The following is a 57,671-nucleotide window of genomic DNA, read 5'->3' on the forward strand; positions in this document are numbered from 1 at the left end:
GCCTGCTCGGAGACGCCGGCGACCTGGCTCGACAGGCTCTGGGTGGTCTCGGCGGTGCGGGTCAGGGTGGAGGCCGCCGATTCCAGCTGCACGGCCGAGGCCGAGACGTTGGAGACGATGGCGCCGACCGCGCTCTCGAAATCGTCGGCGAAGCGGATCAGCTCGGCGCGGCGGCTTGCGGCCTGCTCCCGGTTCTGGACCTCGCTGGCGGCGGCGTCGCGCTCGGCCTTGGCAATGGCTTGAACCTTGAACTCCTCGACCGCACCGGCCATCTCGCCGATCTCGTCCTTGCGGCCGAGGCCCGGCAGCACGACGTCGAAATTGCCCGAGGCGAGCTCCCGCATCGCCTTGCACATCGCGATCATCGGACGCGAGATGCCGTTGCCGAGCATCAGGGCGAGCACGGCTCCGACGGCGAGACCGCCGAGCGCCAACATCATCATCAGCCACTCGGTATCCACGATCGTCGCATTGGCGCTCGCTTCGATGCGCTGCTGATCCGCAGTCAGCTCCGACCGCAGCTCGTCCGAGAGCTTGAGGATGGTCGCCGCCGTCTTGGTCATCTCGCCGTTCAGCTTGACGATGACCTTCACGTTCTCGGTCAGCTTTCCGAACGAGGCGCGGTACTGCTTCAGGAGATCGCCGATCTCCTTGACGCGATCGGTGATCTTCTGGTCGTTCGCGTAGATGGAGACCAGCAGCGTCTCGAGAAACTTTATGCGGGCGATCACGCCGTCGGCCGTCTTCGGCTCCGGCTTGGCCACGAAGGCACTGACCGAAGTGGAGACCGCCAGATATTGCGAGGTGATGTCCTTGGCCGTGCTCTGGACCGAGTTCAGGCCGGCCAGTGCCGCGGTATCAGCGAGATCGTCGAACTTGAACCGGATCTTGTTGCCGACACTGTTGAGCTCGTCGGCCGCGATCTTGTTGTTCTCGCGCGTCAGCGTAATGATCTCGCCGAAGACTTTCGTGAAGCTCTGGAACTCGGCCTCGAGCTTGCCGACCTGCTCGCGGCGCGCGGCGCCGGTTGTGGCGGCGGCCGACTTTGCGATGGCGCCCTTCAGTTTTTCTTCGGCGGCCTTGGCTGCGGTCTCGTCGTCCGCCGCCCCCGTCAGGGTGTAGGCCCGTGCCAATCCTTGATAGGCGATCAGTTCGCGATCGACCGTCCGCGCGAGGTCGGCTTCCGAGACGCTGGTGCGATAGGAGGCCACGGCATCGGCAATCCGCTCGAAGCCGAAATAGGCGAAGGCCATGCTGGCGGCGAGGATGGCCAGCACCGCCACGAAGCCGAGGATGATTTTTGCGCGAAACCGCAGAGTTGGCAGCTTCGATTGGTTCGACTTGGACTTGACCGACATTTCCCCCACCCCATTCCATTCGCGGAAAACCAGGCGCAGCCTGAGAGCAGCCCGCTCTCCGACTCGCCCGCACGGTAATTGGCAAAGGATAAGCTGTGGTAAACTTGTGGCACCGCAACTGGCGGTTAGATGCCGTAAGGCAATTGTTAAGGCGTGCTTTCCGGCGCCATGACAATTGAGGACCGCGCCGATATCCCGCTGTCGTCCCGGACGTCGCTCAGTGAGATCAGGAGGGTGGGTTAGGCGAAGCCGTAACCCACCACTCAACTCTCGACGCGCGATTCGAGGCGGTGGATTGTGCTTCGCTAATCCACCCTACGCGTTCCTTTCGCAGCCTCTACGCCGCCCTGATATTCCCCATGAAGCGATCGAGCTCGGCGCGCAGGCGCGTGCTTTCGGACGACAGCGTCTTGGCCGAGTGCAGCACCTCCTCCGAGGCCGAGCCGGTCTCGGCCGCGCCGCGGTTGACCTGGCCGATATCGGTGGCCGCGGTCTGGGTGCCCTGCGCCACGGTCTGGACGCTGCGCGCGATCTCCTGCGTCGCCGCGCCCTGCTGCTCGACCGCGCTGGCGATCGACGTCGAGATTGACGATATCTGGCCGATGGTTGCTCCGATCTCTTTGATCGCGGCAACCGATTCGGCGGTGGCGCCCTGCATGCCCGCGATGTGCGAGGAGATCTCGTCCGTCGCCTTCGCGGTCTGGCTCGCCAGCGATTTCACCTCGCTGGCGACCACGGCAAAGCCGCGCCCGGCTTCGCCGGCGCGCGCCGCCTCGATGGTGGCATTGAGCGCAAGAAGGTTGGTCTGCTCGGCGATCGCCGTGATCAGCTTGACCACTTCGCCGATCTGCTGGGCCGCATGCGAGAGCTTTCCGATGCGCCCGTCGGTTTCCTTGGCCTGGACCACGGCGGCCTCGGCGATGCGGCTGGAATCGCGGACCTGGCGGCCGATCTCCTCGACCGAGGCGGACAGCTCCTCGGTCGCGGTGGCGACCGACTGCATGTTGGAGGAGGCCTGCTCGGAGACGCCGGCGACCTGGCTCGACAGGCTCTGGGTGGTCTCGGCGGTGCGGGTCAGGGTGGAGGCCGCCGATTCCAGCTGCACGGCGGAGGCCGAGACGTTGGAAACGATGGCGCCGACCGCGCTCTCGAAATCGTCGGCGAAGCGGATCAGCTCGGCGCGGCGGCTCGCGGCCTGCTCCCGGTTCTGGATCTCGCTGGCAGCGGCGTCGCGCTCGGCCTTGGCAATGGCTTGAACCTTGAACTCCTCGACCGCGCCGGCCATCTCGCCGATCTCGTCCTTGCGGCCGAGGCCCGGCAGCACGACGTCGAAATTGCCCGAGGCGAGTTCCCGCATCGCCTTGCACATCGCGATCATCGGACGCGAGATGCCGGTACCGAGCACGAAGGCGAGAAGCGCGCCGAGCAGTGTGCCGCCAACGGCAAGGACCAGAACCAGCCGCTCGGTCCGCCCGATGGTCGCTTCCGACTCCGTGTCGAGCCGTTGCTGTTCGGCGACGAGGTCTGCCTTCATGGCGGTGGCGCCTTGCAGGATCGCACCGGCCGAGCCGCTCATCTCGGTGACGAGCTCGTCGACCAGCTTGGCTTTCGCGATCAGCTTTTCCAGCGCGTCGCGATAGGCGGCGAGAAGCGCCTTGGCTTCCTTCAGGCCGGCGACGACCTTTTCGTCCATGGAATAGACCGCGCCGAGCGAGTTCTCGACGAATTTCAGCCGCGCCATCGCACTCGCCCCGACGGCCTGATCCGAATTGAGGATGAAGTTGCTCGCAGCTGCACTCGCGGTCTGGAATTGGGCGTTGACCTGCTTGGTGCCGAATTCGATCGCCTGCGCCTCGGAGTCGGAGGCGTTGTTGCCGATGTCGTCGAGCTTGTATTTCAGCAGGTTGGCGTTGCGCTGAAGCTGATTCTGGACCAGGAGCGCGCTGTCGCGCTTGGCCTGCAGGATCTTGGCGAAGGTCGCCGAGAAGTTGGAGAATTCCTTCGCGAGCTTGTTGAGGCTCTCCAGCCGCGCGGGGTTCTTGGCATTCTTGATGGCCTGATCGATCGCATTCTTCAGGCTGGCCTCGGCCTCCAACGCCGCCTTGGCGTCGTCCTCCTTGCCGGTCACCACGAAATAACGCGCGGCCGAACGATAGCCGAGCAGCTCGCGATCGATATTGCGGGCGAGATCGGCCTCCGAGACGCTGCTGCGGTAGGATCCTACGCCTTCAGAAACCCGTTCGAAGCCGAAATAAGCGAAGCCGAGGCTGACCGCGGAGATGGCGAGCACGACCGCAAAGCCCAGGATGATCTTGGCGCGGAACCTGAGCGTGGGAAATAGCGTGCGCTTTGACGGCGAATTGATACGCCCGGACATTCCCACCCCCAGATCGGTTCTTGCAAAGTGCAGCACGGCCGGGAGCAGCCCCGCCCGACCTGGGATGAAAATTAGGGCAGATTCGTCAAGGGGCGGTAAATTCCCGCCTGAATGCCACAGGGAATACACGTTCCGCGGATTCGGCCGCAATGTTGCGACCAGACGAAAAAGGCCATACTCTTTGGGCACTTGTCAGGCACTCGGCATCAGACCGGGCAGGTCCTTGAGGGAGAAACGGAGTGGGGCAAACCGACTTTCGGTTTGGCGGTGCGTCCGGCGTTGCCGTCGCGAAGTCGAAGGCCGCGGGCGTCGCGCAAGCCGTTGCCGACCTCGCCGCTCAGCTCCCATCCGAGGAGCTGGCGCTCATCCTGCTCTTCGTCTCTCCGTGCTACGATCCGCACCAATTCATCGCGGAGATCAGCCGGCAATTCGACGGGACCCAGGTCTGCGGTTGCACCACTGCCGGCGAGCTGGCGCCCGACGGCTGGGACGAGAACAGCGTCGTTGCTCTCGCCTTCAGCCGCGCCGACTTCTCCGCCGTGGTGCGGCCGATTCTCAATCTCGACGGTTTCCGCGTCGAGGACGGCCGCAGGATCGGCACCGAGCTCCGGCAGGAATTGCTGCGGGAATCGTCCCAGGGCGAACGCGGAAATCCGTTCGGCCTGGTTCTGATCGACGGCCTGTGCCGCCGCGAAGAAGCCGTGATGTCCGCGATCTATGCCTCGCTCGACGACATTCCCATCGTCGGGGGATCTGCGGGCGACGGCATGCGGTTCGAACGCACCTGGGTGTTTTTCGACGGCAAGGCCTACACCAATGCCGCCCTGCTGATCCTGTTGAGCACGTCGCTGCCGTTCCGGGTCTTCAAGTGTGACAATTTCGAACCGCGGCCCCAGAAGATGGTGGTCACCGAGGCCGACACCGAGAAGCGAACCGTCAGGGAGCTGAACGCCGAGCCCGCGGCCGAGGAATATTCCCGCGTCGTCGGGATCATGGACGAAAAGCTCGACCCGTTCTCGTTCGCCTCGCACCCCGTTCTGGTCCGGGTCGGCGGCTCCTATTACGCCCGCTCGATCCAGCGCGTCGAACCGGATGGCTCGCTGCACTTCTTCTGCGCCATCGACGAAGGCATGGTGCTGACGGCCGCGACGTCGCGCAGTCTGGTCGGCACGACGCGCGAGGCCTTCGCGGAGACGCGCGACCAGATCGGCGAGGTCTCGCTCTACATCGGTTTCGAATGCCTGCTGCGCCGGCTCGACGCCGAGCAGCACCAGCTCGCCCGCGACATGTCCGAGCTCTACCGCCAGAATCGCGTCGTCGGCTTTCATACCTACGGCGAGCAGTTCGGCTCGATGCACGTGAACCAGACCTTCACCGGCGTCGCCATCGGCAGGCGTCCCGCGTGACCGGGCCGTGGCAGGACCCCGATGCGGTCGAGCAGCTGCAGCGGGAAACCGCGAAGCTGAAGAAGATCAATGCCGCGCTGATGTCCCGCGTCGAGCGCTCGATGGACCAGCAGCTCAACGCCTTCTCGCTGTTCGAGACCGCCATCGCGCTCGACCGCCAGGTCCGGGACCGGACCTACCAATTGCGCGAGGCGCTGCATTCGATCGAACGAGCCAATGAGGGTCTGTATCGCGCCAAGCAGCAGGCCGAGGCCGCCAGCTCACTCAAATCGTCCGTCCTGATCTCGGTCACCCACGATCTGCTGCAGCCGCTGAACGCCGCGCGCCTGACGCTGTCGGCGCTGGCCGAGATGATGGAGGCGCAGGAGGCGGGCCTGCTGATCGACCAGGTCGACCGCTCGCTGGTGACGCTGGAGGATTTGTTGCGCTCGTTGCTGGAGATCGCCAAGCTCGACGCCGGCGCGCTCAGACCCGACGTGCGTCCGCTGGCGCTGGCGCCGCTTTTCGAGCAGCTTCGCAACGAATTCGCGCCGCTCGCTGCGCGGCAAGGCCTGTCCTTGCGCATCCGCAGCGCGCCGGTCGCGGTGTCGTCGGACGCGATGATGCTCCGGCGCGTCCTGCAAAATCTGCTCGCCAATGCCATCCGCTACACCCGCAGCGGCGGCGTCGTAATGGGGTGCAGGCGCCGGGGCGACCGCATCTGCGTCCAGGTCTCCGACACCGGGCCGGGAATCGCGCAGACACAACAGGAGGCCATCTTTCGCGAATTCCAGCGCGGCGAAGCCAGCGCGACCGACCAGGCCGGGTTCGGGCTCGGTCTCTCCATCGTTCGCCGCTTCGCAACCGTGCTCGGACACGAGGTGCGGCTGTCGTCGCAGGTCGGCAAGGGATCGACGTTCGTCCTCGAGCTCGAGCCGGCCGATCTCGCCGAGGTCAGCGACGAGGTGCACGAGCCCAAGCTTAGCGAACGTCAGTATGGCGGGCTCGAAGGTGCCAAGATTTTGCTGGTCGAGAACGACCCATCCGGCTCCGAGGCCATGGCCGCCCTGCTGGAAGGGTGGGGCTGCGACGTCGCGACCACGCCGTCGGCTGCGGACGCGCTGCTGCGCCTCAGCGAGCTGGGCGGAGCGCCCGACGCGGTCATCGCCGATCTTCATCTCGATCACGGCGAGAGCGGATTGTCGGCGATCGCCGACATCCGAGAACACCTCAAGCTCGACGTGCCCGCGATGATCATCACCGCCGATTATTCCGAGAAGGCCGCGAAGCAAGCGAGCCTCTCCGGGCTCGAAGTCTTGAAGAAGCCGGTCAAGCCTGCCGAGATGCGCGCGCTGTTATCGTTCCTGCTGAGCTAGCGCGGCACGGACGCGCTCACTCAAATATCGCAAAACAACCCCATGCACAGTAGCGGTAATAGATTACATGTCGCCAATGGCATGACTTGCTTGTCGATTCACCGAGGCAGCGGCACCGATCTGCGACACAGGACCGGTGAACTCCGCCTCACTGCTGATCCGACTGTGCGCGATCGTGCTTGGCCCGGGCCCCGTCGCTCGCCAGGGTCGCGAAATCGATTCGGGACATCTCGACGATCGCCTTGGTGCGACTCACGACGTTCAGCTTGCGCAGGATGTCCGAGACATGGACCTTCACGGTGGTCTCGGAAATCTTCAGCTCATAGGCGATCTGCTTGTTCTGAAGGCCGCGCTTGAGCATTTCCAGGACCCGCAATTGCTGCGGCGTCAGATCGTGCAGCCGCTTCAGCAGATCATGGGCGGGACTTGGCGCCCGCTGCGGTCGCATTGCACGATAGGCATCCGGAAGACAGACGAGACCCTGCAAAGCCTCGCCGATCGACTGGGCCAGTTCCTGCTTGGAACAGGATTTGAAGATGTAACCGGCGACGCCCAGCGACAGCGCGCCGGAGATGATTCTGGGATCCTGATGTCCCGACACGATGACGACGGGGACCTTCGGGAAGGCCTTGCGGATGCGAACGATGCCTGAGAGGCCGGTCGTGCCCGGCATCGAAAGATCGAGCAGCAGGAGATCGAGCTCGGCGCCCGCGGACAGCTGCTCGAGCGCACCGTCGACCGACATCGCCTGCAGGATCTCGGCCCCGGGCGCCACCATTTGCAGCGCGCCTTCGAGCGCCTCGCGGAACAACGGATGGTCTTCGACAATGAGAAATCGGGTCACGCGTCAGCCATCCCCAAAACGTTGCCGGATGTCGGGCTTGACCCGAGGATGTCCCGGCCGGCGCGCGCCGGCTTGATCGAGGTCAACAACGGCAAGGCCGATCCAAGGCCGATCATTGCGGCCTGCCGCGGTCGGCCCGCGCATAGGGCCGGTTCCTGGGGTCGGGCAGGTCCATCTTGCCGATCTCGATGATCGCCTTGTTGCGGCTGAACAGGCCGAGCTTGCGCAGGATCTCGGTGATGTGCGCCTTGACCGTGGATTCGGCGAGCTGCAGCTCCTGGGCGATCTGCCGGTTCGGGTAGCCGCGGCGCAGCAGGTCCAGAACCCGGATCTGCTGCGGCGTGAGCTCGCGGAGCTTGACCTCGAGGGCCCTGCTGGTCTCGGCCTTGCGCCGCTGCGGCGTCGCCACGAAATCCCGTGGCACCGACACCGACCCTGAGAGCACGCCCTCGATCGAGGCGGCCAGCTCGCGCTTCGACGTCGACTTCGGCAGGTAGCCGGCCGCGCCAAGCGCCAGCGCCTCGCGGACCACGTGCTGGTCCTCCTCGCTCGATACGATGGCGACCGGCAGGCGCGGATAGGTCTCGCGCAAGCGGAGGAAACCGGAGAAGCCGGTCGCATCCGGCAGCGACAGATCGAGCAGCGCAAGGTCGATCCCCTGCTCGGCCGACAGGATGTCCAGCGCATCCCCGATCGACATCGCCTCCAGGATGCGGGCCTCCGGCAAGGCCAGCCGCACGGCGTTGCCCAGAGCTTCGCGAAACAGCGGATGATCGTCGATGATCAGGAAGCTGGCCATGGCGCCTTCCAAAGGATCCGCCGCACCCGGCGGCAGCAGCGCACCCACCCGTGCCGGTCCGGCGCCGGACAGATGCAGCATGGATGCTACCACATCTTGCCGGCCCCGTCCGTTCAGTCGTTCGATTCGACCTGGACCGTCAGCAGGAAGGAATAGATGCTGTCGAACTGGTTGTCGGTGAAGACCTCCTTCCACGCCGGCATGCCCTTGGCCGGTCGTCCGTCATGCACGGTCTTCAGGAAGGTGTCGCGCATGTCGTCGCCGTAGCGGTGACGCAACAGCCGCAGGTCGATCTTCCGCTCGCTCTGGATGGCGTCGGGGCCGTGGCAATGCGCGCAGGTTCCATTGAAGATCTCCTTGCCTGCACGCGCAGTCTCCGCGTTCGGCGCCGCTGCATCGCCCTTGGTCTCGGTCGCCACCACATTTGCGACCTGCCCTACGGCCGCGCCGGGCCCCGCTCCGGTCGTGGTTCCCGCCGGCACGGCCCCGGCCGTACCGAAGCGGACGACGGGCTGTCCGGCCGGCAGACCGTATTTCACCGCGAGAGCTGCGATCGTCGTCTGAAGTGTCGGCAGGATCGCGTCGACGCGATCGCGGAGCTCGGTCGATCCCTTCGCGAAGCCGATGGCGGCATCCCATGACAGGCCTTCGCCTTCGGTGAGCCGGATCTGATAGCGATCGTTGTAGGCGGTCATGTTCAACCAGCCGGCGACGGGCCCCCAGATGAAGGCGACGTCCGCCCTGCCCTGGTCGAGCGCCTGCATGGCTTCCTCGGGTGACAGCACGGTCACCTTCCGGATGTCGTCACGCGTCGCGAGCAGATTTTGCGGCGTGCTGGCGTACTGGACGGCGACGCGCTTGCCTCTGAGGTCGTCCACGCCGCCGATCGCCTGACCTTTCGCGGCGACCAGCGCATAGCCTTCCTTGGCGATCGTGCCTGAGAAGATCACGGCCGGACCCATGAAATCCTCGGAGCGCGGCAGGCCGATCATGGCGTCGCATTGCCTGCCCAGCAGCGTGACCCGCACGGTCCGCTTGCCGAAATAGGATTTGTACCAATCGTACGTGATCGGTTGACCGAGCGCCTGCGCCAGCGCCTGGCCGATCTCGACATAGAAGCCCGGCTGCGATGGATTATCGCTCGAGAACGGCAGATTGGTCGGATCGGCGCACAGGCGGAATGGCTTCGTCTCGTCGGCATGAACGGCCGGGACCGATGCAATCGTCGCGGAGATTGCGACCCATGCGAGCCGTCCCGCAATGCTGTGATGTCGGCGCTTGCCGTTTCCTGGATTGATCGGACGCATCCTCGTCTCCGGCGGTTGGAAATGGGTGGATCAGGCGTTGCGGCATGGGGTCTGAGCCAAGGTCAGGCCTGTGCCGTCTCGCCGCGCGATGTCGAGAAAGCGCGCGCGTATCCCGTCTCCTTCAGGATACGCGCGCGAGTCGTCACTGGACGGAGAACACGAAGAGCGAACCGCCCTCGGGAGCTGCGGCCGTCATCTTCTTTCCAATATCGCCCAGGAACGCAGGTATCGAGGCCGTACGACCGACGACGATGGCGACATATTGCTTGCCGCCGACCTCATAGGTCACCGGCCCCGCGCCAATGCCGGAGCCGAGATTTCTGCTCCAGAGCACCTTGCCGCTCTTCGCATCGATGGCGCGGAAGTCGCCGTGAAGGTTGCCGGCGAACACGAGGCCGCCGCCCGTGGTCAGCGTGCCGCCGTTGAACGGCAGGTCTTCCTTGATCGACCAGACCTTCTTCTGCGCCACCGGATCCCAGGCCACGAGCTCGCCGAGGAAGCCGCCGGGACCTTCCTTGGTGGGGAATTCGGCGCCGAGATAGAACACGCCGCGCTTGTAGGAGACGTCGGAGACCGACCAGTCCATGCAGACATTGTTCGAGGGAATGTAAACGAGCCCGGTCTGCGGATTGAAGGACATCGGCTGCCAGTTCTTGCCGCCGATCAGGTTCGGGCAGATGTCCTTGGCGGGATGGCCCGGCCCCGGACGCTTGTCCGGGTCTTCCACCGCGCGCATGGTGTTGACGTCCCACTTCGTCGCCCAGTTGGAGAAGACGTATTTCTCCGCCGAGAGCACCTTGCCGGTCTCGCGGTTGGCGACGAAGAAGTAGCCGTTGCGATCCGCCTTCATCAGCGCCGGAACGGTGTTGCCGCCGATCTTCAGGTCCGCGAGCACGGCCTCGTTGACGCCGTCATAGTCCCAGGCGTCGGCCGGCGTGGTCTGGATGTGCCACTTGATCTTGCCGGTGTTGGGATCGAGCGCGAGCGTCGAAGCGGTGTAGAGGTTGGTCAGCTTGCCGAAATTGCCGTCGCCGGTCGAACGGACGCCGGTGTTCCACGGACCGGGATTGCTGGTGCCCCAATAGACTGTGTCGGTCGTGGGATCGTAGGAGCCGACCAGCCAGGCCGCACCGCCGCCATGCTGGGCGGAATCGCCCTTCCAGGTGTCGCCGCCGGGCTCGTCCGGACTCGGGACCGTGAAGGTCTGCCACAATTGCTTGCCGGTGTTGATGTCGAAGGCCTGGAGCGAGCCGCGCACGCCGTATTCGCCGCCGCCGAAGCCGGTGATGACCTTGTCGCGCACGACCAGCGGAGGCGAGGTGATGACCGAGCCCTGCTTGTAGTCGACGACCTTGGTGGTCCACAGCGACTTGCCGGTGGCGGCATCGAGCGCCGTCAGCTTGCCGTCGAGACGGCCGACGAAGATCTTGCCGTCCGCATAGGAGACGCCGCGATTGTTCACGTCGCAGCAGGCATATTGCAGCACGTCCTCGGGAATCTCGGGCTCCCAGGTCCATTTGCGCTGCCCCGTCGCGGCATCGAGCGCATAGACGTATTTCGGGCCCCAGGAGCTCGAGACGTACAGCGTGTTGCCGATGACGATCGGCGAGGATTCGTTCGAGCGCAGCGACGCCAGCGAGAACGAATAAGCGAGCGTCAGCTTGCCGGCGTTCTCGGCGTTGATCTGCTTGAGCGGGCTGTAGCGCGTATTGGCGTAGTCGTGGCCGGCAACGGCCCACTGGCTTGACTCGGATTGCGCCTTGATCACCGAGTCGTTGGCGCGAACGCCTGAGTTCACGGCGGCCAGCACCGCAATCATCGAGATGCCAGCCAAGAATCCCTTCGCTAATCCCTTCGTTCCAAAGGTCATGTATTCCCTCCACGATGTTGTTGTGCACGCCACGTTGGACGCCGGAGCGCATTGCGCTCGCGATGCGCAGTTAGTCTGCGAACCATCGTTGGAAATTACAGCATCGGCTTCTCGCGCTTAGTATAGGCGGAAGGTAGTAGTGAAAATCATTGGCGGCTTTCGCCGCTCATCTCGTTGTCCCGCCTCGCGTCTTGCCCTTGTTTTGCAGCTCGAAACGCGCAATCGAATTCAGGCGGCATCGCGCCGCGATCGCGCATCGGTCACGATGACGGCGCTACCAATGCGGCGAAGTTGTCGAAGAAGCTCGCGGCAAGTTTTCGCGACGTCGATTCGATCAACCGCGCGCCGAGCTGCGCGAGCTTGCCGCCGATCTGCGCCTCGGCTTCGTAATGCAGGATGGTGACGTCCGGCGTCTCTTCGGCGAGCCTGACCTTCGCGCCGCCCTTGGCGAAGCCGGCGACGCCGCCGGCGCCCTCGCCGACGATGCGGTAGCCGTGGGGCGCATCGATATCGGTCAGCGTGACCTTGCCGCTGAACGTCGCCTTCACCGGGCCGACCTTCAGCACCACGATGGCCGTCATCTCCGTGGGCGACGTCATCTCGAGCGATTGGCAGCCGGGAATGCAGCGTCTCAGAATCTCGGGATCGTTGAGCGCGGCCCAGACCTTCGCTTTCGACGCCGGGATGCGCTGGCTGTCGTTCATCTGCATCGTTCCACCCTCCATTGTGCTTGGCCAGCGCGGATAGGGCGGCAGAAGCCGTCGAACAATCGCCAGGAAGGAGGAGGCGAGCGGACGCCGTGCGAGCGGCGGGGCCGCAATGTCCGTCGCCTCAAAATATCAACAGCAAAATCAATTACTTAGAATTCCGACGCCTACTACCAAGATCGCGATTACAAAGCTGCACGCACGTGCTCCTATTCACGCCAAGGAACAAGACATCGAGGGAGAACGACGTGCGACAGGGCTGAACTCGCGCGCGAGCGGCGGCGATACGCGGCATCGACGCTGCGATATTGCCGAGGAGGCGATGCCAAACTTTCCAGACCTGCCTTGCGGCCGCGCCACGTGTTGGCGACGGCTTGAAGCGTCATGACCGAATCGCGCGGCGCAAGGATGACCACTCCGTGACGCCGGATCATCAAAATGCCAGTTGCAAAGTTCCGTTGCGCTGTTTCTAATTAGAACCAATCAAAATCACTTTGGGAGGACTTCAAGTGTCTACAGTCAAACTGACGGTGAACGGCAAGGCCGTTGCCGTCGATGTCGAGGACCGCACGCTGCTGGTCCAGCTTCTGCGCGATCACCTCAACCTCACCGGGACCCATGTCGGCTGCGACACCAGCCAGTGCGGAGCCTGCGTGGTCCATATGGATGGCAAGGCGGTGAAATCCTGCACCATGCTGGCGGGCCAGGCCGACGGCGCCACCATCACCACCATCGAGGGCATCGCCAAGGGCGACGAGCTGCACCCGATGCAGGCCGCCTTCCGCGACAATCACGGCCTGCAATGCGGCTATTGCACGCCGGGCATGATCATGTCGGCGATCGACATCGTGCATCGCCATGGGGGTCAGCTCGACGAGGCCACCGTCCGCAGCGAGCTGGAAGGCAATATCTGCCGCTGTACCGGCTACCACAACATCGTCAAGGCCGTGCTGGATGCAGCCGGGCGCATGAAGGTCTCGCAGGCGGCCGAGTAAAGCGGCGCGCCTCGAAAGAAGAATCACCGCCTGCTGCTTTCGAAACAAAGCGCAGCCATAAAAATTCCGGTCGGGAGGACCAGACATGGGTGTTGAAGGTATCGGCGCGCGCGTCGTGCGCAAGGAAGACAAGCGTTTCATCACCGGCAAGGGCCGCTACGTCGACGACATCAAGCTGACGGGCATGACCCATGCCCATTTCATCCGCAGCCCGCACGCCCACGCCAAGGTGAAGAAGATCGATTCGTCCGCCGCGCTGAAGATGCCGGGCGTGGTCGCGGTGCTCACGGGCCGAGAGATCGTCGACGACAAGGTCGGCAATTTGATCTGCGGCTGGGCCATCACCTCCAAGGACGGCAGCCCGATGAAGATGGGCGCATGGCCGGCGATGGCGCCGGAGACGGTGCGCTTCGTCGGACAGGCCGTCGCGGTCGTGATCGCCGAAAGCAAGAATCTGGCGCGCGATGCTGCGGAAGCGGTCGTCGTCGATTATGAAGAGCTTCCCGCGGTCGCCGACGTCCAGGCCGCGATCAAATCAGGCGCGCCGCAGCTTCATCCCGAAGCGCCCGGCAACCAGGTCTATGACTGGGTGATCGGCGACGAGGGCGCCACCGATGCGGCCTTCGCCAAGGCCGCCAATGTGGTCAAGCTCGACGTCACCAACAACCGCCTCGCCCCCAATGCCATGGAGCCGCGGGCGGCGATCGCCGATTACGACGCGGCGGAAGAGCATTTCACGCTCTACACGACCTCGCAGAACCCGCACGTCGCCCGCCTCGTGCTGTCGGCGTTCTACAACATCGCGCCCGAGCACAAGCTGCGCGTGATCGCCCCCGATGTCGGCGGCGGCTTCGGTTCCAAGATCTTCATCTATCCCGAAGAGATGGTAGCGCTGTGGGCCTCGAAGAAAGTCGGCCGTCCCGTGAAATGGACCGGCGACCGCACCGAGGCCTTCCTCACCGACGCGCATGGCCGCGACCATGTGACCCATGCCGAGATGGCGTTCGACGCCCAGAATAAGATTCTGGGCTTCAAGGTGAAGACCTACGCCAATTTCGGCGCCTACATGTCGCTGTTCTCGTCCTCGGTGCCGACCTATCTCTACGCGACGCTGCTGTCGGGCCAGTACAACATCCCGGCGATCCATGCCGAGGTGATCGGGGTCTACACCAATACCACGCCGGTCGACGCCTATCGTGGCGCAGGCCGTCCCGAAGCGAGCTATCTGGTCGAACGTCTGATGGAAACGGCGGCCCGGCAGCTCAAGGTCGATCCGGCCGAGCTGCGGCGGACCAACTTCATCACCCAATTCCCGCACCAGACGCCCGTGATCATGGCGTACGACACCGGCGACTTCAACGCGTCGCTCGATGCTGCGATGAAGGCGATCGATTATGCCGGCTTCCCCGCCCGCAAGGCCAAGGCGAAAGCCGACGGCAAGCTGCGCGGCATCGGCGTGTCCTGCTATATCGAGGCCTGCGGCATCGCGCCGTCGAAGGCGGTCGGCAGCCTGGGCGCCGGCGTCGGCCTGTGGGAATCGGCCGAGGTGCGGGTCAATCCGGTCGGCACCATCGAGATCCTGACGGGGTCGCACAGCCACGGCCAGGGTCACGAGACCACGTTCTGCCAGCTCGTCGCGGAGCGCCTCGGCGTTCCCATCAGCCAGGTCTCGATCGTCCATGGCGACACCGACAAGGTGCAGTTCGGCATGGGCACCTACGGCTCGCGCTCGGCCGCCGTCGGCCTTACCGCGATCCTGAAGGCGATGGAGAAGATGGAATCGAAGGCCAAGAAGATTGCGGCCCATGCGCTGGAAGCTTCCGAGGCCGACATCGTCATCGAGAACGGCGAGTTCAAGGTAACAGGCACCGACAAGGCGATCGCCCTGCCGATGGTCGCGCTCGCGGCCTACACCGCGCACAATCTTCCCGAGGGGATGGAGCCGGGCCTGAAGGAGAGCGCCTTCTACGACCCGACCAACTTCACCTTCCCGGCCGGCACCTATATCTGCGAGCTCGAGGTCGATCCCGGCACCGGCAAGACCTCCTTCGTCAACTTCGTCGCGGCCGACGATTTCGGCCGGCTGATCAACCCGATGATCGTGGAGGGCCAGGTCCATGGCGGCCTTGTTCAAGGCATCGGGCAGGCCCTGCTCGAGCATGCGATCTACGATGCCAACGGCCAGCCGGTCACGGCCTCGTTCATGGACTACGCCATGCCGCGCGCCGACGACGTGCCGTCGTTCAACCTCTCCCACACCACGACGCTGTGCCCGGGCAATCCCTTGGGCATCAAGGGTTGCGGTGAGGCCGGCGCGATCGGGGCGTCAGCGGCCGTGATCAACGCGATCACGGATGCGATCGGCAAGAACAATCTGGAAATGCCCGCGACCCCTGACCGGGTCTGGCGCACCATCCACGCGGCTTGAGGGAGGACCGAAAATGTACCAGACCACTTATCATCGCGCCTCCTCGGTCGACGAGGCCGTCAGCCTGTTCGGCAAGAGCAGCGAAGCGAAGTTCCTGGCCGGCGGCCAGACGCTGCTGCCCGTGATGAAGCAGCGCCTCGCAAGCCCCTCCGACGTCATAGACCTCGGCAAGATCAAGGAGCTGCAGGGCGTCGAATTGTCGGGCGACACGCTGACCATCAAGGCCGCCACGACCTATTACGACATCATGACGAATGCCGACGTGAAGAAGGCTATCCCTGCGATCGCCCATCTCACCTCGGTGCTGGGCGACCCTGCCGTACGCTATCGCGGCACGATCGGCGGCTCGATTGCCAACAACGATCCCGCCGCGGACTTCCCGGCCGCGCTGCTCGCGCTCGGTGCCACCGTCAAGACCAACAAGCGGTCGATCGCGGCGGACGACTTCTTCAAGGGCCTGTTCACCACGGCCCTGGAGGACGGCGAGCTCATCACCGCCGTGTCGTTCCCGGTGCCGGCGAAGGCAGGCTACGAGAAGATGCGCCATCCGGCCTCGCGCTTCGCGCTGACCGGGGTGTTCGTCGCCCAGACCAAGGCGGGCGAGGTTCGCGTCGCCGCGACCGGCGCCTCGCAGAGCGGCGTGATGCGGGTCCCCGCCATCGAAGCCGCCCTGAAGGCGAACTGGTCGCCATCGGCGATCGACGGCGTCAGCATCTCGGCGAACGGATTGCTGGCCGATATCCACGGCTCGGCGGATTATCGCGCCAATCTCATCAAGGTGATGGCGCAACGCGCGGTGGCCGCGGCGCGCTGACAGCGTCTCGACGCAAATTTTCCGCGGCGCGCACTTCGGTGCGCGCCGCTTTATTTTGGCCATGCGGCATGAAAACCGCTTGCCTCGCTGGCGCGAAGGCGAGAAAAGTTAATCGGCCGATTAACTCGCTCAACAGAAGAAACGTCAGAGGCGATTGCCGCATCAGGCGCATGCGCCCGCGACCCGAGGAAACAACAACGTGCTCGACAAACCAGCCCCCACCTCGTCCGTCCGCAACTCCGGCCCGCTCTCGGGCTTCCGCATCGTCGAATTCGCCGGCATCGGGCCCGGCCCGTTCGCCTGCATGATGCTGGCGGACATGGGCGCCGATGTCGTCACGCTCGACCGCGTCGGTGCGAAGAAAAACATGAAGTCGGTCGCGGGTCGCGGTCGCAAGGTGATCGAGCTCGACCTCAAGGACAAGGCGGCGATCGCGCAAGTGCTGGATCTGCTCGCGAGCGCCGATGCGCTGGTCGAGGGTTTTCGGCCCGGCGTGATGGAGCGGCTCGGCCTCGGCCCGGACGTCGTGCTCGCGCGCAACCCCAAGCTGGTCTATGGCCGCATGACCGGCTGGGGCCAGGACGGCCCGCTCGCCAACGCCGCCGGCCACGACATCAATTACATCTCGATCACCGGCGCGCTCGCCGCCATCGGCACGAAGGAAGCGCCGGTGCCGCCGCTCAACCTGGTCGGCGATTTCGGCGGCGGCGCGCTCTATCTCGTCGTCGGCGTGCTCGCAGCGCTGCTGGACGCGCAGAGATCAGGCAAGGGCCAGGTCGTCGACGCCGCGATGTGCGACGGCGCGGCCTCGCTGATGTCGTTCTTCTTCGACATGGCCAATATGGGGCGCTGGACCGAGGGGCGCGACCAGAACTTCCTCGACGGCGGCGCGCATTTCTACGGCGTCTACGAATGCGCCTGCGGTCATTTCATCTCGATCGGCTCGATCGAGCCGCAATTCTACGCGCTGCTGCGCCAGCACGCCGGCCTGACCGATGCCGATTTCGACGCGCAGATGAACCCCAAGGCGTGGCCGGCGCTGAAGGAGAAGCTCAAGACGGTGTTCAAGAGCAAGACGCGCGAGGATTGGTGCAAGATCATGGAAGGCACCGACATCTGCTTCGCGCCGGTGCTGACCATGTCGGAGTCGACAAGGCATCCGCACATGGTCGCCCGCAACGTGTTCATCGAGCGCCACGGCGTGAAGCAGCCCGGTCCCGCGCCGCGCTTCTCGCGCACGCCCTCGGCGGTGCGTGAGCCGGAGTCGGCGGAGATCGCCGCGGTGACGACGGCCTGGAAGACGGGACGCTCCTGAGGGCCCGGCGGAAATCGAGGGAACTACGTCATTCGCGATCCGCGCGCGATCTGCGATGATCGTGGTCGATCCCGGAGATTTGTCATGGCCCTCCAGCTTCGGCCGAACTGCGAATATTGCGACCGCGACCTGCCGCCAAACGCAACGGACGCGCGGATCTGCTCCTACGAATGCACGTTCTGCGCGGACTGCGTCGAGACGAAACTCTTCAACGTCTGCCCGAACTGCGGCGGCGGCTTTGCGCCGCGCCCGATCCGGCCCGCGCAGGAATGGCGGCCGGGGGTCTGCATCGCGAAGCAGGCGCCATCCGACAAGCGGGTGCACCTGAAATACAGCGTCGAGGACGTCGCCGCGCATTGCGCACGGATCCGCGACGTGCCGCCGGAGAGGCGGTAGGCTCTCTCCACGTCATTGCGAGGAGCCCTTGCGACGAAGCAATCCAGGATCCCTCCGCGGAAACATTCTGGATTGCTTCGCTTCGCTCGCAATGACAGCGTTTGCAGTAGCGACTCCGGCTACTCCGCCGGCAGAATCGTCCCCTCGACCTCGCCGAAGCCGACGCGGTAGCCGTTGCCCTGGCACCAGCCGCGCATGATGAGGCTGTCGCCGTCTTCCAGGAACGAGCGCCTGGCGCCGCCGGGCAGCTCGACCGGCTCGGTGCCGTTCCAGCTGATCTCGAGCAGGCTGCCGCGCTGGTTCTTCTCGGGACCGGAGATGGTGCCGCTGCCTAAGAGATCGCCGACATTCATAGCGCAGCCCGAGGAGGCATGGTGCATCAGCTGCTGCACCGAGGACCAGTACATGTACTTGAAATTGGTGCGGCTGATGCTCGCGGGCGCGTTGGCGCCGGCGGCGCGCAAGGCGACGTCGAGCTCGACATCGTAATTCTGCGGCTTGCTCTGCTTGAGATAATCGAGCGGCACCGGCTCCTGCTCCGGTCCCTTCAGCCGGAACGGCTCCAGCGCCTCGCGCGTCACCACCCAGGGGCTGATCGAGGTCGCGAACGCCTTGGCTAAGAACGGCCCGAGCGGCACATATTCCCATTGCTGGATGTCGCGCGCGCTCCAGTCGTTGAGCAGCACGAAGCCGAAGATCATCTCCTCCGCCTGTTGCTCGTTGAGCATGCCGCCCATCGGCGAGGGCTGGCCGATCACGACCCCCATCTCCAGCTCGAAGTCGAGCCGCTTGCAGGGCGCAAAGCTCGGCACCTCGACATTCGGCGGCTTCAGTTGCCCGCGAGGCCGCTTCACCTTGGTGCCGGAGACCACGACAGTGGAGGCGCGGCCGTTATAGGCGATCGGCATATGCAGCCAGTTCGGCTGCAGCGCATTGTCCTTGCCGCGGAACATCACGCCGACATTGGTGGCGTGTTCCTTCGAGGAATAGAAATCGGTGTAACCGGAGACCGCGAAGGGCATGTGCAGCCTGGCATCGCGCATCGGCACCAGCGCCTGCCGGCGCAGCTCCTCGTTGTCGCGCAGCTCCGGATGATCGTGGCGCAACAGCTCGCTGATCCGTGCCCGTGTCTTGGCCCAGACCTTCGGCCCCAGCGCCATGAAGGGGTTGAGCGACGCCCCGGAGAACACGCCGAGCGGACCGACATCGAGGCGGGAATCCTGCTCGAGCACCCAGAGATCGAGCACGTAATCGCCGATCGCGACGCCGACGCGCGCGGTCGGATTGGCCGCGGTCGAGAACACGCCGTAGGGCAGGTTCTGGATCGGGAAGTCGGAAGAAGGATCGACGTCGATGAAGGAGCGCAGGCTGGGGTCGTTGGGGTGGGGCACGCGAATTCTCCAATCGGAAAATCGTCATGCCCGGGCTTGACCCGGGCATCCATCATTTCAAAGAGGGATGGATCGCCGGGTCAAGCCCGGCGATGACGGACAGCAAAACTTACGGCTTGCTCGGATCGAACTTCTTCTCCAGGCCCTTCCAGCAATCCGCATAATCGTCCTGCAGCGTGGCGGCGTTGGCCGCGTGCGCGGTGACGCGCTGCGGGTAGCGGGTCTCGAACATGAAGGCCATGGTGCCGGTCAGCTTCACCGGCTTCAATTCGCCGTTGCTGGCGTGCTCGAAGGCGTCGCGGTCGGGGCCGTGCGGCAGCATGCAATTGTGCAGGCTCATGCCGCCGGGGACGAAGCCTTGCGGCTTGGCGTCGTAGACGCCGTAGATCAAGCCCATGAACTCGCTCATGATGTTCATGTGGTACCAGGGCGGACGGAAGGTGTTGTCGGCCACCATCCAGCGCTCGGGGAAGATGACGAAGTCGATATTCGCCGTGCCCGCCGTCTCCGACGGCGAGGTCAGCACCGTGAAGATCGAGGGATCGGGATGATCGAACCCGATCGCGCCGACCGGCGAGAAGGTACGCAGGTCATATTTGTAGGGCGCGTAATTGCCGTGCCAGGCGACGACGTCGATCGGCGAGTGCGGCAATTTCGTCCTGAACAGCGAACCGCCCCATTTCACGTAGAGCTCGGTCGGCGTATCCTTGTCCTCGTAATGCGCGACCGGCGTGAGGAAGTCGCGCGCATTGGCCAGGCAATTGGCGCCGATCGGCCCGCGCTCCGGCAGCGTGAACGCTCCGCCGTAATTCTCGCAGAGATAGCCGCGCGCCGGACCGTTCGGAATCTCGACACGGAACTTGACGCCGCGCGGGATCACCACGATCTCGCCGGGCTCGGCCTCGATGCGGCCGAACTCGGTGACGAGCCGAAGATTGCCCTGCTGCAGCACGAACATCAGCTCGCCATCGGCATTGTAGAAATGCTGATCCACCATCGACTTGGTGATGAGGTAGACATGCGCGGCCATGCCGGCCTGGGTGTTGACGTCACCCGCCGTCGTCATGGTCTGCACGCCCTGCAGGAAGGTGACGTCCTCCTTCGGCAGCGGCGTCGGATCCCAGCGCAGCTGCGCGATCGGCAGATCGTATTCGTGGCACGGCGCCGAGCGCCACAGCCCGGCATCGACCTTCTCGAAGCGGCCGGAATGCTTCACCGAGGGGCGGATGCGGTAGAGCCAGGAGCGCTCGTTGCTGCCGCGCGGCGCGGTGAAGGGCGAGCCCGACAATTGCTCGGCATAGAGCCCGTAGGCGCAGCGCTGCGGCGAGTTGCGTCCGATCGGCAGCGCGCCCGGCAGCGCCTCGGTCTCAAAACTGTTGCCGAATCCGGACATGTAGCCCGGCGTCACCTGCGCCGAGCTGCGGATGATCTGATCGGGCGAGGTGTTGATGTTCATGACTATCCTCCTCCTTGCAGGGCGGCCCACATCTCCTGGTCGCGCTTGTCGGTCCAGATCACGGGATCGTCGATCCCCGACGCCTCGTCATAGGCGCGCGAGACGTTGAACGGCAGGCAGTGCTCGTAGATGGCGAAGCTGGAGAACTTCGGATCCATCACCTCGCGGGTCGCGGCCATCGATTCCTTCAAGCTGCGGCCCCTGGCGACGGAGATCTCGGCGGCGCCATAGAGCGAGGTGACGAAATCGCGCGTCATCGCGATGGCCTCGCGCACCGTGGCGGTGCCCTTCAGCGCGTCGCCGCGGCCCGGCGCGATGGCCTTGGGATTGAAGTTGCGGATCTCGTTCAGCGTCATCGGCCATTCGCGCAAATGCGCATCGCCGCAATAGCAGGCCGAGTGATATTCGATCAGGTCGCCGGAGAACATGACCTCGGCATCCGGCACCCAGGCGACGATGTCGCCGGAGGTGTGGCCGGCGCCGAGCTGCATCAGCCGCACCTCGCGCTTGCCGAGATAGATCGTCAGCTCGCCTTCGAAGGTGAGCGTCGGCCAGGTCAGGCCGGGAATGCTCTGCGCGTCCTGGAACAGGCGCGGGAAGCGGCCGTATTCGGAATCCCAGTCCTGCTTGCCGCGCTCGGCGATCAGCCGATACGTCTCCTGCGAGGCGACGATGCCCTGCGCCTTGTAGGCGGAGGCCCCCAGCACCCGCACGGCGTGATAATGCGACAGCACGACATATTTGATCGGCTTGTCGGTCACGGCGCGGACGCGCTCGATCACCTTGTTGGCCATCGCAGGTGTTGCCTGCGCGTCGAACACCAGGCAGCCGTCGTCGCCGACGATCACGGCGGTGTTCGGGTCGCCCTCGGCGGTGAAGGCATAGAGATCGGTGCCGATCTCGGAGAAGGTGATCTTCTTCTCGGCGAGATCGCCGGTGGATGCGAAGTTCTTCGCCATCAATTCGTCCTTTGAGCTTTGCTTTGAGTTATCGGGGTCATTGCTGCTGTTGTTGCTGCTGCTGGCCGTCGATCATGCGGCGCTTGGCGAGCCCGATCGCCTCGCGCAGCACGTCGATGTCGCCGATATGATTGGCGAGGATCAGCACCAGCGCCGCGTCGAGATCGGCGCTCTGCTCCTCGGTGAGCCCGCGATGCGCTTCGACGACGGCGCGAAAGGCATCGTCAGGCCGCGCGAAATTGGAGTCGGTGGAGAGCGGCATGCAAACCTCGATTCAAGCCGTCAATTCAAACCTTGGGCGCGCGACAGCGCCGCAGCCACGGCCTCGCGTGTCGGATGACGGAAGCGCGCCGTGACGTAGCCGTCCGGCCTGAGCAGATAGGCCGTGCCGGGCCCGGCATCATAGCGCTTGGCGACGAGGCCGGCGGGATCGGCAAGCCCGCTCTCGCCGCCGATCCGGATCGCCTTGACGCCGGCGGGCGGATCGATCGCGGCACCATTGCTGAACGACAGCAGGGTGAAGTCCGTTCCGCCTTTGCGGAATGCATCCGTCAGGTACGCCTGTTCGGCGATCGGCGCATCGAGCATGGAGCAGCCGGGAGGCGGCCCGCCGTGCCAGGCATCGGCATCCGGCGACGACAACGGGGAATCGTAGCTGCACGGCACCGACAGCCGGCCGCCATTGACCATGCGCTTGCCGAACTCGGTCTCCTTGGCGAGCGACAGCACCGCTTTGCGCAGCCGCGCTTCCTGATGCGAGTTCGGCGCCATGAAATCGGTCGAGCGGGTGGATTGGCGGATGTTCTCGTCGGCCGCCAGGCTGCGCTCGGCATGATAGCTTTCGAGCAGGCTCGCCGGCGACGTGCCGCGCAGCACACGGTCGAGCTTCCACGACAGATTTTCCGCGTCCTCGAGCCCGGAATTGGCGCCGCGCGCACCGAACGGCGAGACCTGGTGCGCGGAATCGCCCGCGAAGATCACCCGGCCGTGGATGAAGCGGTCCATCCGCCGGCATTGGAATTTGTAGAGCGAGATCCACTCGAACTCGAACTTGTCGTGGCCCAGCATGCGCGCGATCCGCGGCCGCACGTTCTCGGGCTTCTTCTCGACCACGGGGTCGGCATAGCGATTGAGCTGAAGATCGATGCGCCAGACGTCGTCGGGCTGCTTGTGCAGCAGCGCGGAGCGGCCGGCATGGAACGGCGGATCGAACCAGAACCAGCGCTCGGTCGGGAATTCCGCGGTCATCTTGACGTCGGCGATCAGGAACTGGTCCTCGAACACCTGCCCCGCGAACTCGGCGCCGACCATCTGCCGCAGCGAGGACCGCGCGCCGTCGCAGGCGATCACATACAACGCATGCAGGCGATAGGCGCCCTCCGGCGTCTCGATCGTCAGCGCCACGCCATCATTACGCTGCTCCAGCGCCGTCACCTTGTTGCGCCAGCGCAGGTCGATCTCCGGAAGCTCGCTGACGCGATCGACCAGATAGGCCTCGGCGTAATATTGCTGCAGGTTGATGAAGGCCGGCCGCTTGTGGCCGTCTTCAGGCAGGAGATTGAACTGGTAGAGCTGGGACTCTCCGTGAAAGATCCGGCCGACGCTCCACACCACGCCCTTGGCAACCATGCGGTCGCCGACGCCGAGCCGGTCCCAATATTCCAGCGACCGCTTCGAGAAGCAGATCGCGCGCGAGCCTTCGCCGATGCGGTCGGCGTCATCCAGCAGGACGACGCGCTGGCCGCGCTGGGCCAGATCGATCGCAAGCGACAGCCCGACCGGGCCAGCGCCGACAACCACGACCGGATGCTCGGCCGGGCTTTGGCTGGCGCGGTCCTGATCGGGATGGCGGCGATAGCCGAACTGGGCTTTCGCCTGCTGCGCCTTGACCTCAAGTGTCCTGGCCTGCGCCATACACGAACCTCGGCTCTGGTCAGAAGGGGACCAATCTGCTAGATAGTCTCACGTGCAACTATTTTGGACCGGAGCCGGCCGGCCGTCAACTGGAATTCGGAGCACTCTCTTGGCGAGGACATCCAGCGACACCGCACTGAAGGCGCGCGAGCCCGATCAGGCCTCAGTGCAGCGCGAGGCGCGGCTCGACCTGTTCAAGTTCGTGCCGTTCCGGCTCAACCGGCTCGCGGCCGAGGTCAGTGCCGCGCTCTCGGTCGAGTATCAGGAACGCCACGGTCTCGACATCCCGGCCTGGCGCGTGATCGCCACGCTCGGGTTCCGCGTTGATGCCTGCAGCGCGCAGTTCATTGCGCAATGCACCCGCACGCACAAATCCACCATCAGCCGCGCGGTGACCACGCTGCTCCACCAGGAGCTGATCGAGCGGGTCGAGAACCAAGCCGACCGCCGCGAATTCCGTCTGCGACTGACGGCGAAGGGCCGCTCCCTCTACGAGCAGCTGTTCCCGCAATTGCTGCGGCGTGAAGACGAGATCCTCGCCTGCCTCTCCGCGCAGGAGCGCAAGCAGCTGTCCGTGCTGCTCGGCAAGATCGAGCAGAGCCTCGATCTGATCCAGACCAGCGAAGAGGCGGATGCGAAGCAGGCGTATTAGCCCTCGCTGTCATTTCGCGAACGATCTTGTCGGCGGCAGGTGCAGCGCGAAGGCGTCGACCTTGTCGCTGGCGCGCGGATAGATTTCCGTCACGATCGGATCGTGGCCTGGAATGAACCGATCAGGATGGCCGGCAAGGCGCTCGATCGTCTCCCAGCCCACCGCCATGTCGCCGACGTTGTAGACGATCGGGAACGGGCTCCTGCGCTGCAGATTGGCGTAGTAATGCGCGGCATCGGATGCCAGCACCACCGGCCCGCGCGCGGTTTCGACCTTGACCACCTGCAAGCCGTCGGAATGGCCGCCGACACGATGCACAGTGACGCCGGGCGCGACCTCGCCGTCGCCGGAATAGAAGGTGACGCGCTCGCCATAGACGTGGCGCACCATCTGCGTGACGTGCTCGACCGAGAACGGATGACGCAGCAGGCCGTTGCACATACAGCGGCCGGTCGCGTAGGCCATCTCGCGCTCCTGCAGATGGAAGCGTGCCTTCGGGAAACGGTCGAGATTGCCGGCATGGTCGTAATGCAGATGCGTCACGATGACGTCGCCAATGCTTGATGCCGCAACGCCGAAGCGCTCCAGCGCATCGACCGGGTTGAGCGTCAGCTTGCGCGCCCGCGCGCTCGCCTCCTCGGCATTGAAGCCGGTGTCGACCAGGATGTCGCGGCCGCCGCCGCGGATCAACCAGACGAAATAGTCGAGATCCTGCGCCGCGCTGTCATGCGGATCGGGCGCCAGGAAGTTCATGCTGGGGGTGCGCGGCGACATCGTCGCGTAGCGCAGGGCGTAGATCTCGTAAGCGTTTCCCATGGTTCTTGCTTTTCTGAGTGGGTCTTAGGGGACGATCCAGCGCAGCAAGCCATTGTCCGCAGCAAAGGTCAAACCGCGCGCGGCGCGACCGAGGCGGGCCTTCAATGTGAGACCCATCACGTTTTCGGCGGCGGGCTTGCCCTACCATGCTGCCGATAGGATCTGAGCCCGATCACGACGAGGACAGCCATGACACCCGATTTATTCCCCTTGCGGCATACCCAGGCGTTGCGGTCAATCGTCGCGATAACGCCGAATCTCCAAGCGGTTGACGCCCCCCGCCCCCGGTTTGATAATGAATGAAGCGTAAGTTAAGGTCGCCGCGGCGCAAGCTGGTAACGGCGCCTTTTTGGCTGGACCGCGCTGATTATGAAAATTCGCTTCTTTTTTCTTCTGCCCTTGCTCATCTCGCTCGTCCCGACTGCGCCCTCGCTTGCGGCCGGTGAGCGTTTTGCGCTGGTCATCGGCAATGCCAAATATCCGGACGCGGATGCTCCGCTGAGGGAACCGATCAATGACGCGCGCAACGTCGCCGACGAGCTCAAGCGCGACGGCTTTACGGTCGATATCGGCGAGAATCTGACCGGCGACGGCATGCGCCGCGCCTTCGACAAGCTCTACAGCAAGATCAAGCCGGGATCGGTGGCGCTGGTGTTCTTCAGCGGCTTCGGCATCCAGTCGGCGCGCCAGAGCTACATGCTGCCGGTCGATGCGCAGATCTGGACGGAATCCGATGTGCGCCGCGACGGTTTCAGCCTCGAGACCGTCCTCGGCGAGCTCAATACCCGCGGCGCCGGCGTCAAGATCGCACTGATCGATGCCTCCAGGCGCAATCCGTTCGAACGTCGGTTCCGCAGCTTCTCGGCCGGCCTGACCCCGGTCATCGCGCCGAACGGCACGCTGGTGATGTATTCGGCGGCGCTGGCCTCGGTGGTCTCGGACGCCGGCGGCGATCACAGCCTGTTTGTCCAGGAGCTCCTGAAGGAAATCCGCGTCCCCGACCTGATGGCCGAAGAGACGCTGAACCGCACCAAGATGGGCGTCACAAGGGCTTCGCGCGGCGAGCAGGTGCCGTGGATATCCTCTTCATTGGCCGAAGATTTCTCGTTCAGCCCGGGAGCCGGCGGATCGCGTCCGACAGCTGGCGCGTCGCCCGCGCCGCCGCCGGTCGCCGTCAACAACCCGCCGCCGACGCCGCCCGTGCCGCCGACATCGCCTCCGCCGCCGAAACCGGCCGACATTGCCGCAGCACCCGCGCCTGCGTCTCCGCCTGCACCCGCACCCGCCCCGGCCCCCACGCCGAAGCCGCAGGTCGAGGCGGCCCTTCCCCCGCCGCCACCGCCACCGCCGGTGACGCCGATCGATCCCGCGCCGGCGCCGAGCGCGGGCAGCGGGCCGAGTGCCGCGGTCCTGGCCGACGATCCCACGATCAAGAGCCTGACCTCCAAGATTGCCGCCAATCCTGATGACGTGAACGCGCTGTACCGACGCGGCCAGGTCTACGCCAGCAAGGGCGCCTACAACCTCGCCATCAAGGATTTTGACGATACGCTTCGGATCAACTCGAAGGACGTCGAGGCGCTGAACAATCGTTGCTGGACCCGCACCGTGGTCGGCGACCTCCAGGGCGCCTTGAAGGATTGCAACGAGGCGCTGCGGCTGCGGCCGAATTTCGTCGATGCGCTGGACAGCCGGGGGCTCGTCAATCTCAAGTCGGGCGCGGTCAAGAACGCCATCGCCGATTTCGACGCAGCCCTGAAGATCAACCCGCGCCTGACCTCCTCGCTCTATGGACGCGGCCTCGCCAAGCAGCGCAACGGCTCCGCCCAGGAAGGGGCGCTCGATATCGCCAATGCCAAAGCGATGGATCCGAACATCGTTCAAGAATTCGCAAGTTACGGAGTGCGTTGATATTTTTTTGAATTGAGGCCGTCCAAGGCTCGAACCTTGGACAGCCCTGGAACGACTAATCTGGCGGATGCCGCAACACGCCTTTTCGGGCGCTTGTTGCCGGAATTTTCGAAGCACGCGAGCTGGCTGCGCAGGAGGGACTGGCTATGAGATCGGCTGCAAAAGGGCTTACCGCGATTCTGTCCATCATCACCGTCGGCGCCATGCTGTCATTGCCGACCTCTGCCGCCTATGCGGGCGATGATGGCAACAGCAAGAACGTCACCGAGGACGACATCGTCCGCGCGCTGGCACCGGCGCCGAAGAAGCCCCTGACCCGCGGCCTCTCGATCGCCCCGCCGGCCAATCCCGCGCCGAACGCGGCGGAGACCAAGCTGATCCAGTCGGTGCGCGGCCGCTCGACGCGTTCGTTGTCGTCGACCGAGCGCGAGGAGATCGCATCGGTCGCCAAGGACAAGCCGAACATCGATCTCGAAATCACGTTCGACTACAACTCCGCCAATATCAGCGCGAAGTCGATGCCTTCCGTGCAGGCGCTCGGTCGCGCGCTGACCAGTCCCGATCTGAAAGGCTCCACCTTCGTGGTTGCCGGTCATACCGACGCTGCCGGCGGCGAAGCCTACAATCAGGACCTGTCGGAGCGTCGCGCGGACGCGATCAAGCGCTACCTCGTCGACAAGTACAGCATCTCGGCGACCGATCTCGTCACCGTCGGCTACGGCAAGAGCAAGCTGAAGGATCCGGGCCAGCCGATGGCGGAAGTCAACCGTCGCGTGCAGGTCGTCAATATGGAAAACAAGACCACCGCATCGAAGTAAGCACGACGCAATCCTTTGAAGTGACCGGTCGTGATGTGGTGTAAAGTCTCGCTTCCAGAGCGCGTCCCGCAGCCTTGCGGGACGCCGCTTCGTTTCAGGGAAACGTTCTCGATGGGCCTCGCGCGGACGGCCGTGTGCCAGGCCAGGATGATCCGGCGATGAAGCTCTCCGAATACCTCAAGCCTGCCGGAACCGTGGTGTTCGTCGCGGCACTCGGCATCGGCTATTATCTGTTCGAGCATCGCAAGCGGCCCGAGCCGAAGGAGACGCAAAGCGAGGCGCTCGTCATCGTGACGAAGTCGACCAATGCCTGCTTCTCCGACCTGGTGCGTGTCACCGGCTTCTTCGTGCCGCGCCGCGAGGCCGTTGTGATCGCCGACCAGGAAGGCTCCAGGGTCACCGACCTCCTGGTCACCGAGGGCGCAATGGTCGCCGACAATCAGGAGCTGGCGCGCCTGACTGCGCCGCCGCAGATCCCGGGCCAGCCGCAGCGGCCGGGCCCGCAAGGTCCGATCTCGCTGAAGGCGCCGGCACCGGGCCTCATCACCGAGGTCCGCACCATCGTCGGCGCGCCGGCCTCGCCGCAGGCCGGTCCGATGTTCCGCATCGCCGTCAACAACGAGATCGAGCTCGATGCTCAGGTCCCGGCGGTGCACATGCCCAAGCTCAACGCCGGCGCCACCGTGCGCATCAGCCGCGACGACGCGCCCGATCTGATCGGCCGGGTCCGGCTGGTCGCGCCCGAGATCGACCGCGCCACGCAGCTCGGCCGCGTCCGCATCAGCGTCACCAACAATCCCTCGCTGAAGGTCGGCGTGTTCGCGCGCGCCTCGATCGATGCCAAGCGAAGCTGCGGCGTCTCGATTCCCAAGACCGCGATCGACCATCTCACCATTCAGGTCGTCAAGGGCGGCAACACCATCGAGACGCGCAAGGTACGGGTCGGGCTGTCGTCCGACAGTGCCACGGAAATCCTGGAAGGGCTCCAGGTCGGCGAGATCGTCGTCGCCGATGCCGGCTCTTCGCTCCATGACGGCGACCAGATCAAGACCATGTTCGCCGATGAACTCGATCGCACGCGGGTACGCTGATGGCTCTCAATATCTCGGCATGGTCGATCCGCAATCCGCTGCCGTCGGTCGTCTTCTCGATCATCCTGCTGATCCTCGGCTGGGTCTCCTTCACCAAGCTCGCAGTGACGCGGCTGCCGTCGGCCGACATTCCCGTGATCTCGGTCGTGGTCTCGCAGTTCGGCGCGGCACCCGCCGAGCTCGAATCCCAGGTCACCAAGACGGTCGAAGACGCCGTCTCCGGCGTCGAGGGCGTGCGGCACATCACCTCCTCGATCACCGACGGCGTGTCGGTCACCACGATTCAGTTCGCGCTGGAGACCAACACCGACCGCGCGCTCAACGACGTCAAGGACGCGGTGACGCGCGTGCGCTCCAACCTGCCGCAGAACGTCACGGAGCCGCTGATCCAGCGCGTCGACGTCATCGGCCTGCCGATCGTCACCTATGCCGCGATCTCGCCCGGCAAGACGCCCGAGCAGCTCTCCTATTTCGTCGACGACGTGGTCAAGCGGGCGCTGCAGGGCGTCCGCGGCGTCGCCCAGGTCGAACGCATCGGCGGCGTCGAGCGCGAGATCCTGGTCTCGCTCGACCCGGACCGCCTGCAGGCCATGGGCCTGACCGCCGTCAATGTCAGCCAGAGCCTGCGCGGCACCAATGTCGACGTCGCCGGCGGCCGCGCCGAGATCGGCAAGAACGACCAGGCGATCCGCACGCTCGCGGGCGCCAAGACGCTGGGTGACCTTGCCGGCACCATGATTCCGCTGTTCGGCGGCGGCGAGGTCCGGCTCGACGATCTCGGCACCGTCACCGACACCATCGCCGATCGCCGCACCTTCGCCCGCTTCAACGGCGAGCCGATCGTCGCGCTCGGCATCAAGCGTTCCAAGGGCGCCAGCGACGTGAAGGTGGCCGAGGCCGTTCAGAAGCGCATCGACGCGCTCAAGGCTGCCTATCCCGACGTCGACCTCAAGGTGATCGACACCTCGGTCGAGTACACCAACGGCAATTACCACGCGGCGATCTCGACCCTGTTCGAGGGCGCCATCCTCGCCGTCATCATCGTGCTGCTGTTCCTGCGCGACCTGCGCGCCACCATCATTGCCGCGATCTCGTTGCCGCTGTCGATCTTCCCGGCGTTCTGGGCGATGGATCTGCTCGGCTTCTCGCTCAACCTCGTCAGCTTCCTCGCCATCACGCTGTCGACCGGTATTCTGGTCGACGACGCCATCGTCGAGATCGAGAACATCGTTCGGCACATGAACATGGGCAAATCGCCCTATCGCGCCGCGCTCGAGGCCGCCGACGAGATCGGCCTCGCGGTGATCGCGATCTCGCTGACCATCATCGCGATCTTCGCGCCCGCAAGCTTCATGTCGGGCATCGCCGGACAGTTCTTCAAGCAGTTCGGCATCACCGTCTCGGTGCAGGTGTTCTTCTCGCTGCTCGCCGCGCGTTTCGTCACGCCGGTGCTGGCCGCCTATTTCCTCAAGCATGGCAAGCACGAGGAGCCGCCGCCGGGGCGCATCCTGCGCTCCTATCACCGGATCGTGGCTTGGTCGGTGAAGCACTATTTCATCACGGTGCTGATCGGCTTCGGCGTCTTCGCCGCCTCGATCTGGAGCATCACGCTGCTGCCACAGGGCTTCCTGCCGGCGCAGGACAGCGCCCGCTCGCTGCTGGCGCTCGAGCTGCCGCCGGGCACCCAGCTCGCCTACACCGAGAAGGTCACCGAGGACATCGTCGCGCGCCTGCGCAAGCGGCCCGAGGTCAAGAGCATCTTCGTCGACGGCGGGCGCGTTCCGCCGGGGACGCAGGAAGTGCGGCGCGCCGCCCTGATCATCAACTACACGCCCAAGGGCAGCCGCGACATCACCCAGCGCGAGCTCGAGTTCTCGATCAGCCAGGAGCTGGAGAACGTTCCCGACATCCGCTTCTGGTTCCTGGACGAGAACGGCCTGCGCGCGATCTCGCTGGTGGTGACCGGTGTCGATCCCAACATCGTCAACAACGTCGCGAGCGAGCTCGCGACGCAGATGAAGCGCATTCCCACCATCGCCAATGTGATCTCGGAGACCTCGCTGGAGCGTCCCGAATTGCGCATCGAGCCGCGCGCCGATCTCGCCGCACGGCTCGGCGTGTCCACCGAAAGCCTGTCGCAGACCATCCGTGTGGCCACCATCGGCGACGTCGGCCCTGCGCTCGCCAAGTTCGACGTCGGCGATCGCCTGGTACCGATCCGGGTGCAGCTCGAGGATACCGCGCGCAGCAATCTGAAGACGCTCGAACAGTTGCGCGTGCCGCTCGGCGAGCGCGGCGAGAAGGGCGGCGTGCCGCTCGCGGTCATCGCCGACGTCAAGCTCGACCAGGGTCCGACCAGCATCAACCGCTACGACCGCGAGCGGCAGGCCACCGTCGCAGCCGACCTCGTCGGCTCCGCCGCGCTCGGCGATGCCACCAAGAAGATCTACGAGCTGCCGGTCATGAAGACCCTGCCGAAGGGCGTGAAGGTCTCCCCTTCCGGCGACGCGGAGAGCTTGAACGAATTGTCCGAGGGCTTCGCCACCGCGATCACGGCCGGCCTGATGATGGTCTATGCCGTGCTGGTGCTGCTGTTCGGCACCTTCCTGCAGCCGATCACCATCCTGTTCTCGCTGCCGCTCTCGATCGGCGGCGCCATCGCGGCCCTGCTCCTCACCGGCAAGCAGCTCACCACGCCGGTGTGGATTGGCATCCTGATGCTGATGGGCATCGTCACCAAGAACGCGATCATGCTGGTCGAGTTCGCGATCGAGGCCATTCACGCCGGCAAGCCGCGCGAGGAGGCCATGATCGACGCCGGCATGAAACGCGCCCGGCCGATCGTGATGACCACGATCGCGATGGCCGCAGGCATGATGCCGAGCGCGCTCGCGGTCGGTGCCGGCGGCGAGTTCCGCTCGCCGATGGCGCTCGCGGTGATCGGCGGCCTGATCTTCTCGACCATCCTGTCGCTGGTGTTCGTGCCCGCGATGTTCATGGTGATGGACGATTTCGGCGCCCTGATCTGGCGCTTCGCCAAAAGGCTGATCGTGCATAGCGAGGACGCCGAGACGGGCCATCACGGAGCCGCAGCCGCGGAAGCGGGGCCAGCGCCCAAGAACATCGTGCACCCCGCGGCGGAATAGAGCCTCGAAAGGCGGCGGTCCTGCACTGGTGAAATGCGAGCGCTGACGCTATATTGTGCCGATGACGTTTACGCGCATCACGATCGATCCCGCGGTCTGCACAGGCAAGCCCTGCATTCGCGGGTTGCGGTTTCCGGTGGCACGGCTGCTCGGCCTGCTGGCCGCCGGCGAGACGCGCGAATCGGTTTTGAACGACTATCCGTATCTCGAACGTGAAGATATTGACGAAGCGTTGCGCTACGCAGCCGTCCTCGCTGAGGATGAGGCCGTCGAGCTGCGCCCCGCCGTCCCAGCTAAGTGAAGTTCCTCGTCGACATGCCCCTCTCGCCAGTGCTGTCGCATTGGCTCACAGAGTCGGGGCATGATGCCGTCCACGCCTCTGAGATAGGCCTTCATGCTGCGAGCGATGTTGAAATCATCGATCGCGCCAGGCAGGAGGCGCGCACAGTTGTCACGGCAGATCTTGACTACCCTCGCCTCATCGCAACCGCTGGCACTGACAGCCCAAGTCTCGTTCTCTTCCGAGGTGGCGATTGGACCGAAGCAGCTGTCCGAACCCGACTCTCGGAGGTTCTATCCGCCCTCACCCAAGACGAGATCGAGGGCAGCATCATCATCATCGACCGCGATCGTGTCCGCCGACGCAGGCTTCCGATCGGCTGATTCCTATTCGTTGCGCGCGATCGCCGTCAGCTTGGTCATGTTCCTAAGCAGGATGCGGCCGCGCTGCAGATCGAGGATCGCCTCCTTGCGCCAGGCCTGCAACTGACGGTTGACGCTTTCGCGGGCGGCGCCGACGAAGACGCCGAGTTGCTCCTGCGAGATGTGCACCTCGGAGCCGAAATCGGCGGCGAGCGCGCAGAGCCGTCGCGCCAGGCGCACCGGCAGCGGCTGCAGCATGGATTCCTCCATGCGCTCGCTCTGCCAGCGGATGCGCTGGCACAGCAGCGCGATGATCTTGATCGCGACCTTCGGCTCGCGTTCGAGGAAGCTGAGAAAATCTTCGCGCCGCAACACGAACAATTCGCTGGCCTCGCCCGCGGTCGCATCCGCGGTGCGATTCTGGCCGTCCAGCACCGCGACCTCGCCGAACAGGTCGCCCGGTCCCATGAAGTTCAGCGTCAGCCGGCTGCCGTCGGCGGCGCCGGTCTCGATCCGGACCTGGCCGCGGCGCACGCCGAACAGCGCGTCGCCGGGGTCCCCTTTCTGGAACAGCACCTCGCCATTGCCCAGATGCTGGGTGTGGCAGAGGTTGGACAGCCGCTGGAGCTCGTCTGCACCGAGATCCGCGAACATCGCGTTCATCTTCAGAATGACCGCAAATTCGGCCTGCTTGCTCATTTCAATGTCCTTGTGAACGTTCCGGTGCGTTGTCTCGGCAAATCACTTGAAACCATCACCATCAGGATCGCGTAAAACCGCGCCGGAGAAGTGTGTCATAAGTCACATAACTTTGCAGCACCCCCTGACTATTTTTACGCGCTTGGAGCCGCTTCCCGTCCGGGGATAAACTCAAGGCGCGAAGGATGGGTGGCCGGCGGGATTCGACGCCGACTGTCCGTCGTTGGAAAGTCGACATGAGAGCAGTGAAATTCGCCGGCGCGGCTTTGGCCGCAATCATCATCGTGACCGCAATCCTGCTGGTGATCGGGATCCCATCGGGCTTCCTGACCTCGACGATCGCCTCGCGGGTCGAGAGTGCGACCGGCTATCGGTTGTCGATCGACGGTACCACGAAGATCAGCCTGTGGCCGACGCTGAACGTCACCCTGAACGACCTCACGCTTGCCGACCCCAGGGATCGCAGCGGCATCACCCGCCTGACGGTCGACAGCGTGCAGGCCGAGATGTCGTTCTCCAGCCTGTGGTCGGGCCGTCCCGAGATCAGCGAGCTCATCGTCACCCGTCCCGTGCTCTACCAGCCGCTGCTGCGTGAGCGCCTGCCGAATGCCGGATCTTCCGCCAAGCCGCCCGCGCTCAAGGTCGACGGCGCGTCGATCGACCGCGTCAAGGTCACCGACGGCGAAGTCGCCTTCTCCCGCCTGCGCGATCGCGTCGAGGGCCGCATCAGCGCCATCAACGCCGAGGCGATCGTCGGCCGCGACCGCAAGGTCGACGTCACCGGCACCGCGCGCGTCGGCGACCATCCGACCAAGTTCGACATCAAGGCGACCGCGCCGGCATCGTCCACCGACCGCCCGACCATCCCGGTGGATTTCGCCATCGACATGCCTGATGTGCTGAAGTCGCAACTCACCGGTCACGCCGAGATGCGGATGAGCGGCGACGTCGTGATGATCAACGGCGTCAACGGCCGGCTCGGCGACGGCGCGTTCAACGGCTGGGCGTCGGTCGACATCGCGAGCAAGCCGCTGGTGAAAGTCGATCTCGACTTCCAGCGGCTGGCGATTCCGCTGGCGAAATCGCCGCAGGGTGCGTCCGGGCAACCCTGGAGCAATGCGCCGATCGACGTCTCCGGGCTCAATTATGTCGATGCGCAGGTGAGGATTTCCGCGAACGAGGCCGTGATCGGCGATGCCAAGCTCGCGCCGCTGGCGCTCGATGGCAAGCTCGCCGGCGGCGTGCTGAAGGCCGGCACCGCCAAGCTCGGCGCCTATGGCGGCCAGGTCTCGGGCGAGGTGATCCTGGATGCGACCACGGGCGCGCCGAGCTTTGCCATGCATTCCGACCTTGTCGGCGTGCGCGCGCTGCCGCTGCTTCAGGGCCTTGCCGAGTTCGACCGCATCGACGGCAAGCTGCAGGCCAAGCTCGCGCTGCGCAGCGCCGGCACCAGCCAGCGCGCCCTGATGGCGAACATGCAGGGCACCGCCTTCGTCAATTTCCAGGACGGCGCCATCCGCGGCATCAACGTCGCGCAGATGATCCGCTCGCTGACGTCGGGCACGCTGTCGGGCTGGCAGGACAGCCAGAGCCCCAGTCAGGAGCAAAGCACGGACCTGTCGCAGCTCTCCGCCTCGTTCCGCATCGACAAGGGGCAGGCGGTGACGACCGATCTCAATCTGATCGGGCCGCTCGTGCGCGTCACCGGCGCCGGCACCATCGCGCTCGACACCAAGATGATGGGTTTTCGGGTCGAGCCGAAGCTGGTGATGACCACCGAAGGCCAGGGCCGCACCAATGAACCGGTCGGCTTCGGCATTCCCGTGATGATCCAGGGCTCCTGGTCGCAGCCGCGGATCTACCCCGACATGGCCGGCATACTGGACAATCCGGACGCCGCCTATGCCAAGCTGCGCGAGATGGGCAAGGGCCTGTTCGGCCCTGACGGCGCCGGGCTCGGCAACATTCTGGGCGGTCTCGGCGGCAATCTCGGTCTTGGCGGCACCACTGCGCCCAGCGGCAATGCGGCCGGCAATGCCAATCCGCAGGCGCAGCAGCCCGGGCAGAACAATCTGCTCGGCGGCCCGCTGGGCGAGGCGCTCGGCAATTTGATCCAGCAGGGATTGTCCGGTGGCGCGGGAAGCAGCACCGGCGCCGCGCCAGGCAGTAGCCGCAGCCGCAGCTTGCCGGGCACGCCCTCCACGCCGGCGCCGCAGGCTTCGCCCGCGGCCCCTGCTCTGGACGACCCGCCGGTCGCGCAGCAGGACAGTCAGCCAATGAACGACGTGCTGCGGCAGCTCTTCAACCGCTGATGGGACTGCGACCATCCCTCCTTCCACCCGCCCCGGCGTCCGCAGCGGGTAACCACGCCGGCTCGTCCCCGGGCCGCGCGGCGGTCCTTTGGCCAAAATTGTGATAGAACGACCCCGCATGGGCCCTGCGGCCCATAGCGTCGGCGTCGATGGCGGCGCGAGAGGATCGGGATGGCGGGAGCGAACGACAAGACACGATCTCTGCGCGGGGGCCTGTTCGCCAAATACGTCGTCTCCCTCGTCGGCCTCGTCGTGTTCGTTCTCGCGGTCAACGGCGCGATGGAGACCTGGATCTCCTACCGCGCCACCAGGACCCAGCTCACCGGCGGCCTGGAGGACAAGGCGCAAAGCGCCGCCCGGCGCATCGAGCAGTCGATCTCGGAACTCGACCGCCAGATCAGCTGGGTGACGCGGGCGAGCCAGGACACGCTCGAGAAGCGCCGCGCCGACTACGCCTCGCTGCTGCACCAGGTTTCGGTCGTCAACCAGCTGTTCCAGCTCAACGGCGAGGGCCGCGAGGTGCTGCGCGTCTCGCGCCAGTCGACCACGACCGGCAGCAACGCCGACCTCTCCCGCGACATCCGCTTCACCGAGACGGTCGCCCGCGGCGTCAGCTACGCGCCGGCCTGGTTCGCCGACGGCACGCCCATGATGTCGATCTCGGTGGCGCATTCCGGCTTCAATGCCGGCGTCACCGTGGCCGAGATCGACCTCGGCTTCCTCTCCGACCTCCTGTCCGACGCGCAGGTCGGCAAGGCCGCCTTTGCCTATGTGGTCGATCCGCGCGGCCGCGTGCTGGCGACGTCGTCGAAGGGGCCCGAGATCGGCAAGGACCTGTCGAAGCTGCCGCAGGTCGCGGCCGCGATTGCCCCCGGCCACGAAGCCGAGACGTCCGGCACCGACTTCAACGGCCATGCGGTGATGAGCGCCGCCAGCGTCGTGCCGAAGCTCGGCTGGAGCGTGCTGTTCGAGCAGCCGACCACGCAGGCCCTGATGCCGATCCGCGACCAGCTGGTGCGCATCGCGCTCTTGATCGGGATGGGCCTGATGGTCGCGATCCTCGCCGGCACGCTGCTCGCCCGCCGCATGATCATCCCGATCACGGCGCTGCGCGACGGCGCGCATAAGCTCGGCGAAGGCGATTTCAGCCACCGCATCGACGTGCACACATCGGACGAGCTGGAGGACCTCGCTAGCCAGTTCAACCGCATGGCCGACCAGATCCAGGAGACCTATTCGAACCTGGAGACCAAGGTCGAGGAGCGCACGCGCGATCTCGCGCAATCGATCAACGAGCTGAAGGTGCTGGAGGAGGTCGGCCGCGCGCTCGCCGCCTCGCTCGATCTCGACGCGGTGCTGCCGACGATTGCCGCGCGCGCGATCGAGATCACCCATGCCGATGCCGTGCTGATCTACGGCTTCGACGCCGAGCGGCGCCGCTTCACCCTGGTCGAGGCCGGCGGCATCGACAAATCCGCCGACGGCGCGCATGTCACCATCGACGAAGGCGACAACATCCTGAGCGATGCCGCCAGAAGCGGCGAGCCGATCGCGCTCGCCGACCTCGATCAGGCGGCCGAGCAGCCGCTGCGCGAGGCCGCGCTCGCGGCCGGCTTCCGCTCGGTGCTGGTGGTGCCGCTGGTCGACCAGCAGGGCACGCTCGGCTCGCTGGTGGTGCTGCGCCGCGCCGGCGGCGCGTTCGCACCCAGCCTGATCGGCCTGATGCGGACCTTCGCAAGCCAGGCCGTGCTGGCGATGCGCAATGCGCGCCTGTTCACCGAGGTCGACCACAAGGGCCGCGAGCTCGAGGCCGCCAACGCGACCGTGCGCGCCCAGGCCGACAAGCTGCGGATACAGACCGAGCAGCTCAAGGACTGGAACAAGTCGCTGGAGGAGCGGGTCAAGACCCAGCTCGGCGAGATCGAGCGCATCCGCAAGCTCGAGCGCTTCCTGGCGCCGCAGGTGGCGCAGCTGATCGCCTCCTCCGACAGCCCGGAAGGGCTGCTCACCAGCCAGCGTCGCGAGGTGACGGTGGTGTTCTGCGACCTGCGCGGCTTCACCGCGTTCACCGAAGCGACCGAGCCCGAAGAGGCGATGAACGTGCTGCGCGAATATCACGCCGCGCTGGGCGGGCTGATCTTCAAATACGAGGGCACGCTCGACAAATATGCCGGCGACGGCGTGATGATCCTGTTCAACGCGCCGATCCAGTTCGAGGACCACACCCGGCGCGCCGTGAAGATGGCGGTGGAGATGCGCGACACCATCGGCCCCCTCACCGAGCGCTGGCGCAACCGCGGCCACAGCCTGGGGTTCGGCATCGGCATCGCGCTCGGCTATGCCACGCTCGGCCAGGTCGGCTTCGAGCAGCGGCTGGAATATGCCGCGATCGGCAGCGTCACCAACCTCGCCTCGCGCCTGTGCGGCGAAGCCAAGCCCAATCAGATCGTGGTCAGCCGCCGCGTCTACGGCATGGTCGAGCCTTTCGTCGAAGCCCGCGCCCTCGACGATCTCCAGCTCAAGGGGTTCAATCACCCGGTGCTGGCGATGGAGATTTTGAGCTGGAACGATGAGGCGGAGAACGTGGTGGATGCGACGGCGGTGCGGCGACGCGGTTAAGCAAGCGAGTCGTCAAGGATTCCTTGACTACTCACGATCACTCACCGACAGCGCGTCGCGATCCCGCGGCACATGGCGCCCGGGTTTTGCTGGGTTTTGCGGCCCTTCGAAATGGAAGGGCGCAGGGAAGGCCGGGCACCGGCTGGCACCCGCAAGACCCCTGTGCGTGAGTGCGTAATAAGTCGCTCACAGGGGAGAAAACAGGTGCGGCCGGATGCCCGGCCTTCCCTGCGCGATGGTTGAAACGGCTTATGTCGCGCTCTCGCCGGTGAGACGATTTCCCGTTGCCACCGTCGCCTTGCAGCTGTCATCGGATGCACCGTCCGGTCGGACGATCGCACCGCCGCAAGACTTGACGCCGGAATGTCGGGCGTCACGACCACACGATTTTGCCGTACGCAAGCTGCGCCGTCGTACACGCGCCCGCTGATCGCTCACGGGGGACTACCCCGCCCTGCGACCGCATTTGGCGCCAACGCTGCCCGCGTCCACCGCCCCTCACCCCACGAACCCTGACGATCGCGATCCGTCCCTTACCGGAGGATGAGTTGCGAGGGAGTATAGGGTGTGTCGTGGTTCGGGTAAAGAGAAATTTTGATTATTCGAAGCCAAGCGAGGGCGCGAGCGTGAACTTGTAATAAGTTCTTACACGTTGCCGATGGCAGCTCGGACCTGTTCAATTATCGAAAACAACCCCATGCACAGTAGACACGGCCTGCAAGATCAATGGGTTACGAAGATGCCAGATGGAGTGGCGAAGCTTCTTTTTGACGCGTCGCGCAAAACACTGGCAAGGACGCCATCGGATCTTGGGGCTAAGGCTCCTCACGCTCTGAAGGCTCCTCTGGGGCTCGTCTCGGCGGGCTGGGTTGTCGCAGCTTGGCAACGCGAAAGAAGGTATCGCTTGCTTCTGCAATCTCGGAGGTATCGATCCTGCAATCCGGCAAGTCTGCCAGCTCAACCAAGCGCTCTCTTGAGATCAGCATCGGCTTCATGTCAGCGGCGAAAAGCCGCCGCAACTCGGTTTTGAAATGTCAAGTTCGAACGAAAGGACGAATGAGAAAGCTACGCGTCCCGCGTTTGCGAGCGTTGAGCAACGTGCTGGTAATATGACACGATGGAATGTCAGGCAAGCTTTTCGCCAAGTGCCTTGGCGACGTTGCGGAAGCGATCCAGTGCCGTCTCCAGGCTTTCCACGATTTCGGCAGCGGCCTCATCCGGCGACGGAAGCAAGTCGGGATCATCAAGCGCGTGATCCTTCAGCCAGAAGATGTCAAGGTTGACCTTGTCGCGGGCAAACAGAGTGTCGAGTGGAAATCGCCTGAACTTCTCGGTCTCCTGACGTTGCGAGCGACGGCCCGAGTGATAGCACGCAACGAAATCGTCGAGGTCCGCGCGAACCATCGGGCGCTCTTTCAAGGTGAAGCGCTGATTGGTCCGCAGATCATAGATCCATAGCTCTTTCGTCGCCGCGGTCTCGGAGGGCGGTTTCTTGTCGAAGAACAGCACGTTCGCCTTGACGCCCTGCTTGTAGAAGATGCCGGTCGGCAATCGCAGCAGCGTATGGAAATCGAAATTCTGCAACAGACGACGGCGGATGGTTTCGCCGGCCCCGCCTTCGAACAGGACATTGTCGGGCAGCACCACGGCGGCTTCGCCGTTTTGCGCCAGTACCGTCATGATGTGCTGGAGGAAATTGAGCTGCTTGTTGGAGGTGGTGACGAAGAAATCCTGCCGGTCGTAATCCTCGCGCTCGCTGTCGATCTCGCCGTCGTCACGGACGATGCGATAGCTCTGCTTCTTGCCGAACGGAGGATTGGTGAGGATGACGTCGTAGGTCTTGCCGCCCGCACCAAGAAGCGCATCCTTGGCTTCGACGATGGAATCGACGCCGGTGATGCCGTGAAGATAGAGGTTCATCGCGGCGAGGCGCACGACTTCGGGGACGATATCGATACCGGAGAACTTGTTCTTCAGTGCCGAGTAGACGGCACGATCGCGCGCTTTCTTGTGCCGCTTCATGTGCTCCCAGGCAGCAAGCAAAAACCCAGCCGTGCCGCAGGCGGGATCATGAATGGTCTGGTGCGGCTCGGGATCGACCACTTCCACCATGGCTTCGATCAGCGGCCGCGGCGTGAAGTATTGGCCCGCCCCCGATTTGACATCCTCTGCGTTGCGGGCAAGTAGCCCTTCGTAGATGTTGCCCTTCACATCCACCGGCAGCCCAAGCCATGTCTCGCTGTCGATCAGGCCAACGAGCCGCTTGAGCTTGGCCGGGTCCTGAATTTCACTCTGCGCTTTCAGGAAGATCGCGCCGATAATGCCGCTCTGCTTTGACAGCTTCTCCAGCAGCTTCGCGTAAGTCTCGCTCAGCGCTTCGCCGGAGAGGTCCTTGATGTCTTCCCAGCGTGCGCCCTCGGGCAGCATCGATGCTTCGCCGATCTGGGTGACGCGCTCCTCGTCCATCTTGAGGAAGAGAAGATAGGAAATCTGGCTGATATAGGCCTGATAGGAGACGCCCTGGTCGCGCAGGACGTGCGCGAAATTCCAGACTTTTGCGATGAGGCTTTGGGGGTTCATGGCGTACCCGCGAGAAACGGATTGACGATGGCGAGCCCGCCGATGCTGCGGCCGTGCTGCAGGTCCACGCTGTAGAGCACGTCGCAGCCGGCTTCGATCGCCGCGGCAACGATCAGCGCGTCATAAAAGGAGAAGCCGTGATCCCGTGCGAGCGCAAGCGCCGCGCGGGTGGTCGCGGCGGTCAGCGGCAGAGCAGGGTCAAGCGCGGCGTCGACGTCGTCGAGAACGAGCTCGATGTCGCGCCAGCTTCGATTGTCTTTCTTTCGCAGCACATTTGTCAGCTCGTTCAAAACCTGCACGCTGATCGTACCGCCGCGGGCAATGATATCGCGCGAGATGGTCGCCTTGGGGCCGGTCTGCTGGGCGTAAACGAGGATATTCGTATCAATGAAGGCACTCACCGCTCGTTCGCCTCGTCGCGATCGAACTTCCAGGCGGAGGCCGGCCAGTTGCGCGCCCGCATGTTCTCGATCGCCCGCCGGCGGCGTTCTTCCTTGGTCTCGATCGCGATCGTGTCCTTTCGAGCGGATACGACGTCGATTTCGTCGCCTTCCTTGAGGCCGAGTTCATCGACCAGGGCCTTGGGGAGGCGAATTGCCAGGCTGTTACCCCATTTGGAGACCTGCATAAAGCCCTCAAGATATACATTGAATAATGTATATCTTATGACGTATATCCTAATCGTGCAAGGCCTTTTGATCGCGACGACTTTGCCCCCGCCCGCTTGGCCGGGATCCGGTCGGCGGCAAATCGCGCGAGCAGCACGCTCGCCGGCTCGTCTGCCGCATGCTGCGGGACCAAGCGTCCTTCGAAGGCTGCCTTGAGAATGGATTGCTTCAGCCGCGCGGCGTCAGTGACTTCGGCCTCCAAATGCGCGAGCGTGTCCGCAGAGGTAACGACAGCATCCGAGATGCGGCGGAGGATTTCACTCATCTCAGCAAACGGTGGAACAGGGATGGGCAACGATGCCAAGTTGGACTGGCTCACATTGTACTGTCCTGCAGAACTTGCAATTTTACGAGTCATCCACTGGCGGACCGGCGGAGACTCGAAGAAGTTCGAGACCCATCGCCAAATCAGCCCATCGCCAAGCAACCGAAATCGAATGAGATAAGATGCAAAATAAGTTGGTTGATCTGGCTTTCGGTCGCAGATCCCACCTCTCCCGATCAGGGTTTCACTACCGTTCGTTCGAATGACTAACAGGTCGCCCGGGGCTACAAAATCGTTAGGTGTTAGGCGTAGATCTGTCGTAGCGAACTTTAGATCTCCGTAGACAATCTCGCCCCCTCGAATGTTTGGAATCCTTAGAACAGCGTCTCCGTGCGCGTCTTGTGCGCACTTCACCGACGTGCCGTAAGAGCTTGCCCACGAAAGCCGTTCCAGAGTCTCCCAAATCCAGCCGTCTGGAAGCGCAGGGAGAGTACGAGCGTCCGGAGGTAAGGCGTCAACGCTACGGGGACTACGGCCACGGGTGGACGCCTTCTCCGCTCGTTCTCTTTCAATGCATGCGAGTAGATCGTGATCACGGTCGTTGGTTGGATTAGCGGCGCGCCAGTCTTTGGTTAGTTCGCCCGTCACGGCGGCCTTCAGCAACGCACGACGGAATGTCTCCAATCCTTTCCGCGCCTCGACTAGCGCCGCTTCGCCCACGCCTATCTCGGAGAATAGCGCATCTATGCGCGCTACGATGCGGCGCTGCTCTGACAAGGGAGCTAGAGGAACTGGAAGTCGCTCCAATGCCGAAACCTCAATGCTGTTGACGGTCGTGCCATCCTTGGAGCACTCGTGAAGCACCCGTTGCGTCGCGAGCGCAAGATAGCGAGCGATGTAGCGTGGATCGATTCCCGCACGCGGTGCAAGGGCGCGCAAATCTTGATTGAGCGTTACGACCCGGTCTGTGACGGCTACGGGAAACGAGTGGCGAAGAATGCCAGACCTCATCACCATCAGAACCGATCCTTCGGGCACATACTTCGCGGAAGAGGATGCGACAGCCTCTGGCGTAATCTTGTCTTCGGTCTCCCCGATGATTTCGACCTTCATGTCCTTTGGAGAGACCCATGGAACGGTCCCGTTTTCCCAGAACAAAGCGTTGGCTTTTGACGGCGTACCTCCGCCGGTCCAAGTCCCGAGGGCGCCAAGAGGCATCCATACCCAGCCTTCCGGTAAGGCCCACAACCCATTCCTGGCCGTCTGACTCTGATCTCCCACCACCAAATCCATCAAGCCACCAACACATCCGTCAATTCATCCAGCAATGCCGGCAGCCTCACCCCAAACAACGCCCGCGCCCTCACGATGCCGCCGCGCGCGGAAAATTCCGGCGCATCCATCATGTCCTCAGACCTGATCTCGATGTTGACGCCGAGGTGATCGCGGATCGCCATCAGCCAGTTCCGTTGCTCATCGCTGTAGGTTCGTCCCGCCTTTTCCTCGCGGCCGAGCCAGAGATTGAACCTGCCGGCAATGACCGAAGGAAGAGATTCAAGTGACTCCGCTTCCCCGATCGCATAGCGCACCAGCATCACGATGTCAGCCAACGTGCCCGCCGGATTGCCCCGCACTTTTTCCGACGCCAGCCGCTTGTAGGCGCGCCAGATGTCGACCGGCTCCAGCAGCCAGGGCGGACGCTTCAGCGCCTCCTTCAAATCATCCACGGCCTCATAGGTCAAACGGCGCTGTGCATAAGGCAGGCGATAGAGGATTTGCAGGGCGGCAAGCTCGTCGCGGCGCTCGTCGAGAAAGCGCTTGAATCTTTCGACGGTATCGGTTGCCTTTTTCTCATCCCAGCCGGACGACACCACGGCATCCGTGGAAATGGTGTCGATGCGGATATCCGCGGCAGCCTTGACCTCTTTCAGCAGACGCCGCAGCGCCGGATCGTCCAAAATCGTCGCGGCCTCGTCCTTGGCGGCCTCCCGGGCTTTCTTCTGTTCGGGTTCAGGCGCGTCTTTCGCCACCCGTGCAGCTAATGCATCCGGATCGATCGCGCTCAGCAGACGTGAGGCCAAGCCGGCAAGGTCGATACCGCCCGAGGCCTTCACGATGGCGGCGCGGTCCTTGTCGCCAATGCGGCGATCGAGCGCCGCCAGACGGCCGGCCAGGGTCGCGAAGGCATCATCGTCGCGCCGGCCGGCGGCGATATCGTCGATCAAGCGGTCGAAGGAGACCGCGCGATTGCGCTCCAGCGGCTGCGAAACCGATTTGAGGCTTTCGGTGACGCCGACGGCGTCGATCAGCACGAAGCGGGTCTTCGCCTCGGCGTCTGGCGTCACCTCGCGCAGCTTGTCCGCAGGAATGGTGCGCGCGCCGCGGCCCTTCATCTGCTCGAAATAGAGCTCGGACTTGACGTCGCGCAGGAAGATCAGGACTTCGAGCGGTTTCACGTCGGTGCCGGTGGCGATCATGTCGACGGTGACGGCGATGCGCGGATGATAGTCGTTGCGGAACGCGCGGATGATGGCCTCGGGGTCGCCGCCGTCGGTCTTGTAGGTGATCTTCTTGGCGAAGTCGTTGCCCTTTCCGAAGACCTCGCGGACGAGATTGGTGATCTCCTCGGCGTGATGATCGTCCTTGGCAAAGATCAGCGTCTTCGGAACCTCGGTGCGGCCCGGAAACAGCTCGGTGAACAGCGATGCGCGATAGGTTTCGAGCACCGTTCGTATCTGGTTCGGCACCAGCACCGAACGGTCGAGCTGGTCCGGCGTGTAGCTGAAGTCCGCATCCAGCGTCTCGTAGCGCTCGGCGCGCGTGCGCTTGTCGCGAACCGGCAGATCGTATCCCGCCTTGACCGTGCTGCCGCGTTCGCCGATCTCGGTGCGGATGCGAAAGATATCGAAACCGACATTGACGCCTTCGACAACCGATCGCTCATAGGGATATTGCGCGACCAGATTCCGGCCGAAGAAACCGAGCGTGTGCAGCGACGGTGTTGCCGTCAAACCGATGGTGAAGGCGTCGAAATACTCCAGCACCTGACGCCAGGTGCCGTAGATCGAGCGGTGGCATTCGTCGGTGATGACGAGGTCGAAGGCCTCAATGGGGACCGACGGGTTGTAGGACACGAGGCGCTCGGTCTCGGCGCGGGACGCCTCGAACGAGGAGGCCTCTTCCTCGTCCTCCGACAGTTCCTTGCCGGTCAAGACGGAATAGACGCGCTGGATCGTGGCGATCACGATCGCCGCGTCCTTGTCGAGCCCGGCCCCGCCGAGCTTCTGCACGTTGTAGATCTCGGAGAACGATCGCCCGGTCCCGGGCGGCCGGTAGGCGAGATATTCGTCACGGGTCTGGCGCACGAGGTTGGCGCGATCGGCCAGAAACAGGATGCGCTTGAAGCCAGCATGCGCGAGCAGCCGATAGCTCAGCGTGCAGGCCGTGAACGTCTTGCCGGCGCCGGTCGCCATCTGCACCAGCGCGCGCGGGTGGTTTTCCGCCATCGACTTTTCGAGCGCGGAGACGGCGTCGACCTGGCAGGCGCGCAGGCCATCGGTGAGGAACGGCGGCATTGCCCGCAGCCGGCCGCGCAGCGTGACCGGCTCCTTGATCCAGCGCTCCAGCGTCTCCGGCCGATGAAACGAGAAGATGCGCCTTGAAACCGCATCAGGATCAGCGTGGTCCCGAAACAGGCTCTCTGTGCCCGAGGCGACGTATTCGAACCGGACCTGCCCCTCTTCGCGGACGAGATGCTTCGGTGCGTCGGCAATGTAACGTGAAGCCTGCTCGGAAAACCCGGACAAGGTCATTCCTTCGGCCTTCGCCTCGATCACTCCGCAAAGCTTGCGGCCGACGAACAGGGCATAGTCAACCGGGCCGGAATCGGTCGGAAATTCGCGGACCGCCACGCCTACCGCGGCGCCGAGGTTCATGTCCTCCCTGGACTGGATGACCCACCCTGAAGCGGCCAATTGCCGGTCGATCAGCGACCGCGCCTTGTCCTCAGGGTGGAAGGCGAATTCGTTCATCAGCAACTTTTAGGCGAACAGAAGCCTGGCTGGAAGCCCTACCAAGAGACCACGAGTTTGCCCCCCGAACCCCATCCCCCCTCCCCGCGACTAACCCTCGCCTCAACGGCGAGGCAGCTTCGATGGGAGACCGCCCGTGGCCTTTGCCCCGCCTTCGCGTGCTCATGATCTGCAGATGCTGGACCGGCCGGTCGACCGGGCGCGCGACCAGGGCTGGGTGTTTGGGCTGCCGCCGGGCATCGCGAGCGAAGAATGGCCGCTCGATCCCGTCACCGGTTATCCCTTGATGCACGGCTTCACGCTGAAGCTGCCGGAGGATTATCGCGTGCATGGCGCGGACATCGTCGCGTTGTCGTTCTTTGCCACCGCGCCCGATCACAATGACGGCGGCGCGCCCGATGACCCTGAAGTCCGCGAGGCCGTGAAGGCGCGCCCCTTGCATCCGCGGCTCTCGCGCATGACCGACATTCTAAACTACGAATACGCGGCGCTGCTGCTGACGAGGGCCGAATATGACGGCCCGTTCGCAATGCCGCCGGCGCCGCTTGCGCTGGCGAGCGCCGAGCGGCCGCGCTGGCTCGATGTCGGCGGCGCCTGCGCGTTCTTCGAGGCTGCGCCGGCTTACGCCAAGAAGATGTTTGCCGCTCCGCCGCGCGCCGATCTCAGCGAGACCCGCGCGATCGGCATGATGCCGCGCGCTGATGATCCCAATGCCGGCAAGGGTCCGCAGGACGAATACACCAGGGAAAATCCGCCGACCGGATATCAGCCCTATTACTATTATGTCGGCGGCAAGCCGGGCCGCGACAATTTCCGCCTCCATGACTGGGCCAAGGACCACGCCCACAACCATCTCGGCGGCACCGTGCGGCCGTGCCAGGCGGTGCCGGAGATGAGCCCGTTCTACATCGAGTTCGAGGAATATTTCGGCGGTTACAATTTCGGCGGCGGCAACGCGCAGCTCGACTTCAGGGACATGAAGTTCGACTGGGCGTGCGGCTGATCACGCCCCCCGCTTCGGCCCGATCGCCTCGAAACCCGCCTTCTGCTCGTCGCTCAAATCCGCCTCGAAATCGTCGAGCGCGTCCGCGACGCCGTTCACGGCGGCAAGCATCGCTTCCAGCCGCGCCTTGGCGGCGGCGAGGCGGGCCTGCGGGGTCGCGGCGGCCTCCGCGGGGCAGGGGCTGAGCGTCTGCATGGTGCGGAGCGCGGTGTCCTGCAGCACCTCGAAGCGGGCGCGGGCGGTCTCGTCGAGGCGCAGCGTGGCGGCGATGTCGTTGGCGGGCCATTGCTGCTGCACCAGCTGCTCGTATTGACGCTGCAGCTTTTCGTCATAGCGGGGATCGGCGTCGGCACTGCAGGCGGCGGCCGCCTGCGCATCCTTGCTCGAATCCTTGTTCGCTTCCTTGCTCGAATCCTGGTTCAGATGCTTGTTCAGATCCTTGCGCTGCATCGACGCCAGCGCGGCGCGGCGCTCGCTCCCGAGCGCGTTGAGCCGGGCCTTCTGTTCGTCGTCGAGCAGGTCCGTGAACTTCGCAAGCGGCGGCGCGACCGCGTCGATGGCCTTGATCATGGCGTCCAGGCGCTCGCGCATCAGGCCGAGGCGCTCGGCGGCAGCAGTCGGCGCCTGCGCCGGACAGGCGGCGCGAATGATGTCGCGCGCGTTGCTCCAGGCGGAGGCGAGCTCGTCGAGCGCGGTGCGCTGCAATTCGTTGGGGGCCACGGCTGCGGCGATGCGGTCGACCGGCAGGCCGCCGCTATCGCTGGCCTCGCACAGGGCCTCGGCGGTGGGGACGCGCCGGCCGCGGCGGCCTTGCGGGGCGGTGTAGGCCGCTAGCTCCGTCGCCGCATAGGGCGCGAAGATCGCGGCATAGATGTCGCCATAGCCGTAGAGCGAAAGGCTGGTCGCATCGCCGAGGATGATGGCGTTGGTGAGGTCGTCGTGCGCGAACGGCCAGAACACCGGGCCGGTCCAGCCATAGCTGCCGTCGGGATGGCGCCACCAGCCTTGCATGCGGCGGCCGCCCTGCCAGCCCGCAAGCGCGGCCTGCGCGGTGAGCGCCGCGCGGAGCATATAAGGGTTGGCGAGCCGGCCGCGCTCGGCGCCGCGCGGATCTTGCGAGCGCAAGGCCGCGGAGCGGTAGCGGCTGCCGCGCACCGCCATGCGGGAATGGCGCAGGCGCGACATGCCGAGCATGTGGCCGACGGCGAAACGCGCCACGCCGAGCGGGCCGCCGCGGATTCCGAATTGCGCCTCGGCTCTCTCGGGCAGCAGCACGGCCGCAATCAGGAGGGTCGCGCCGGTCAGCGCCAGTCCCATGCGTCCCGACATGACCGCCGATCTGACCAATCCGGCCTCCTCCCAGCTGCCACGCGCGCACTGCGTCGCAGGGGACATGACGCGTTACGGAACCATTTGTTCCGGGGAGACACAGGGAAAAGCGTCGCGGCGTCCGCCAAAGTCAGCATTTTCGAAGAATGGCCGCAGGATCCCTCGCCTCGCATTTGTGCAGCAGAGGTCGTCATGCCCGGGCTTGTCCCGGGCATCCACGTTCTCCGTGCTAGCAAGAGACGTGGATGGCCGGGACAAGCCCGGCCATGACGCTGTCCGAGCGGTCTCAAATGCCTCGCGATAGCGCCCCGCAGGCGAAGCTCCCGCTCACTCCGGCTTTTGCGGCACCACAAAGGTCTGGCCGGGATAGATCAGATTGGGGTTGCTGATCTTGTCGCGGTTGGCGTTGAAGATGACGGCGTAGCGGGCGCCGTCGCCGTAGGCGAGCCGGCTGAGCGCCCACAGGCTGTCGCCGCGGGAGATCACGCGGCTGGCGCCGGCCTCCGGTGCCGTGTGAAGCACCTCGGCCGGCGAGGCCGATGCCACCGTCGTGGTGGCGGCGGGCACCCGCGCCATGGCCCGGGGTTTCGGCCGGGGCGCTGGCCGGTCGGGCACTGACGCCAGTCGCGGCGACGCCGACGGCAGCGCCGCCACGACGTCCGACTTGTCATCGGCCTTCTCGGCCTGCTTCGGCTCCGGCTTGATTTCCGGCCTGGTCTCTTGCCGCGCGACCTGTGCCGGGCGCGCGGGCGCCGGCGCCGCCTCGGCGATGGTCACCGGCATGGTCTTGCCGGATTGCGTCACCGTGCCATCCGGCGCCTGGGCCCGCAGCGTCAATTCATAGGAGCCGGCGGGAAGCTGCGGCGGCATCATCACGAACTGGCCCGAGGCGTCGGCGATCACCGTATCGAGCGGCTTGCCGTCGCGCAGCAGCTCGACCTTGGCTCCCGGCGCGGCCCGGCCCGCGATCACCGCCGCCTCGCCGTGATCGTCGACACGGGCGACGTCGAAACGGGGCCCGGTGTCGGCGGCCGGCGGCTGGGCCGGCGCGAGATCGGGCAGCGCCGCGGCCTGCTTCTGGATCTCGGCCAGCGTGGCCGGCTTCGGCTCGGGGGCCGGGACCGCCGCCGGCGCAGGTTCGGGTGCGGGCGGCGCGACGGCAGCCAGCTTGGGCTGATCCGGCTTGAGCTGACCCGGCTTGGGCTGATCCGGTTTCGGCTGTTCCGGTTTCGGCTCGGGCTTGAGCTCGGTCTTGAGCTCGGCCTTGAGCTCGGCCTTGGCCTCGACTTTGGGTTCGACCTTGGTCTCCGGCTTGGCTTCCGGCTTAACTTCCGGCTTGGCGGCGATTGCGGTCTTGGCCCCGTCCGGCAGCATGCGGCGCAGCTCGGTCGGGCCGATCACCAGCACCGTGCCGACCAGTGCGAGCAGGCAGAAAGCAATGAAGGCCTTGGATGCGGTGATCATCGGAAAAACCTTGGATGGCAAATCAACCGAGGCCGGCAAGGTGCGCCGATTTGGCCGCGGCAGCAAGCCGGTCGAAGGGATGATCGCCCGGCCTCCCCCTTTTCCGGATCAGGCTTTGGCGGACGCGATCATTCCGGAACGCGGGCGAAGACGGCGTCGGCTGCGACAGGCCCGACACGCTGCATTCGTTGATCCGCCAGGCGGGCGAGCGCGCGTTGCACGGCGAGCCAGCTCAACAGCGCGATCGCGAGGCCAGCGATGACGTCGCAGAAATAATGGCTTCCATCCACCGGCGTCGCCGCGATCATCGCAACGTTGAGCAGGGCGGCGATGCCGCCGATATATCTCACCGGCCACAGCGCCAGCAGGAACAGCAATCCGAGCGCGGCATGCAGGCTCGGGAAGCTGATGATGCCGTCGGCGCCCTCCGCGACCAGCTGACGGATGGTTCCGTCGCGCAAGCCAAAGAACACGGGAAGCGGCAGATCCCGCGTAACAGGCACGATCGCCGGCGCGTTGGCCGCCGATAGATCCAGATAGCCCCAGACGCCCTGCGCCGGCATCAAGGTCGACACGCCGATGGTCAGAAGCGTCGTCAGCACGAAGCTCAGCATGAAGACGCGCAATCGCAGGGCATGCCCCGCGGCGGCCAGAACGAGGACGATCGCGGTCGCTTGCACGGCAAAGCTCGCATAGGCAAGCGCCAGCGTCCGGTGCAGAAGCGGCGCGGCGTTCATGGCATCGAGCCACGACATCCAGTCGAAGCCGAGCTGCCGGTCCAGCGCGGCGAACTCGCGGTCCCACAGCGGCAATGCCGCGCTCGCCGCGACATAGGACAGCGGCGCGGCGACGGCTGCGAACGCAATGAGCTGGGCCGCCGCGATCAACGCGCCGGCGAGGGCCGCGTCCTTGCGGACCGTCGCGTAGAACCAGCTCAACGATAGGAGCAGGCCGCCGACGAGGGCAGGTTTCCAGAACGAGATCCATTCGATCCGGAACGGCCCTAGCATCGCCGCGATCAGCACGACAGCGGCCGTGGACCCGATCGCGAGCCAGGCGATGCGATCGGCGTGCTTCGACTGATCAGGGGCGATGGGGTGGCTCATGGGCGGCGATCGTCCGGGACGGCGACGGGAACGACCGGCGGGATGAGGTATGAGAATGCGGCCCCGCCAGATGGGCCAGCTTTATCGGACGAAGATTAAGAGAGTCGTTCTCCGGACCCTTCAATTGCCTTCAGCCGGCCGTGCGCGACCAGAGCCGCCGTCCGATAATGGGGTCAAACCGCTGGAGATGCGGGATCTTGCTTGATGATAGCTCGCGGACTCAGAGCTTCTGTTTGGCCGCGGTGATTTCGACGAACTCGGCGTCGGGATGGCTGACGATGGTGGCGACCCAGATGCCGCTGATGATCAGCGACCAGGCAGTGTTCCAATAGATCCAAAACACGAGCCAGCCTCCATCGGCGCTATGTTGGGCACTATCTTGACTTGGTCGGCGGCGGAGCACGATCGGTTTGGCCGCTGTGGCGCTTTGCCACGACGTCCTCATCGCGCTCGCCCAGGTTCGGGCGGGGCGGCGACTTGGGGAGGCCGGCCTGACCGCCATGCTTGCCGCCCATGTCGGGCTTACCTTCAAGATCGTTTTCACGGGGCATGCGGGTTCAATGCGCTGGCGCGGCTTTGGTTCGCATGGTGCCCGCCAATTTGGCCGCGGACGATCGCATGGGATGGCGCACCTTGCGGTGCACGACGGAATGCCAGGGACGTCCACGCGGCCACCGATACGATTTCGGCATCGATCAAATGGCCAAGCTGAAATCCTATTCGACCGGCAAGAAGCCGAACTGGGTGGAGTTCGTGACCCTGCCGTGAGCTGGGCGCCCCACGGCCTACGTAAACATCCGTAACGTAAACATCCGTAATTTCGGAAAGCGCGCCTTGCCGTCATATCAACGGCTATGGACCGTCATATTGTCTTCAAATGCCCGCAGACGGGCATGAACGTGCAGCATCGGCTCAGCAACGAGCCGACCGACCGCACGCATGAGTCGGTGTCCTGTCCGGCCTGCACGCGGCTGCATCTGATCGACCGGGCCAGCGGCAAGCCGCTGGGCGAGCGCCGCGGCTGAAGGCGGTTACCGCCCTCTCGTGACTTGCGCCGTGACGTCCTCGACGTGGTGCAGCAGGTAGAGCAGACAACCCGCCGGGTCGTGGATCGGCGAGTTGATCGGCTGCCAGTGACGCTCGATAAAAATCCCGCCGGGATCGCGGATGTCGTAGCGCTGGATCGCCATGGCGTGCGCCTGCCCCGTCTCGGCCACGATCCTCAAGCTGCCGTAGAGATTGCTGACGCCATCGGCGAGCGGGTCGTCGGGATTGTCAGGGAATATCTCGAACAGCGACCGGCCGACGATTTCGGTCCGGTCGGTCAAGGTCGCCGCGGCATAGGCATCGTTGATGTCGACGATCAACAGGCCCGGCCCCGGGTCCAGCAGCATGTAGGGATGCGGCGAGGCATCGAATTCGGGCTGGAATTGCCGCCGGATCATGTCGGCGTCACCGTGCTGCCGCCGCCGCTGTTCGAGCGGCGTCGCATCGGCGCCTGACGCCGCCGAACTCAGCAACGCCAATTGGCGCTGGGCCGATGCCAGCAGCCCCCGCACCGTGTTCTGGACCGTCGGATCGGTCGCTTCATGGAGCAGCCGCTCGAAATGAGCGATATTCTGCTCGCAGACGAACCGTTGCATCCCATTTCAACCATGAGCTGTGCGGCGACGATGCCGCGTCCTTCTGATCCTAATCCCATACAGGCGGCTCTCGCATGTGAGAAGACCGTGATAGTCGCACTTTGGAAGTAGGGCCGAGCGCGCGCCCGCCCGGCAAAAAGGCGAACCTGTTCTCCAATCCTGCGACTAATCAAGGACTTGCTGCGACGGCCCGGGCGGCACGGCCGCCTTTTTGGAGACAACGCTGCCGTAGTCCGCGACCCTGCCATCTGCTATCGATTGGAAGCATAGAACCCGTGGAATTTCCGATGCGTCATTTGCCCCGTGCCGTTGTTCGAAGCCTGTGTCCGGCAGCCGTCGCCGGCGTGCTGGCCCTCGGTTCATGTCCGGCCATAGCCGCCGATGACGAGGCGCCCAAGGGGCCGGCGGTCACGGTGCTGAAAGTCGCAAAATCCTGCTTCTCCGACATCGTCGAGGCCACCGGCACGATCATCGCGCGGGAGGAGACCTCGGTGCGGCCCGAGCGTCCGGGCCTGAAGGTCACGGACGTGCTGGCGGAAGCCGGCGACACCACCACCGCCGGCCAGGTGCTGGCGCGGCTGGCGCTGCCCGAGGGCGGCACGCTGCAGGTCACCGCACCCGTGGCGGGCGTGATCGCGACATCGACCGCCCAGATCGGCAATTTCGCCTCGGCCAAGGGCGAGGCGCTGTTCACGATCGTGGCGCGCAGCGAATACGATCTCGTCGGCCTCGTCGCGACCTCCGACGTGCGCAAGCTCGCCGTCAATCAGCCGGCGACGGTGCGGATCTCAGGCAGCGGCGACATCGACGGCAAGGTGCGCCGTATCGGCGCGACCATCGAGCCCAACATCCAGCAGGGCATGGTCTATATCGGCATCTCATCGCAGAAGCGGCTGCTGCTGAAGGCGAGCGGGCGCGCGCTGATCAAGACCGGGCAGAGCTGCAACGTCGCGGTGCCGCTGACATCAGTGCAATATTCCTCCGCCGGCACCGTGGTGCAGGTGATCCGCCGCAACCGCGTCGAGACCAAGCGTGTCGAGGTCGGCTTGATGTCGGGCGGCAACATCGAGATTCGCGACGGCCTCAACGAAGGCGATGTCGTCGTCGCCCGCGCCGGCGCGCTGCTGCGTGAAGGCGATCCCGTGCGTCCGGTGATGGCGAGCGCGGAAGCGGCGAAGTAGCAGCACGATCTCGCAAGATTTCTCGTGTCCCGGACGCGCTGCAGCGTGTAACGCTGCTGCGCAGAGCCGGGACCCATCTCGTCACAAACGACCGTCCAAAAAAACTGGACCCCGGCTCAGCGTCGCATCATTGCATGATGCGCCGCGTCCGGGGCACGAGACGTTGCAAGCTCTCTTGAAAATCTAGCCGCCGGCTTCGCCGAAACGGACGTCTTCGAGCAGCGAGGAGGAGACGGTCGGGACCTGGTCGCCTTCGCTGGCGCGGGAGATGGCGAGGCGGGTCTTGTTGAAGACGCTTTCGGCGCTGCCCTTGGCATTGAGGTTGCTCAGGAACTCGCTGACCAGCACGCTGTGCTCGCCCTTGCCGTCGTCGACGACCTTGCCGGGCGAGGCCGAGGAGAGGATCAGCGCATTGTCGGACGCGCTGATCGGCGCGAGACCGTGGCTGTAGGAGCGGAAGCGGCGCTCGTAGGGGTTACGGCGGGAGGCGTCGACGACGACGAGCTTGGCCTTGGCGCCCTGCTCCTTCATCATCTCGAGCACGCCGTCGATCGAGACGCCCTGGCGGCGGACGTCGCTTTCCTTCCAGATCGCGGCGTCGACCGGCAGCATGTAGCTCTCGCGGCCGGCCTGCACGCCGTAGCCGCCGAAGAACAGCATGACGACGCTGTCGCGCTTGATCCGGGACTTCAGGCGGTTCACGGCGCGGACCATGTCGTCCCGGGTCGCGTCTTCCACCATGTCGACGTCGAAGCCGTCCTTGCGCAGGGACGAGCACAGCGCGCGGGCGTCGTTGATCGACTGCGTCAGCGGCGCGCTGGCGTCGGGATAATGTCCATTGCCGATGACCAGCGCGAGGCGCGAGGACTGGCCGATCGGGCCGGTGATCTGGTCGGTCGAGACGGCCTTGGCGGCATCGATCGCACGCATGTTGAGAGCAGCATGGGCGCCGATCACCAGCGAGACCGTGCCAATCAGGGCCGCGGCCACCGCGATGGTGCGTCGGGAAAGGTCGAGCTGCTTTACATTCATCTCGGTTCGTTTCCTGTGCCAAAGACCAGCCAAGCGCGCGCACACTGTTTGAGTAGCGCGATAGCGTCTTTAGGTTTGAGGGATTGGCCGGGGATGTGCCCCCGAATTGCGCGCAATTTGCGGCGCCGCACCAAACAAACCTTTAACCGGATATAGGGGGCCCGGCAACAGATTGCTCAATATTTCAGCTAAGACACTGAAGATACTTGATAATTCCGCTGCCTCAATGTCTGCATTTTCTGCTCTCCCCGTACCCTTCCGGGTCCGATCATGCAGCCTTCGTGCCGGCTTCTTCCGTGACTCTCATCACATTTGTTTTTCCTGCGAATCCGGGTAGCCTTTTCAACGACTTGCAGGGGGTGGCGCGCGGCTGGGAGCGCGCTGGCCGGCCCCTGGCCGAACCCCGCCAAAGTCCCCGCGACCGAGTACTTCATGAGCTTTCATTATTTTGCCGGCGCCGCCTGCCGGGCGCTGCTGGCGCCGAAGGACGGCCCCTCGCTTTACGACGTCTGCGATCCCGTCCTCTCGGGCCCGGCCGGCGGCGATCCGCATCTCGCCAAATTCTACAAGACCGCGCTCGGCAATCCCGCGCTGCGGGTGCTGCTGCGGCGGGCCGGGCTGCCCGAGCTGCGCGACGAGGCCAGGCTGACGGCGCTGCGCGAGGCGCTGGTGCGCGCCCGCGACGAGGCCGAGCCGGACTGGGCGGCGGTCGGCCAGCCGGTCGCCGATCTCGTCGACAGCATCGCGCTCGACCATCCCAAGCCGCCGCCGGCAATGCTCACCGGCGCCGCGCCGCCGCAAGCGCAGATCGACGCGGTGATCCGCGACTGCGCGCAGCATCTGCTCGGCTCCTACCGCAAGAACGGCTTCCTGCCGACCTATGCCGCCTTCAACCTGATCGGCGATCCCGATTTCCGCGGCCGCGAGCTGATCATGGCGCTCACGGGTCTCAACGCCCGCGGCTACAAGAATTCCTCGCTGCTGTTCAACCTCGCCCGCGTCTTCATCGCGCGCTCGAAGGCCGCAGCCGTCGTCAATCCGCCCTGGCGGGGAATCGCCGAGCCGATGTGGGAGCCGGTGCAGATCCGGCACCGCTCGGCCTATTACGATGCGTTCTTCATCGAGGCGCTGCTGAGCTACGGCGAGAGCGGCCTCGCCTCGCCGGCCGACAAGGTCGCGGCACAGCGCGCCATCGCCGACATGGTGGATTTCTGCATCAACATCAGCCGCGAAGAGGTCGAGGGTATCGACGGCGCGCGCTTCAACGTCGTCACCGCGCTGGCGCCGGCGCCGCATCCGCGCTTCTCGCGCTACTTCGCGCAGATCAAGCAGGATCTCGGTTTCGGCGTCTACGTGCCGGATTGCGACACCACGGCGTGCTCGATCTCGGCAGCGACGCAGGCCGGCTGCCTTGATCCGATCATCGACCAGCCGCTGCTCGACTTCTATGCCGGCTACCAGGTGCGCGCCGGAATCAACGCACCGCGCGTGACCGTGCCGCTCAACGACAACATCGATTACGAGGGCGGGGTCGCGACCTGGATCGACAACCTCGCGGGCGAGCGGCCCTACGGCAACGATCTCGATCCGACGCTCAATCTCGACATTCTCGAGGTGAGCTTTCGCAACCTGACGCGCTGGAAAGTGCTGGAGACGCCGTCGCGGCTTGCCACGGTGCATCGCATCATCGGCTTCCAGAAGCGGCTCGCCGCGAGCGGCGCCTTCGCCAATCCGCGTTCCCACATCTATTACCTGCCGGAACTCTACAGCGCCTATTTCGGCCGCTGCTATGCGGCCTTCCTGGCGCTGTCGCCGGCGGCGCGCGCCGCGATCGATCCCGGCGGCGATTTCGACTTCATCCGCCACCGCGTGCTGTCCTACGTCAAGAGCGAGCTGATGGCCGCGGAGATGAACGCGTTCGACGCCGCGCTGGCGCTGATCGCGCTCGGCCATCTCGGCGCCGCCCCGCGCGACTTCGCGCCGGCGCTGAACGTCATCGTCGGTGCCGTCGGCGAAGGCGGCCGCCGCGGCCCGTTCCGCGCCTATGAGTGGAACAAGATGAAGACGCCGACGCGGATCCTGGTGGGCGGGCCGGAGGTGACGTCGGCCTTCGTGCTGATGGGGCTGGCGCTGGCGAAGCGGGCGATGGTGCGGGGGTGAGATGGTTTCTCTTACCCTCCCCTGGAGGGGGAGGGTCGATCGCGCGCAGCGCGAGCGGGGTGGGGTGACCTCTCAACACGGGCAGCGTTTGCGTGGAGAGATCACCCCACCCCGTCACGCAATCTCGCTTCGCTCGATCACGTGCCGACCCTCCCCCTCCAGGGGAGGGTAAACAAGCCATCGCGCAATGACGGGAAGTTGAAAGCTCATCGTCAGGCATAAGCTGGCCGGCAGGCCAAAAGCCGACCACAATTGCGCGTTCTATCGAGATTTTCATCACACCCGGACCGGCATGTTGCGAAAATCCCTGATTGCGCTGGCTTTCCTCGCCCCCTCGCTCGCGCACGCCGCCGACATCACCGGCACGGCGAAGGTTCGCGCCGGCGACGCCGTGGTGATCGGCAACACGCGGATCCGGCTCGGCGGCATCGACGCGCCCGCGATCGACCAGCTCTGCCTCAACACCAAGACCGAGCGCTGGACCTGCGGGATTGCGGCGCGCGACGAGCTCGCCAAGCATGCCGACGGCAAGACCTGGGTCTGCCACACGAGGTCGATCGACCGGCGCGGCCGCACCGTGGCGCGCTGCGAGGTCGGCGGCGAGGACATCCAGAAATGGCTGGTGCGCAGCGGCTGGGCGCTGGCCTACACCCGCATGTCCCATGATTACGAAGCGGACGAAAAGGCCGCGCGTGAGGCCAAGGCCGGGATGTGGCAGGGCGCCTTCATCGCGCCCTGGGACTGGCGCGTCCGCAACAAGAAGACCGTGATCCTGGGTGCCACCAAGCCGCCCGACGGGGCGCATGCGGTGC

The 57,671-nt window shown here is 65.0% G+C and carries 47 protein-coding genes (1 of these 47 running past the window's edge); 22 read left to right on the forward strand and 25 right to left on the reverse strand.

The window, feature by feature from the left end:
• Both K410_RS0101295 and K410_RS0101300 read right to left on the reverse strand, forming a co-directional pair.
• Positions 1-1,358 (reverse strand): HAMP domain-containing protein (locus K410_RS0101295; protein WP_028133155.1); only part of this gene is annotated, 1,358 nt, incomplete at its 3' end.
• Between the two features lie 337 nt (positions 1,359-1,695).
• A complete protein-coding gene (locus K410_RS0101300) occupies positions 1,696-3,735 on the reverse strand; it encodes a methyl-accepting chemotaxis protein (protein ID WP_028133156.1) in 2,040 nt (679 codons plus the stop codon).
• Positions 3,736-3,974: 239 nt separating this feature from the next.
• Between K410_RS0101300 and K410_RS0101305 the strand changes: the two genes are divergently transcribed.
• Together K410_RS0101305 and K410_RS0101310 are read left to right on the forward strand one after the other, a co-directional pair.
• Positions 3,975-5,141, forward strand: coding sequence for an FIST N-terminal domain-containing protein (locus K410_RS0101305; protein WP_028133157.1), 1,167 nt, complete (start codon positions 3,975-3,977; stop codon positions 5,139-5,141).
• Positions 5,138-6,496 (forward strand): hybrid sensor histidine kinase/response regulator, encoded by a 1,359-nt coding sequence (locus tag K410_RS0101310; protein WP_028133158.1) that lies wholly within the window; start codon positions 5,138-5,140, stop codon positions 6,494-6,496. Before K410_RS0101305 ends, K410_RS0101310 begins: the two co-directional genes overlap by 4 nt.
• Before the next feature lie 148 nt (positions 6,497-6,644).
• On the opposite strand, the gene K410_RS0101315 is transcribed toward K410_RS0101310, so the two are convergent.
• The 5 genes from K410_RS0101315 to K410_RS0101335 all read right to left on the reverse strand — a co-directional run bounded on the left by K410_RS0101315 (position 6,645) and on the right by K410_RS0101335 (position 12,026).
• Positions 6,645-7,340, reverse strand: a complete 696-nt coding sequence (locus K410_RS0101315; protein ID WP_028133159.1) for a response regulator — start codon at positions 7,338-7,340, stop codon at positions 6,645-6,647.
• 112 nt (positions 7,341-7,452) lie between these two features.
• Complete coding sequence (locus K410_RS0101320; protein WP_028133160.1) at positions 7,453-8,139, reverse strand: response regulator; 687 nt, start codon at positions 8,137-8,139, stop codon at positions 7,453-7,455.
• A gap of 113 nt (positions 8,140-8,252) precedes the next feature.
• On the reverse strand, positions 8,253-9,446 hold the full coding sequence (locus K410_RS0101325) for a c-type cytochrome (RefSeq protein WP_028133161.1): 1,194 nt from the start codon (positions 9,444-9,446) through the stop codon (positions 8,253-8,255).
• A 142-nt stretch (positions 9,447-9,588) separates the two neighbouring features.
• Positions 9,589-11,316, reverse strand: coding sequence for a PQQ-dependent methanol/ethanol family dehydrogenase (locus K410_RS0101330; protein WP_063831402.1), 1,728 nt, complete (start codon positions 11,314-11,316; stop codon positions 9,589-9,591).
• Positions 11,317-11,576: 260 nt separating this feature from the next.
• The gene (locus K410_RS0101335) at positions 11,577-12,026 is read right to left on the reverse strand and encodes an SRPBCC family protein (RefSeq protein WP_028133163.1); all 450 of its coding nucleotides are present in this window, start codon (positions 12,024-12,026) and stop codon (positions 11,577-11,579) included.
• Between the two features lie 506 nt (positions 12,027-12,532).
• Here K410_RS0101335 and K410_RS0101340 point away from each other — a divergent pair.
• The 5 genes from K410_RS0101340 to K410_RS0101360 all read left to right on the forward strand — a co-directional run bounded on the left by K410_RS0101340 (position 12,533) and on the right by K410_RS0101360 (position 17,971).
• Positions 12,533-13,018, forward strand: a complete 486-nt coding sequence (locus K410_RS0101340; RefSeq protein ID WP_028133164.1) for a (2Fe-2S)-binding protein — start codon at positions 12,533-12,535, stop codon at positions 13,016-13,018.
• Positions 13,019-13,103: 85 nt separating this feature from the next.
• Entirely contained in the window at positions 13,104-15,446 is a 2,343-nt protein-coding gene (locus K410_RS0101345) for a xanthine dehydrogenase family protein molybdopterin-binding subunit (protein WP_028133165.1), read from the forward strand.
• 13 nt (positions 15,447-15,459) lie between these two features.
• The gene (locus K410_RS0101350; RefSeq protein WP_028133166.1) at positions 15,460-16,260 is read left to right on the forward strand and encodes an FAD binding domain-containing protein; all 801 of its coding nucleotides are present in this window, start codon (positions 15,460-15,462) and stop codon (positions 16,258-16,260) included.
• 199 nt (positions 16,261-16,459) lie between these two features.
• Positions 16,460-17,575, forward strand: a complete 1,116-nt coding sequence (locus K410_RS0101355) for a CaiB/BaiF CoA transferase family protein (protein WP_028133167.1) — start codon at positions 16,460-16,462, stop codon at positions 17,573-17,575.
• A gap of 84 nt (positions 17,576-17,659) precedes the next feature.
• Positions 17,660-17,971, forward strand: coding sequence for a DUF1272 domain-containing protein (locus tag K410_RS0101360; protein WP_028133168.1), 312 nt, complete (start codon positions 17,660-17,662; stop codon positions 17,969-17,971).
• Positions 17,972-18,090: 119 nt separating this feature from the next.
• Here K410_RS0101360 and fahA read toward each other — a convergent pair whose 3' ends face one another.
• From fahA to K410_RS0101385, 5 genes are all read right to left on the reverse strand, one after another.
• Positions 18,091-19,362: a fumarylacetoacetase gene (fahA, locus tag K410_RS0101365; protein WP_028133169.1), complete on the reverse strand. Its 1,272-nt coding sequence runs from the start codon at positions 19,360-19,362 to the stop codon at positions 18,091-18,093.
• 109 nt (positions 19,363-19,471) lie between these two features.
• A complete protein-coding gene (gene hmgA / locus K410_RS0101370; protein ID WP_028133170.1) occupies positions 19,472-20,818 on the reverse strand; it encodes a homogentisate 1,2-dioxygenase in 1,347 nt (448 codons plus the stop codon).
• 2 nt (positions 20,819-20,820) lie between these two features.
• Positions 20,821-21,777: an MBL fold metallo-hydrolase gene (locus K410_RS0101375; RefSeq protein ID WP_028133171.1), complete on the reverse strand. Its 957-nt coding sequence runs from the start codon at positions 21,775-21,777 to the stop codon at positions 20,821-20,823.
• A 37-nt stretch (positions 21,778-21,814) separates the two neighbouring features.
• Positions 21,815-22,039: a DUF2783 domain-containing protein gene (locus tag K410_RS0101380; RefSeq protein WP_028133172.1), complete on the reverse strand. Its 225-nt coding sequence runs from the start codon at positions 22,037-22,039 to the stop codon at positions 21,815-21,817.
• Between the two features lie 20 nt (positions 22,040-22,059).
• Positions 22,060-23,691, reverse strand: a complete 1,632-nt coding sequence (locus K410_RS0101385; protein WP_028133173.1) for an FAD-dependent oxidoreductase — start codon at positions 23,689-23,691, stop codon at positions 22,060-22,062.
• A gap of 109 nt (positions 23,692-23,800) precedes the next feature.
• On the opposite strand from K410_RS0101385, the gene K410_RS0101390 reads away from it, so the two are divergent.
• A complete protein-coding gene (locus K410_RS0101390) occupies positions 23,801-24,343 on the forward strand; it encodes a MarR family winged helix-turn-helix transcriptional regulator (RefSeq protein WP_028133174.1) in 543 nt (180 codons plus the stop codon).
• Between the two features lie 9 nt (positions 24,344-24,352).
• Here the strand turns inward: K410_RS0101390 and K410_RS0101395 are convergent, their stop codons facing one another.
• Positions 24,353-25,159: an N-acyl homoserine lactonase family protein gene (locus tag K410_RS0101395; RefSeq protein ID WP_028133175.1), complete on the reverse strand. Its 807-nt coding sequence runs from the start codon at positions 25,157-25,159 to the stop codon at positions 24,353-24,355.
• Positions 25,160-25,528: 369 nt separating this feature from the next.
• Here K410_RS0101395 and K410_RS0101405 point away from each other — a divergent pair, with 369 nt between their 5' ends.
• From K410_RS0101405 to K410_RS41500, 6 genes are all read left to right on the forward strand, one after another.
• On the forward strand, positions 25,529-27,070 hold the full coding sequence (locus K410_RS0101405; RefSeq protein ID WP_028133176.1) for a caspase family protein: 1,542 nt from the start codon (positions 25,529-25,531) through the stop codon (positions 27,068-27,070).
• Positions 27,071-27,216: 146 nt separating this feature from the next.
• Positions 27,217-27,888: an OmpA family protein gene (locus K410_RS0101410; protein ID WP_028133177.1), complete on the forward strand. Its 672-nt coding sequence runs from the start codon at positions 27,217-27,219 to the stop codon at positions 27,886-27,888.
• Positions 27,889-28,046: 158 nt separating this feature from the next.
• Positions 28,047-28,979: an RND family efflux transporter gene (locus tag K410_RS0101415; RefSeq protein WP_028133178.1), complete on the forward strand. Its 933-nt coding sequence runs from the start codon at positions 28,047-28,049 to the stop codon at positions 28,977-28,979.
• Complete coding sequence (locus K410_RS0101420; RefSeq protein ID WP_028133179.1) at positions 28,979-32,125, forward strand: efflux RND transporter permease subunit; 3,147 nt, start codon at positions 28,979-28,981, stop codon at positions 32,123-32,125. Before K410_RS0101415 ends, K410_RS0101420 begins: the two co-directional genes overlap by 1 nt.
• Positions 32,126-32,186: 61 nt before the next feature.
• The gene (locus tag K410_RS0101425) at positions 32,187-32,426 is read left to right on the forward strand and encodes a DUF433 domain-containing protein (RefSeq protein WP_028133180.1); all 240 of its coding nucleotides are present in this window, start codon (positions 32,187-32,189) and stop codon (positions 32,424-32,426) included.
• Positions 32,423-32,788, forward strand: a complete 366-nt coding sequence (locus K410_RS41500) for a DUF5615 family PIN-like protein (protein WP_028133181.1) — start codon at positions 32,423-32,425, stop codon at positions 32,786-32,788. The genes K410_RS0101425 and K410_RS41500 overlap by 4 nt, the downstream gene beginning before the upstream one ends.
• 3 nt (positions 32,789-32,791) lie before the next feature.
• Here K410_RS41500 and K410_RS0101435 read toward each other — a convergent pair whose 3' ends face one another.
• Positions 32,792-33,466: a Crp/Fnr family transcriptional regulator gene (locus tag K410_RS0101435; RefSeq protein WP_028133182.1), complete on the reverse strand. Its 675-nt coding sequence runs from the start codon at positions 33,464-33,466 to the stop codon at positions 32,792-32,794.
• Positions 33,467-33,702: 236 nt separating this feature from the next.
• Here K410_RS0101435 and K410_RS0101440 point away from each other — a divergent pair, with 236 nt between their 5' ends.
• Both K410_RS0101440 and K410_RS0101445 read left to right on the forward strand, forming a co-directional pair.
• Positions 33,703-35,778, forward strand: coding sequence for an AsmA family protein (locus K410_RS0101440; RefSeq protein ID WP_028133183.1), 2,076 nt, complete (start codon positions 33,703-33,705; stop codon positions 35,776-35,778).
• Positions 35,779-35,949: 171 nt separating this feature from the next.
• On the forward strand, positions 35,950-38,397 hold the full coding sequence (locus K410_RS0101445; RefSeq protein WP_028133184.1) for an adenylate/guanylate cyclase domain-containing protein: 2,448 nt from the start codon (positions 35,950-35,952) through the stop codon (positions 38,395-38,397).
• Between the two features lie 1,125 nt (positions 38,398-39,522).
• Here K410_RS0101445 and K410_RS0101450 read toward each other — a convergent pair.
• The 5 genes from K410_RS0101450 to K410_RS0101470 are packed head-to-tail and all read right to left on the reverse strand — an operon-like array spanning position 39,523 to position 45,941.
• The gene (locus K410_RS0101450; protein WP_028133185.1) at positions 39,523-40,977 is read right to left on the reverse strand and encodes a type I restriction-modification system subunit M; all 1,455 of its coding nucleotides are present in this window, start codon (positions 40,975-40,977) and stop codon (positions 39,523-39,525) included.
• Complete coding sequence (locus K410_RS0101455) at positions 40,974-41,378, reverse strand: PIN domain-containing protein (protein ID WP_028133186.1); 405 nt, start codon at positions 41,376-41,378, stop codon at positions 40,974-40,976. The genes K410_RS0101450 and K410_RS0101455 overlap by 4 nt, the downstream gene beginning before the upstream one ends.
• A complete protein-coding gene (locus tag K410_RS0101460) occupies positions 41,375-41,605 on the reverse strand; it encodes an AbrB/MazE/SpoVT family DNA-binding domain-containing protein (RefSeq protein ID WP_028133187.1) in 231 nt (76 codons plus the stop codon). The genes K410_RS0101455 and K410_RS0101460 overlap by 4 nt, the downstream gene beginning before the upstream one ends.
• Before the next feature lie 35 nt (positions 41,606-41,640).
• The gene (locus K410_RS38255) at positions 41,641-43,203 is read right to left on the reverse strand and encodes a restriction endonuclease subunit S (protein WP_080672108.1); all 1,563 of its coding nucleotides are present in this window, start codon (positions 43,201-43,203) and stop codon (positions 41,641-41,643) included.
• On the reverse strand, positions 43,203-45,941 hold the full coding sequence (locus K410_RS0101470; RefSeq protein ID WP_028133189.1) for a type I restriction endonuclease subunit R: 2,739 nt from the start codon (positions 45,939-45,941) through the stop codon (positions 43,203-43,205). Before K410_RS0101470 ends, K410_RS38255 begins: the two co-directional genes overlap by 1 nt.
• A 175-nt stretch (positions 45,942-46,116) precedes the next feature.
• On the opposite strand from K410_RS0101470, the gene K410_RS0101475 reads away from it, so the two are divergent.
• Positions 46,117-46,944 (forward strand): hypothetical protein, encoded by an 828-nt coding sequence (locus tag K410_RS0101475; protein WP_433994193.1) that lies wholly within the window; start codon positions 46,117-46,119, stop codon positions 46,942-46,944.
• Here K410_RS0101475 and K410_RS0101480 read toward each other — a convergent pair whose 3' ends face one another.
• From K410_RS0101480 to K410_RS41240, 4 genes are all read right to left on the reverse strand, one after another.
• Entirely contained in the window at positions 46,945-48,273 is a 1,329-nt protein-coding gene (locus K410_RS0101480) for a Spy/CpxP family protein refolding chaperone (protein ID WP_049819890.1), read from the reverse strand.
• 327 nt (positions 48,274-48,600) lie between these two features.
• Positions 48,601-49,737 carry a LysM peptidoglycan-binding domain-containing protein gene (locus tag K410_RS0101485; RefSeq protein WP_028133192.1) on the reverse strand — a complete coding sequence of 379 codons (1,137 nt, stop codon included), beginning with the start codon at positions 49,735-49,737 and terminating at the stop codon, positions 48,601-48,603.
• Between the two features lie 128 nt (positions 49,738-49,865).
• Positions 49,866-50,843 carry a phosphatase PAP2 family protein gene (locus K410_RS36370; RefSeq protein ID WP_049819891.1) on the reverse strand — a complete coding sequence of 326 codons (978 nt, stop codon included), beginning with the start codon at positions 50,841-50,843 and terminating at the stop codon, positions 49,866-49,868.
• Positions 50,844-51,063: 220 nt separating this feature from the next.
• Positions 51,064-51,186, reverse strand: coding sequence for a hypothetical protein (locus tag K410_RS41240; RefSeq protein ID WP_257178809.1), 123 nt, complete (start codon positions 51,184-51,186; stop codon positions 51,064-51,066).
• A 275-nt stretch (positions 51,187-51,461) separates the two neighbouring features.
• Here K410_RS41240 and K410_RS0101505 point away from each other — a divergent pair, with 275 nt between their 5' ends.
• Together K410_RS0101505 and K410_RS41245 are read left to right on the forward strand one after the other, a co-directional pair.
• Positions 51,462-51,611, forward strand: coding sequence for a hypothetical protein (locus K410_RS0101505; protein ID WP_155253189.1), 150 nt, complete (start codon positions 51,462-51,464; stop codon positions 51,609-51,611).
• Between the two features lie 125 nt (positions 51,612-51,736).
• Positions 51,737-51,868, forward strand: coding sequence for a hypothetical protein (locus tag K410_RS41245; RefSeq protein WP_257180939.1), 132 nt, complete (start codon positions 51,737-51,739; stop codon positions 51,866-51,868).
• Between the two features lie 6 nt (positions 51,869-51,874).
• On the opposite strand, the gene K410_RS0101515 is transcribed toward K410_RS41245, so the two are convergent.
• Positions 51,875-52,486 (reverse strand): PAS domain-containing protein, encoded by a 612-nt coding sequence (locus K410_RS0101515; protein WP_028133194.1) that lies wholly within the window; start codon positions 52,484-52,486, stop codon positions 51,875-51,877.
• A 287-nt stretch (positions 52,487-52,773) separates the two neighbouring features.
• On the opposite strand from K410_RS0101515, the gene K410_RS0101520 reads away from it, so the two are divergent.
• Positions 52,774-53,667, forward strand: coding sequence for an efflux RND transporter periplasmic adaptor subunit (locus K410_RS0101520; protein WP_028133195.1), 894 nt, complete (start codon positions 52,774-52,776; stop codon positions 53,665-53,667).
• 183 nt (positions 53,668-53,850) lie between these two features.
• Here K410_RS0101520 and K410_RS0101525 read toward each other — a convergent pair whose 3' ends face one another.
• Positions 53,851-54,699, reverse strand: a complete 849-nt coding sequence (locus K410_RS0101525; protein WP_028133196.1) for a caspase family protein — start codon at positions 54,697-54,699, stop codon at positions 53,851-53,853.
• 432 nt (positions 54,700-55,131) lie between these two features.
• Here K410_RS0101525 and K410_RS0101530 point away from each other — a divergent pair, with 432 nt between their 5' ends.
• Positions 55,132-56,859 (forward strand): hypothetical protein, encoded by a 1,728-nt coding sequence (locus K410_RS0101530; protein WP_028133197.1) that lies wholly within the window; start codon positions 55,132-55,134, stop codon positions 56,857-56,859.
• A 292-nt stretch (positions 56,860-57,151) separates the two neighbouring features.
• Positions 57,152-57,671, forward strand: the 5' portion of a protein-coding gene (locus K410_RS0101535) for a thermonuclease family protein (RefSeq protein WP_028133198.1). The gene runs 203 nt beyond the window's last position; only the first 520 of its 723 coding nucleotides appear in the window; the start codon lies at positions 57,152-57,154; its stop codon lies off the right edge, out of view.

The organism is Bradyrhizobium sp. 22 (assembly GCF_000482425.1).
Lineage (GTDB): Bacteria > Pseudomonadota > Alphaproteobacteria > Rhizobiales > Xanthobacteraceae > Bradyrhizobium > Bradyrhizobium japonicum_B.

Bases quoted from the DNA above. Each gene is read 5' to 3' on its own strand.
- K410_RS38255 (WP_080672108.1), bottom strand. From the start codon at position 43,203: ATGGATTTGGTGGTGGGAGATCAGAGTCAGACGGCCAGGAATGGGTTG.
- K410_RS0101450 (WP_028133185.1), bottom strand. From the start codon at position 40,977: ATGAACCCCCAAAGCCTCATCGCAAAAGTCTGGAATTTCGCGCACGTC.
- K410_RS0101330 (WP_063831402.1), bottom strand. From the start codon at position 11,316: ATGACCTTTGGAACGAAGGGATTAGCGAAGGGATTCTTGGCTGGCATC.
- K410_RS0101395 (WP_028133175.1), bottom strand. From the start codon at position 25,159: ATGGGAAACGCTTACGAGATCTACGCCCTGCGCTACGCGACGATGTCG.
- K410_RS0101525 (WP_028133196.1), bottom strand. From the start codon at position 54,699: ATGAATGTAAAGCAGCTCGACCTTTCCCGACGCACCATCGCGGTGGCC.
- K410_RS0101425 (WP_028133180.1), top strand. From the start codon at position 32,187: ATGACGTTTACGCGCATCACGATCGATCCCGCGGTCTGCACAGGCAAG.
- K410_RS0101410 (WP_028133177.1), top strand. From the start codon at position 27,217: ATGAGATCGGCTGCAAAAGGGCTTACCGCGATTCTGTCCATCATCACC.
- K410_RS0101440 (WP_028133183.1), top strand. From the start codon at position 33,703: ATGAGAGCAGTGAAATTCGCCGGCGCGGCTTTGGCCGCAATCATCATC.
- K410_RS0101325 (WP_028133161.1), bottom strand. From the start codon at position 9,446: ATGCGTCCGATCAATCCAGGAAACGGCAAGCGCCGACATCACAGCATT.
- K410_RS0101375 (WP_028133171.1), bottom strand. From the start codon at position 21,777: ATGGCGAAGAACTTCGCATCCACCGGCGATCTCGCCGAGAAGAAGATC.
- K410_RS0101405 (WP_028133176.1), top strand. From the start codon at position 25,529: ATGAAAATTCGCTTCTTTTTTCTTCTGCCCTTGCTCATCTCGCTCGTC.
- K410_RS0101380 (WP_028133172.1), bottom strand. From the start codon at position 22,039: ATGCCGCTCTCCACCGACTCCAATTTCGCGCGGCCTGACGATGCCTTT.
- K410_RS0101435 (WP_028133182.1), bottom strand. From the start codon at position 33,466: ATGAGCAAGCAGGCCGAATTTGCGGTCATTCTGAAGATGAACGCGATG.
- K410_RS0101515 (WP_028133194.1), bottom strand. From the start codon at position 52,486: ATGCAACGGTTCGTCTGCGAGCAGAATATCGCTCATTTCGAGCGGCTG.
- K410_RS0101350 (WP_028133166.1), top strand. From the start codon at position 15,460: ATGTACCAGACCACTTATCATCGCGCCTCCTCGGTCGACGAGGCCGTC.
- K410_RS0101530 (WP_028133197.1), top strand. From the start codon at position 55,132: ATGAGCTTTCATTATTTTGCCGGCGCCGCCTGCCGGGCGCTGCTGGCG.
- K410_RS0101385 (WP_028133173.1), bottom strand. From the start codon at position 23,691: ATGGCGCAGGCCAGGACACTTGAGGTCAAGGCGCAGCAGGCGAAAGCC.
- K410_RS0101460 (WP_028133187.1), bottom strand. From the start codon at position 41,605: ATGCAGGTCTCCAAATGGGGTAACAGCCTGGCAATTCGCCTCCCCAAG.
- K410_RS36370 (WP_049819891.1), bottom strand. From the start codon at position 50,843: ATGAGCCACCCCATCGCCCCTGATCAGTCGAAGCACGCCGATCGCATC.
- K410_RS0101520 (WP_028133195.1), top strand. From the start codon at position 52,774: ATGCGTCATTTGCCCCGTGCCGTTGTTCGAAGCCTGTGTCCGGCAGCC.
- K410_RS0101300 (WP_028133156.1), bottom strand. From the start codon at position 3,735: ATGTCCGGGCGTATCAATTCGCCGTCAAAGCGCACGCTATTTCCCACG.
- K410_RS0101470 (WP_028133189.1), bottom strand. From the start codon at position 45,941: ATGAACGAATTCGCCTTCCACCCTGAGGACAAGGCGCGGTCGCTGATC.
- K410_RS0101480 (WP_049819890.1), bottom strand. From the start codon at position 48,273: ATGTCGGGACGCATGGGACTGGCGCTGACCGGCGCGACCCTCCTGATT.
- K410_RS0101420 (WP_028133179.1), top strand. From the start codon at position 28,979: ATGGCTCTCAATATCTCGGCATGGTCGATCCGCAATCCGCTGCCGTCG.
- K410_RS41245 (WP_257180939.1), top strand. From the start codon at position 51,737: ATGAACGTGCAGCATCGGCTCAGCAACGAGCCGACCGACCGCACGCAT.
- K410_RS0101475 (WP_433994193.1), top strand. From the start codon at position 46,117: ATGCTGGACCGGCCGGTCGACCGGGCGCGCGACCAGGGCTGGGTGTTT.
- K410_RS0101360 (WP_028133168.1), top strand. From the start codon at position 17,660: ATGGCCCTCCAGCTTCGGCCGAACTGCGAATATTGCGACCGCGACCTG.
- K410_RS0101415 (WP_028133178.1), top strand. From the start codon at position 28,047: ATGAAGCTCTCCGAATACCTCAAGCCTGCCGGAACCGTGGTGTTCGTC.
- K410_RS0101345 (WP_028133165.1), top strand. From the start codon at position 13,104: ATGGGTGTTGAAGGTATCGGCGCGCGCGTCGTGCGCAAGGAAGACAAG.
- K410_RS0101335 (WP_028133163.1), bottom strand. From the start codon at position 12,026: ATGCAGATGAACGACAGCCAGCGCATCCCGGCGTCGAAAGCGAAGGTC.
- K410_RS0101485 (WP_028133192.1), bottom strand. From the start codon at position 49,737: ATGATCACCGCATCCAAGGCCTTCATTGCTTTCTGCCTGCTCGCACTG.
- K410_RS0101445 (WP_028133184.1), top strand. From the start codon at position 35,950: ATGGCGGGAGCGAACGACAAGACACGATCTCTGCGCGGGGGCCTGTTC.
- hmgA (WP_028133170.1), bottom strand. From the start codon at position 20,818: ATGAACATCAACACCTCGCCCGATCAGATCATCCGCAGCTCGGCGCAG.
- K410_RS0101320 (WP_028133160.1), bottom strand. From the start codon at position 8,139: ATGGCCAGCTTCCTGATCATCGACGATCATCCGCTGTTTCGCGAAGCT.
- K410_RS0101505 (WP_155253189.1), top strand. From the start codon at position 51,462: ATGGGATGGCGCACCTTGCGGTGCACGACGGAATGCCAGGGACGTCCA.